Genomic DNA, 57,671 nt, shown 5'->3' with positions numbered 1-57,671 from the left:
TCCATAATGGAGAAACAATCGCTGAGTCTGATCTGAAGTCTCTGACATCTACGATCCTCACCACGAACCCCGGGGTCAGTCTCGATGTTCTGAACGAGTTTTACGGGCGCACGGCTGATCAATTGGATGTCACTGTCAGAGAGATCATTGGTCTCGATCCGCAGGCAGTAGAGGAACATTTCAAACAGTTCCTTCATGCGCACCCGACGCTGACAGCCCAACAGGTAAGATTCATGAACCTGCTGAAAAACTACATCGCCCAATATGGCTCCATCGTCGTCGAAACCCTTTACGATGCGCCATTTACCTCAGTATCCCATGAAGGAATCGACGGTGTATTCAAACCGGACGATGTGGGCGAGTTGATCACCGTGCTGAAACCTTTCCTGAAACCAGAAACTCCAGCCACAGAGCTACAGGGATAACTATGCAGACCATTCAATGGACGAACGAACTGATCGTAATTGCCAGCCTGATAGGCATCGCGCTCGCTGGGCTGGGCTTTTTAATGGCCACCGTGGTGCAAAGTCGAAAGGTTGCCAGGCTCACTACCCAGCTGGAACAGCTGCAAGGAAATCTGGAGCAAGCAGACGCCTTGAATCAAAGCTTGCAGGATTCGATGAAAGACCTGGAATCATCACTGCACGAAAAGGATTTAGCAGAAAGCCGACTGCAAGCGCAGCTGGCCGGTGCCCAATCTAATGAGCAACGCCTGACTGACGAGCTGCAAAGCCAGAAAGACGAGTTTACCTCTGTGAACGCTAAACTGGAGGAGTCTCGCCAACGCCATCATGCGACCGAGAGGCAGCTGGAAACATTCCAGGCAGACAATCGCGCCCTGCAGGAGCGTGTAGATGACCTGCGTGAACGGCTGGGGCGTGCAGAGCTGGACCTCCAAGAGGAGCGAGAGCAGATGAGCCAGCTCAAGGACAGGCTGTCAGAAGAAGGAAAGAAAGCGAAGGCCCTGGAATCGTCAGACTCGGACGCGAGAGAACAGCTCAAAGAAACCAAGGCAAACCTGTCGACACAGCAGGAAAGATATTCGGAGCTCCAGGAACGCTACCAAAGCATCAGCAGCGAACACACAGAGCTGAAAACCACTTTGGAGCGCAAGGAAGAACACTTCCAGGAGCAGATGCAGCAGCTAGGCGAGACCAAGCAGGCGCTCACCAAAGAGTTCGAGAACATAGCGAATAAAATCTTCGAGGAGAAAGGCAAAACTTTCTCTCAAACCAGCCAGAGCAGCATCGACAGCATGCTCAAGCCCTTTCGAGAGCAGATTGAAGGCTTCCAGAAGCGTATCAACGAAGTTCACGATGCGTCCCTCCGGGGCAACAGCAACCTGAACGCCGAAATCCAGAAAGTGTTGGATATTGGTCTGCAAATGAGCAAGGAAGCGACGAGCCTCACTTCCGCTCTGAAAGGGGATTCCCAGCAGCGCGGTGCCTGGGGCGAAGCCCAATTACGCCGAACCCTGGAAATGAGCGGTTTGATTGAGGATGCTCATTTCGCAGTACAGAGCAGCTTCAAGGATGATGAGGGCAAGCAGAAGCAGACCGATTACCTGATCAAACTGCCGGATGACAAGCACATCATCATCGATAGTAAAGTCTCGCTGGTGGCCTACGACCGGGCTGTATCCGCAGACACCGAAGAAGAGTACAACCTGGCGATGGCGGAACACGTGAAAGCGGTGCGTCGCCACATTGATGACTTGGCAGGTAAGGATTACACGAACCTGGTGGGTATGCGCAGTCCCAGCTTCGTGCTTATGTTCATGCCTATCGAGCCGGCTTATATTGAAGCCCTCAAGAGCAACAAGGATCTCTTCGAATACGGCTATAAGAAGAACATCGTGCTGGTGTCCCACACCACGTTGATTCCGATTCTTAGAACCGTCTCCAATCTGTGGATGATCGAACGCAGCAACGCCGAAGCCCGCGAAATCAGTGAGAAGGCTGGTGACATCTATAACCAGGTATGTACCGTGGCCGAACGCCTAAACAAGCTGGGCGGAACACTCGGTACTGCTAGCAACCATTACAACGACACGGTCAAAGCCCTGGCAGGTAAGCAAGGCCTTTATGGCAAGGTTGAGCGTTTCACCAAACTTTCAGCCAAGGTCACAAAGTCCATGCCCGCCATCGAGCCCGGCCACAGGGACTTCGAGACGGAACGCCTTTCAATGATTGTCGAAGCGATTGAAGAGCCAGAAGAGGAAGAACATCGAGCACTCGACAATCTTAAAGTCGCGACCGATGACGTCGAAACCAATCCATCAATAGAACTCTAGTCACCAACGAGAAACCGATTCAATGCTCACAGGCCAACTACGTAATGACATCGACAAGCTTTGGGAAAAGTTCTGGACAGGGGGCATTACCAACCCCCTGACCGTAATCGAGCAGATCAGCTACCTGATGTTTTCCCGAATGCTGGATATGCAGGAAGAGATGGCTGAGCGGAAGGCGGCGCGAACCGGCAAACCCTTTGATCGATTGTTCCCGGATATGCCGGAAGGCCAGCTCCTGCGCTGGAAGAACTTCCACCACATGAGCGGCAAGGAGCTGCACAGGCACCTCAAGCTCCATGTATACCCGTATTTTGCGAGCCTTGGCCAGCACTCGGAAGAAGAGGGGCTCGGAAAAGAAGGTAGCGCCGCCCAGGCACTGGGCCACATCGGCGAATACATGAAGGATGCGGACCTGGAGATCAAGAACGAATCCGTGCTCGTCTCCGCCGTGGAAATGGTCAACAACCTGCCGCTCACCCAGAGCGACGTAAAAGGGGATATCTACGAATACCTGCTGAGTAAACTGACCACGGCGGGTATTAACGGCCAGTTCCGCACACCGCGCCATATTATCGATGCGATGATCGAACTGATCGATCCTCAGCCCACCGACGTGATCTGCGATCCCTCCTGCGGCACCGCCGGGTTCCTGGCACGGACCATGGAGTACCTGAACAAAAAGCATTCTAGTGAAGTCGGCACATTTACCGATGAGGAAGGCAACCTCCACTACAGCGGCGACCTACTCGAACCTTATCGGGACCACATCAACAAACAGATGTTCTGGGGCTTCGATTTCGATACCACCATGCTGAGAGTCTCCAGCATGAACATGATGCTCCACGGCGTAAACGGCGCCAACATCCTCTACCAGGACAGCCTCAACAAATCTATTAAAGAGCATTACCCGGAGCAGGAAGAAGACTTCTTCGATGTCATCCTCGCCAACCCCCCATTCAAGGGCAGCCTGGATGAAACCAACACCAATCCGGATGTGCTGGGCCTGGTGAAAACCAAGAAGACCGAGCTGCTGTTCGTGGCGCACATACTCCGAGGCCTGAAGCTCGGTGGCCGTGCCGCCGTAATTGTGCCGGACGGCGTTTTGTTTGGTTCCTCCAAGGCACATCAACAACTGCGCAAGGAACTGATCGAAAACAACCAGCTGGAAGGCATCGTCAGCCTGCCCAGTGGTGTTTTCAAACCCTACGCGGGCGTGAGTACGGCAATCGTGATTTTAACCAAAGGCGGCACTACGGATCGAGTCTGGTTCTATGATCTGCAAGCCGACGGTTTCAGCCTCGATGACAAGCGGTCCGAGATGCAAGGCGAGGGTAGCAATGACCTGCCGGATGCCATCGCCCAGTGGAAGCAATACCGCCAGTTGGTGGAAGTGAATGCCTGTGCAGAAACTATCAATCAAACCTTTGGCGACAGGGCCCAAAAGGCGTTTGTGGTAAACGCCTCCGACATCGCCAGCAACAAATACGACCTCTCCATCAATCGCTATAAGGAAGTGGTGTATGAAGAAGAGGAGTACGAAGATCCGAAGGTGATTCTGCAGCGGCTTATAGGGCTAGAGAAGGAAATCTTGACTGATCTGGATGAGCTGGAGGGGATGCTGTGAGTTGGCCGTTGGTGAAGTTAGGCGACGTCGCGCCAGCAAAGGCTAGCAAGCACACTTTTTCTGAAACTGGGAATGTGTGGGCTCTCAATTTGGACCAGGTGGAGTCTGGCACAGGAGAAGTTCTCCAGAAAGTTGTCGCTCCAAAGGCTGAGGTAGGATCTTCAACGCACGGGTTTGATGACAGGCATGTGCTTTATTCAAAGCTGCGGCCATATTTAAATAAGGTGGTATTACCTAATGAAACAGGGGTTGCGACGACCGAACTAGTCCCAATGTTGCCAGATGCTGAGCGACTTGATCGTAAGTACCTAGCCTACTACTTGCGCTCAAAGAGTTTTGTCAGTTGGGTGAGCGCACAAGTTGCGGGGGCGAAGATGCCGCGCGTGTCCATGAAGGTTTTTTGGGATCATGAGATACCGCTTCCTCCATTGGCAGAACAAAAACGCATCGCCACCATCCTCGACAAAGCCGACGCCATCCGCCGCAAACGCCAGCAAACCATCCAGCTCGCCGATGAATTTCTTCGGGCTGTGTTTCTGGATATGTTTGGTGATCCGGTGACTAACCCTAAGGGGTGGGATGAGACAGTTCTTCAGGATGTCGCCAATATTCGTTCAGGTGTGACAAAAGGTAAGAAGATAGACCCATCAACGGCGGTGACCTTGCCGTATATGCGAGTAGCCAATGTTCAGGATGGTTACATTTCGCTGGATGATATTCAGGAAATAACTGTATCACCCTCGGATGCTGAGAAGTGTAAGTTAATGGCAGGTGATATTCTTCTTACCGAAGGTGGTGACCCAGATAAACTGGGACGCGGTCATGTGTGGAATGATGAAATCAAAAGCTGCATTCATCAAAACCATATTTTTTCGGTGCGAATAAAAGACCAGGGAATTATCCGACCCGAGTTTTTAAGTGCTCAGATTGCATCGCAAAGAGGGAAGCGTTATTTCCTCAGAGTTGGAAAGCAAACGACCGGAATAGCCACCATAAATAAAACGGCGCTAACTGGGTTTGAGCCCTTAGTTCCACCTGTTGAGTTGCAAGATAGATACATTAAAATATCAAAAACTGTTAGTTATTTAAAAGAAAAAGCACACGTAGAAAATGATGACTTATTTTCCTCATTAAGCCAGAAAGCCTTTAACGGCGAAAGCTAAGGAGCGAACATGATCGGCGAAATAAAAATAAATCCACCGGTAGCGACTTATTCGCATCCGGCAACGCTCAGCGACCTTCGCCGCATCAACTTCATCTTCGGGGCCAATGGTACCGGAAAGACCACTATCAGCCGAGTGATTTCGCAAGCCGATGGGCATAATCACTGCGAGCTCGTGTGGCAAGGCGGTAATCCGCAAGAGGTCATGATCTATAACCGTGATTTCGTTGATCGAAACTTCAATCAGGATCACCCGTTGCAGGGCGTTTTCACACTTGGTGAGAACCAAGTTGATGCAGAGAGAGAAATTGCTCGTTTGCAGCCGGAAATTGAAAAAATTGACCGTAAAATAACCAATATTAACCTTCAGCTCGATGGAGAAGACGGTCAGTCGGGTAAACGTAAAGAGCTTGGCGATCTCGAACTTGAGTTACGGGACAGATGCTGGAAGCAGAAACAACTTCACGATGATACCTTCCAGGAAGCATTCGTCGGCGTGCGAAACAAAGCGGAAAGCTTCAAGCAGAGGGTTCTGCAAGAAGCCTCTTCTAATGACTCTGAGTTGCTTTCGCTCGACGAGCTGAAAGAGAAAGCTCACACGGTCTTTTCAGAGGGTCTTGAGAGGGTACCGACACTTCCGACGCTGACGGCCAGTACTCTCGTCGAATCGGAATCCCATGAACTATTGCAAAAGGCGATCATTGGCAATCAGGACATAGATATTGCTGCGTTGATTGATCGTCTCGGAAATAGCGATTGGGTGAAACAAGGTTTGAAGTATCACGAACAAACCCCGGAAACCTGCCCTTTTTGCCAGCAGCCGACGGATGACCACTTTTCAGAGAGCCTGAAGTCGTTCTTTAGCAAAGCCTATGATGATGACATACAGACCTTAACCAAGCTTCAGACCCAATATCACCGGGAAAGCGAGCAATTGGTTGCTGAGACTCGGCGCATTGCCGAGGGGAATAATCTTTTTCTGAACACAGAACTGTTCAACGCTGAAGCGGAAGCTTTCTCTGAAAGGCTGAAGCGAAATTGTTCGCTTCTTGAGCATAAGTTGGCGGAGCCAAGCCGAAGAGTGGAGCTGGAGCCAATAACAACATTGCTTGAAAAACTGCAGGAGATGGTTTCGGCGGCAAATGAGGCGACCACAAGCCACAACCAGACAGTGGCGAACATCGCGACTGAGAAACAGATCTTAACCTCTCAGGTGTGGCGTTTCATGGTCAATGAACTGGCCGACGATCTGTCCCTCTATCAACAGAGGAAAAATGAGTTTAGCCAAGCGATTCCCGGCATGGAGGAAAGCCTAAGGGGATGGCGGCAAAAGCGAGGGGAACTCAAGGAGCAGATTAAAGAGCTGGAGAGGCAGACCACATCGATCCAGCCGACCATCGCTGCGATCAATGATCTGTTGCAGCGATTTGGTTTTCATTCGTTTCAGCTAGGCGAATCTAGTGATGGCCGTCATTATCGAATTGCCCGCGAAAATGGTGAAGACGCCAGCCGCTCGTTGAGTGAGGGCGAAAAGACCTTTATCACGTTCCTCTATTTCTACCATCTGATCAAAGGCGCTCAAACTCCCTCAGGGATAACCTCAAACAGGGTTGTGGTATTCGATGACCCCATATCCTCATTAGACAGCGATATCCTTTACCTCGTCAGCAGCCTTATCAAGGGAGTCATGGAGGAAGTCAGAAGCGAAGCAGGCCAGATCAAGCAGGTGTTCTTGCTTACGCACAACGTTTACTTCCACAAAGAGATCACCTTCAACCAAAAAAGGCCGTCAGACCGAGCGCTAAATGAGGAGAGCTTTTGGTTTGTGAAGAAGCTGCAGTATGGCTCTGTTGTTGAACGTTGTGATGAGAATCCCGTTCGCTCTGCTTATGAGCTGCTTTGGGAGGATGTTAAGTTTGCGAACCTATCGAGCATAAGCCTTCAAAATACATTGCGCCGGATCCTTGAGAATTACTTCACCATGTGGGGAGGCATGAGTAAAGACGAAATCTGTGCGCTTTTTGATGGGCGAGACAAGTTGATTTGTCAGTCGCTGTTTTCCTGGGTCAATGATGGTTCTCACTCGATTCATGATGACCTTTACATTCATCATGGTGACCAGAGGAACGAAGCTTATCTGCGGGTATTCCGGGACATTTTTGACAAGGCTGGCCAGTTGGGCCACTACGAGATGATGGTAGGTGAGCAACCGGCGTTGGCGGAGGAAACGTAAATGGCTGTCCAGCATGGTATCTGGAAGATCGGTGAAAAGCCCCAGACTTTGTCAACGGTGAAGCTGGAAAGCGAGTCGCTACTCGAAGAGCAAATCACCAAGGATATCTCCATCCTCAGCGACCACTGGCTGTTGATTGGTCGCCAAGTGTACACCGACTTCGGGAAGTACATCGATTTGCTGGCGATCGATGCGACCGGCTCCATCATCATAATCGAGCTTAAGAAGCACAAAACGCCTCGAGACGTAGTTGCTCAAACCATCGATTACGCCGCCTGGGTCGAGAAACTTTCCTCAGAAAAGTTCGTCCAGATCTACGCGGAGTTTGCCGAGAGACACGGCCTTCCGGAAAAAACCTTCGATCAGGCATTCAAAGCCAGATTTGGGGTGGCACCGGTAGAGGGTGAGATCAACAGCTCCCACCAGATGGTGATTGTTGCCGCTGAACTTGATGCGAGCACCGAACGCATCATCAACTACCTCAACGATAAAGCCAGTGTTGCGGTCAACGCCGTGTTCTTTTCCGTGTTTCGGGATGGAGAGAGCCTGTATCTCAGCCGGTCATGGATGATTGACCCTGTCGAGACGGAAGAGCGCGCATTCAACACTGGGCAACGGGGTGAGTGGAACGGCGAGTTTTATGTCAGCTTTGGTACCTACCCAGATGGACGAAGTTGGCAGGATGCAGCGGAATACGGGTTTATATCTGCCGGGGGTGGACGTTGGTATAGCAGAACCGTGTTTATGCTGAAGCCGGGTGATCGAGTCTGGGTGAACATTCCAGGCACCGGGTACGTGGGTGTCGGAAAAGTCTCCGGTTACCCGATGGTGGCGGACGAATTCATCACTGACGATATGAATATGCAGGGCGGATACAACCTGGCTTCAGAGTGCGGCGAGGATGAGGCGGAGTATTTTGTGCCGGTAAACTGGCTTCATCAGGTTCCAGCTGCCAGCGCAATCAATGAAGTCGGTCTTTTCGGCAACCAGAACTCAGTGGCCAGGCCGCGCACGCCAAAATGGGAACACACCGTTAACCGGCTTAAGGAGCTATGGCATATCTCGGACTAAGGATCTGGGTGATAGACCACCTCATGATAGCCTCGTGTGGGGTATATGCCTAGATTACCGCTATCGACCGAGGCTGTGTGAAAACGTGTTGGCCGCTATACTTTGACCAGGTCCGATGAGGAAATGGCGATGAAGCGATTCGTGGTAGGCGAGGCCCGAGACCAAAGCACCTTGTTCCCTGCGCTTTTGGACGACTTCATCGCAGACGATAACCCTGTCCGTGCCATAGAGGCATTCGTAGAAGGTTTCGACCTCAGAGAACTTGGTTTCAAGGGCGTCGATCCGCATGCAACAGGTAGGCCCGCCTATCATCCCGCTGTACTCCTGAAACTCTATATCTATGGCTACCTTAATCGCATCCAGTCGAGTCGCCGCTTAGAGCGCGAGACGCAGCGCAATGTCGAGCTGATGTGGCTGACAGAGCGCCTGACACCGGATTTCAAGACGATTGCAGACTTCAGAAAGGACAATGGCGATGCCATCCGCCGTGTGTGTCGAGAGTTCATCGTGTGTTCGGCGTCAACTATCTTGTCCGACCGGTCACCCTAATTGTCGCCGAACAATCGTGCTTTGCCGGCGACTGGAGCTGTTCTCCCAAGCCATCGTGGGCATCGATGGCAGCAAGTTCAAAGCCGTCAACAACCGCAATCGCAATTTCACAGCGACCAAGGTGAAGCGTCGCCTTGAAGAAAGCTTTAATAGGTACCTTGGTCAACTAGACACAGCCGACCACGCGGAGCCCGCCTTGGCCAAGGCCAAGACGGAACACCTGAAAGAGAAAATTATAAAGCTCAGGGAAGAAACGGCTCGATTACAAACAGTTGAGGAACAGCGGCTGCAATCTCCCGACCAGCAAGTATCTTTGACGGATCCAGATGCCAGGGCGATGGCCACCAGTGGTAGAGGCACCGGGACGGTAGGTTATAACGTGCAGACAGCGGTCGATAGCCAGCACCATTTAATTGTGGCCCATGAGGTGACCAATATTGGTCATGATCGGGGGCAGCTCTTCAACATGGCGAAGCAAGCGCGTGAAGCCACTGGCATCAAGGAACTTAAGGTCGTAGCTGACAGAGGCTACTTCAAGCGGGAAGAAATTCTCGCCTGCCATAAAGAAGGGATAACGACCTACCTGCCGAAGCCGATGACATCTCCAAACCAGGCCAAGGGCTTTTACCCAAGAGACGCATTCCGGTACTTGCCTGAAAGTAATGAATATTCTTGTCCCGCTGGTCAGCGGCTCCTATGGCGATATGAAACGATAGAAAAGGGAATGAAGCTGCATACTTACTGGAGCTCGGCATGTGCAAGCTGCGCTATGAAAGAAAAATGCACGACTGGCAAGCAGCGACGGATCAGACGTTGGGAGCATGAAGATGTGCTTGAATCTGCACAGTCACGTCTCGATTGGAATCCAGAGATGATGCGCCTAAGGCGACAAACGGTGGAGCATCCATTCGGCACGCTAAAGGCGTGGATGGGTGCGACACATTTCGCGACAAAGCGTTTTAGAAATGTGAGCACGGAAATGAGTCTTCATGTGTTGGCGTACAACCTGAATCGCGTCATAAAGATCCTGGGCGTCAATGCGTTGATGAGGGCTGCGAGGGCGTAACAGCCCTTTTTTCTCTGTATTCTAGGGCCGTGATTGCGAATGTAGTGGGTTCCTGATGATTCCATCATTTCCATATGTCACAACAGCAGCGGTCGGCGATTATCGTAGCAATGGCTCAGATGGGGCCAACGGGCAGTTGAAGGGGAAGATTCTTGTGTCATACCAGATTTTTTCTGTTTTCACACGGCCAGGGCCGAGGCCGTGTGAAAACGTTAGACGAGTCCCGAGCCGGCCAAAAATTGATCAAAAATGGCGCTCTCTCGCTTATTCTGAGGCTTCTGCGTAATAAAACTTCTCTAGTTTTCGCGTACGGCAACTATATTCTGTATCGCCCGGGAGTTTTCACACAGCCTCGACCCAAAGCGGACATGTCGGGAAATGCAGATGGAGGTGCGAACTTTTGGATATTAAGTCTAATTAAAATTAATAGCTTTTATCTATCATAGGTTTAGAGTAGTTTTTCCTGGCTGCATTAGCCGGATAAAAGTGCCGGCACGCTCATCCGATCATAGGACCAACTGTCTAATACGCTGTTATATTACGGGCTGCAGGGGTGTCATTCAGCAGTAGACTCAAACAGGTTATCAGGCAAAAGTTTAAACCATTCCAAGGTGTAAGGAGATTTCAGTAGAAACGTGCATGACATGAACCACCTCCGGTTGGAGGCCAAAGAATGGCTTAAATCATGCTCACCATGTGCTAAGGTTAGTTAACGGTAGGCGCAGACCCGGGGCGGACCCCTGTGCCTACAAAAGCAAGCGCGATTTAGATCCACCGATAAATCGCCGCGCTGCGGCGAAGGCATATCCGATTGTTCTGAAGTGAGGAAACGGAAACTTGAATTTTGCATGGGTTTTCAGCGATATTGGTACTTTATTATGACAAGGAGTAAGTAATGCCATCCGCAAAACATAAGATCGAAGAGTCGACCTCGTCGGCAATCCGTTCCAGTCTAGCTAAAGGCCAAAGCACCAACGCTGCCATTCAGCGCTTGCGTTCGCGCGTTTTGGCTGAGTCCGAGTCAAGCCAAGTCATTACTAGCTATGATCGCATGCATCATAAACATAATCGTTCTTGAGTAACTCACATGGATGTTGCGAAATTTTCCTCATTTCTTGTCAAGGTTACATCAAGATGCAATCTTGATTGCGATTATTGCTATGTATACCATCACGCCGATCAAAGCTGGCGTTCGCTTCCGAAGCTTCTATCCATTAAGCATCTTAAATTTTTCGCAAAGCGACTAGAAGACTACACCAAAGAAAGCAATTTAAAGCATTGTACAGTGGTTTTTCACGGTGGCGAACCACTTCTGGCCGGTGCCCAGAAGCTAGCAGATTTTTCAGAAATTTTGCGTAGTGTCTGTAGCATTCCTGTGGATATAAGCTTGCAAACCAATGGGTTGCTTCTCGACGAACAGGCTTTAACAATTCTTGCTGATGCAGATATCAGTATCTCATTGAGTCTCGATGGTCCGAAAACTGCTAATGATAAGCACAGGCTAACCCGAAAAGGACAATCCAGCTTCGATAAAACTGAAAAAGCACTCAAACTTCTTCAGAACCATCCTGAAGCATTTACCGGTGTTATTGCCGTCATCGACGCTTCGACCAGCCCTGATGAGCTCTTTGAATACTTCGATAGATTTCAAATACCACGCTTGGATTTCCTCCTACCTGATGCGAACTGGTTTCGCCAACCTCCAGGACGTAATCAAGATCCTGGGCTTTACGAGCAGTGGCTGGTTAAAGCCTTCGACGTCTGGCTCGATCGCTACGCACACATCCCACTACGTACGTTTGAAGCACTCCTAGATGTGTGTGCAGGATTACCGTCGTCAACTGATGCTTTCGGCTTCGGGGACGTAAGTCTGTTGTCGATAGAAACCGACGGAAGCTACCACGATCTCGATGTTTTGAAAATTACCCAAGAGGGCGCCACGCGTCTATTTGGGAATGTTTTAGATACCCCGATCGCAGACGTGGCGTGTTCAGCCCCCATCCAGAAGCATAGGGAGTATCTGAGTAAGGATGGGCTGTCGGTTACCTGTCAGTCTTGCGAGATTGTAGAAATCTGTGGAGGAGGTTCACTTCCTCATAGGTTCGGAGAAAATGGCTTCGTCAATCCGACCGTTTACTGCAATGAAATGAAGCGATTAATCGGTCATATCAGTGACCGTTTGCAGGAACATCTGGATGACATATCAGATGAGAGCGACGTAGAGCCTCTACCGGAAGAATTCGATCTGGCCTGCTATGAACGAGCCGAGATGTCTGCAGCATCAATGACCTGGTTAGCTAACAGCGCTGAGATTGATGCTGTCACCCACCTGCGCAGCGCATTGAGCTTACTTCCTGGCAACGAACAGGCACTGCGACTGGCGTCGTTGCCAGAAGCGCTATTCAGCTGGATAGCCCTACATCCAGGTACGATTGCTTGGTCAAGCGCCCTGATTGCCCAGCAGTGCGGCCAAACCCTGTCTGCAGTTGATGGAAGCGCTATAGACGTCAGCCCAGCTTATCTTGACCTTCTGGTCGAGCTGGCCGATTCATTCGATGATGATCAATCCTTTGACGTGGGGCGCGATGATCAGTGGCTCAGGGCTCCCTTTGGTGGTGCCATATTTTTCGAGGGAGCTGAGCTGACCTTTGAAGGCCGGGCACTGGTCAATAGCGCCATGGCGATTGTACGAGATTGGCGGCCGGCTCTCGCCGAAGAAATGATGGATGTATGCAGAGCCGTCCAGTTCGTTCGTGACCCGGCCGCGGATCCCAGCAAGATCGTGTCGTTCAGTGACAACTCAGTACCAGGCGCCTTGTATGTGTCGATCTCACAGGGCGATTATTTAATCGACCCCTATGACCTCGCAGACTCACTCATCCATGAGCATCGCCATCAGAAGCTGTATCTGTTAGAGCGCCACGCGCCCACCATTGAGAGAACAGCCGCTCAAGTCGTTTCACCTTGGCGCGAAGACTTACGGCCGCCGTCTGGATTACTTCATGCAGTCTTCGTATTCGTAGAACTGAGGCGGTTCTGGATGCATGTTCGTGACCGAGGCCCAGCCAATATGAAATCGCGTGCCGTCAACCAGATCGCTGATACAGACAGCAATTTGAAGAAGGCGTTTGCCACACTTAGAGGCTGTCCTCTAACGGACGTTGGCCAGACGCTTGTAATGTTGCTAAGGCGCGCTGCCGTAGAAGGGAAAAAATCAGATGAGCATGTTACCCATTTTGCTCCCAATCTCCCGGTTATCTACTGATCCCCATCAACGGCACGCACAGCTGCGAGATTATTTTTGCGATAAAGATGCAGTAGCTTGTGTTCAGGGTAATCAATGGTTGTTGGAGCTGGGCTGGTCAAACGAAGCTGAACGTTATGTGGATCCTCGCCTCGATGAGGGCTTGGCGTGGTGGGGGCTTGTAGAATATAGAGAAATTGCGATCGCCCGGAAGCGACGGGGCCGATTGTTACTGACACTCAACGATACATGGACGCTGGAAAGCTGGAGCCAATGGCTGCAGAAGCAACCCGGACGATCGCATGCGGATGTTGTGGTACTGCATGTTGATGATCATAAAGATGTTGGTTCGCCACGACTTTTCCAACAGGGAGAAGGATGGTGCGACCCAATCTCCGGAAAAGTGGTGGCACTGGATCAGCCTGACTCCGTGACGCAGGCGATTGAGAGTGGCGCTTTGGGAATGGGTAGTTTCCTAACTCCTTTTCTGCATTTTGCCCCGGGCGCCGATGTAAGGCACCTGTGCCAAGCCCCTAAGTGTGTCACTACAGTGGATTCAGTGGTTAAGCCTGTCTGGATAAACGACACACTACTGGTACCTTCGATGCAGCGTCCGGCAATCAAGCTGGTACAAGATGCAACCGGCGTAGGTCCAGGGCGTTATCGCTTCACCAATGACTTGGAAACGTGGCTTGAGGACGTTGCCCTCTGTGGCAAAGACATCTTACTTCACATCGACATGGACTACTTCTGTAACCGGTATGACGGAGACAGCGATTTTATCGAAAATCCGGGCCCCCTCGATATACCCCTTGAGCGTGTCCTAGCCCGTATCGATAAGTTATCAGCCGCATTGCAGCGACATCAGTTAATTGAGCGCCTTGTCGATATCACTATCGCCTTTTCGCCGGGCTTTTTCCCAGCAGAGTACTGGGCTCCCACCTGTGATCGCTTGTTAATCGGCTTGGGAGAGGTGCCGTGGCACGATTGATCAAGACTAGCAAAAGGCGGGCTCAGCGCACGAAGACACCGAAGCCCCCCACTGTACTAGCCAAGTCCGGGTTGGGTCCGGTAGCACCGTCCGATATTGAACTCGTCCATACCTCCGGAACTATGCTGCGGGGGGGTGGGCCAAGAGGAGAGGCGTGGATCGTGATGGCGGAAGGTAAGCGGGCAGGTACCGCCTACATCAACGTCATCGAGGATTCGATCAGAGGGCCGCACGCTTCATTTCACGTGTTCCTGAATCGACCGAGCCAGGGACGGCAGATCGGTCGTAGGGTTTACCAGCTCGGTTGCGCTAATAGTCAGCACGAGATCATCTATGCGCACATGCGCAAGTCAAACACCGCATCACGTAACGCGGCCTTTCATGCAGGCTTCATCAACGCAACGGCCCCAGAAGACTCTCAACTCGTCTTGGTATGGTACCGTCAGCCGCCCAGCTCCAGGGATGAAGCAGCCCTGGAGAGCAGCGATTCATGACGACTAGCGGATACCGAGTTAGATAGGGCGCTCATGATTTGTATCTCATAGGTTGGTTGAAGCGCAGCATCTGACCCCGGCACCTTTGGGCACGGGATGGTAGCTCAATCCGCAGGTATCACAAGACTTCGTTTCTCGATACACAAAATGAAACGTCTTACGTAATGAAGGAAAAAGCGTTTGAACACCATCGAGCTACAATTCGACGAAAAAAACTCAGATGTTTTGATCTGGAACGGCCAAGTCGTCATGTCTCGGACTGAGGAAGAGTACTTTGAGGCACTATTCGCCCGCCTTCGCTATCTCAGCCCATCGAAAGTGTTAGAAATCGGCTTCGGATTAGGCATATCTGCGGCCCTGATCCAAAAACACTTAATGCCAGCTCAGCACGACATCTTTGAAGTTGAGCAGGGAATTTATATGGATCTACAGGAGTTTGCCAATAGACACGCCAGCGTGCGCCCTTTTTTTAGTGCCTGGCAAACAGTACAGAATGAAGAAAAGTACGACTTTATATTCTATGACCCTTTTGACTATATCCCTCACGGTCAATTCCCGTCCTATAGCAAATCCGAGACGGCAACTCGACTGAAGCAGCTTCTCACTCCCTCAGGTTTACTATGCCATCCGCATTTTGGTGATGGAGACGTTCCTGATGTGGAAGGGTTTGACACTGTCATCGTGGAGCGGCTGCAGGTTAAGCCAATTAGGATGGCCGACGAGAGTACCTGTGAGGATGTGGCGATTGTCTACCACCAGCCTAAAGCTTAGCTGATAGCTGCTTTGTATCTCTATAGGCCGTCAGTAAACCATACCCGCGTGTCTGCAGTTATAACAATTACATGCACACCGACAGCAAAAGCGCCGCTCGTCTCTCGCTTCGCTTTTGCTGTCGGTGATGTGGGGCGTTACAACAGAATAACCTAAAAGACCGCTCTTGGCCGGGTGCATAACTTCAAGCTAATCTGATAGGTGTGCGGCTGTTTACGACCCAAAGCTGTCTTTTGAATTCCAGCTGTAGATGACCGCAATGCAGTGGGAGCGGTCGGCGACCCGACCTCGGAAAACACCTAAGGTTGCGATAACCGGGCCTCATTAGGCGTCCACGCGCGCGGTTACTGGCTGGCCACCTTAGATAGACTGAGTGCTGATCTCTTGCGAAGTACAGTCCAGGCGCATAACCTGCCTCAATCGGGCAGTCGGTTCCTCGGCTGATGGCTATTCAAGTATTTTCAGGCTAGCGAGATGGCACAATCCCCTGAACTCGCCGGCGGCGAGGGGTTCACCTTTGAAGGCGACGCAGCTGCGTACTATCTAACTGCGCTGCTAGCTGAGGCATATGCACCTGGCATCGATGATCGAACCGTTGTCCGCGTGTCGGTTCAGCAGCGCGATTTTGATGAGCCGCTCGATGATGTGATCGTCGATTTTGAAGACACCGCAAAGAACCCTGCTCGCCTTAGCCTCCAGGTAAAGCGTTCGCTCACGATCAGTAAGGCGGAAACGAACTCCGACTTTTGCGACATCATTCGCGACAGTTGGGCTACTCTCAACAAGCCTGATTTCCGCATTAACATCGACCGCTATGGAGCAGCAGTTGGCACCGTTACCCCCGCCAAGGAACGAGCTCTCAAAACTCTTTGTGATTGGGCCCGTGAAAGCCTGACGGCTAACCATTTCGACGCTCGCTTTGAGGCAGAGGGGAATGCCAGTGCCAACATCATAGCGGTCAAAAATGACGTCGTAGCCCTGCTGGAAGAGACGAAGGGGACACCATGCACGTGTGAAGAAGTGCATCAGTTCCTTGCTCACTTCGTACTCATTCAGTTCGACTTCCTTCGCGAAGGCGCCACTGACCCCTCTGACGCCATTAATCGCATCCGAGATTGCCTCGCACCCGATGACGCACCCAAGGCCCCACTGGTCTGGTCGCGCACCGTTCAGCTAGCTCGCGCATCAGCCGGTAAAGCAGGCCAATATGATCGCGCGCGGCTTGTGCGTTCTATCTCCCCTGTCGCACGCCTTCGCGGCGCAAACTCCTTTCGAATAGCCCTCGACAAGTTGACGGAGCTCGGAAAGAGCTACGCGAACTTCATACCCGACGATGTTGGCGGAACGAAGCTCGACCGAACCGCGCTCCTTAAGGCCCTGGACACCAAACTCATCGGAGCCCGTGTCGTCCAGGTCCGCGGCATGCCAGGAAGTGGTAAATCAGTCTTGGTGAGACGAGCGGTACAACGCGCGCTGGAACACGGACCAGTCCTCTTCCTCAAAGCAGAACAGCTCGAAGGCAGCAGTTGGATCAGTTACGCGACCTCGCAGGGTCTCTCTGGTCCTCCTTTGGAGCAACTTCTCGTGGAGATCGGAGCCGCCGGCACTCCCATTCTGTTCATCGATGCAATCGATCGCATCGAGAAAGAGCACCAGCCCATCATCCTCGACGTGATCCGCGCCGTAGTGGAGTCACCGTTGCTCGATAACTGGCGTATTGTCGTCTCCCTTCGAGACACTGGCATTGAAGTGCTTCGGAATTGGTTGGGCGACTTCCTTGACGCTCTAACTGTCGAGACCCTTGGCGTTGATCAGCTGATTGATGAAGAGGCCGAGACGCTCGCAAAAGCCAAGCCACACCTCAGGCCACTTCTATTTGGATCACACCAGGTGCAGGAGATCGTCCGCCGCCCCTTTTTTGCGAAGGTGCTGGACCAGAGTTACGTGGCCGATCCTAGTGCCCCGACATTTGCCCCTCAATCTGAAGTCGATCTGATCGAGAATTGGTGGCGACGGGGCGGCTACAACGAGACCGGTCAAAATGCGATTGAACGCCAGCGAGAGCTGCTCAATTTAGCTTCTCTTCGTTCCCGCAAACTTAGCCAGCCGATTCGCCTTAGTCAACTAACCTCGGTCGCACACGTCGATGATTTTAGATCGGATGGCATACTTCAGAACGCTCGAGAAGGGATCTCCGTTCGTTTCGCTCACGATATTTTCTTCGAATGGGCCTTCTTCCATGTCCTGGTCGATCATGGGGCTCAATGGATGGAAGAGATCAAAGCCTGCGGAGAGCCACCAGCGGTAGCACGCGTCGTCGAACTTCTCTCCCAATGGGAATACATGCAAGGAGAAGACTGGTCAGCGTACCTCGCCCAGACCGAAGGTTCGGACCTTCGATCACAATGGCTGCGCGCGTGGCTGGTCGGCCCCCTCGGAACCGCGAGGTTCGAAGTTGATGAGAACCAGTTCGCGACGGCGGTCTTTGCCGACGACTTCCGCCTGTTCAGGAAGGCTCTCGTCTGGTTTCAGGCGGAGAAGACCTCCCCCAATGTGAATATCCTCGCTGGTAACCTCCCACAGGAGCAACGCCAACGGTTTGCTGATCTTCTCGGGTGGCCGTCCGACTTCAGTGCGTGGCGCCGCCTCATCGACTTTATCCTACGGCGCATTTCCGACATTCCGCAGAGACTCTATCCGGAGATCGTGGCTATCTTCGAGGTTTGGCAGAACGCCTTAGCCGATCTTCGCAACCCAACGTCTCGCGCTCTTCTCCAACAATGCGCGACCTGGCTCGCTGCCATCGACGAGATTAGTACTTCCGATGGGCCGGACGAGAACTCCGCGTACTGGGAGAAGGTGCCCAATCTGGAATCTTTCCGAAAATCTCTGGGGCGGCTCCTCTTAAGAGCGTCGAGAGCCGAGCCGATCCTTGCGGCCGACTATTTGCAGCGCGTCACCGACTCAGAGCGCATTCGTGACGACGCGTTTCATGACACCATCACCTTCTCACCCGTTCTTGCCCAATCGCTGCCTCAGTCGCTCGTCGATCTTTCCCTGGCTTTTCTGCAGGAGGAGCTTCCAGCAGACCGGGTTGTCAGAGAAGAACAGAAACTTCAAGCCGCATCCGTGCGGCGAAAAAGAATCTCGGCTAAGCCGGCAGCCGAGCGCACGCCTCAAGAACAAAGGGCGCTTTCCACGGCACCTTTTCTACACACCATCGGTGACTTCAACCGCCACGACTGGAACAGACTCTCGATCCACGATGATTACCGATGCTTTTCACCCCCTTCGCCACTTCGAGAGCCCTTTCACTCGCTTTTCCAATCAACGCCTAAAGAGGCACTGCGGCTCCTTCGGGAACTCTGCAATCATGCGATGAATGCTTGGCGTCAACTGCACCGATATTCTCGTGACCGTGATGGCACCCCCATACCGCTAGATCTCACTTTTCCCTGGGGATCCCAAAGGTTCTGGGGCACCGACCAGGAGTATCTTTGGTTTCGTTCGACAGGGGCGCCGAATGCCATCGGTTGTGGTTTTCTTGCGCTTGAGGAATGGTGCTTCGCCGAGCTTGCGCGCGGCCGGCCTGTTAGCGAGCTGATCCAGCAATGCGTCGAGGGGAACGAGTGCATTGCCGTCTTGGGCATCGCGGCAATGCTCGCGCTCCACACCGAAACCGTGTCCGAAGCTACATTGCCGCTCATAACCTCTCAGCGCCTGTTGGCGGCAGACCATAACAGATGGACGCAAGACCTTTCGCCGATTGCTATTAGCCTAATCGGCTTTACCTCTCGTACCGATAAGCCTCACATTGAGGCGATTCAAGCAGCAAATAACCGTCCGATTCGCAAGACAGAGCTTAGATGGATGGTGCCAAGATTCGTCTTTACGGCGGGCCCTATCCGTGACCGAGCCTGTGAAGCAATCCTTAAATTCAAGGACGAACTGCCCTATCAGTACGAGGAGCACCGCAACAATCTGAAGGCAAGGGAGCATCTCACAGCGCAGGCCCTCGAATATACAGAGCTGGCGAACCCTAAAAATTATCAGGCGTACCGTACCAAAGAAGAGTCGGACCAGATTTCGATTGTCCATGTGAGTCCTTCTGCCGCTAAGCCTGAAAAAGTCGCTAGGGCCGAAGAAGCTTCTAAGTGGCTTAAGCAAACGGGCCTTTGGACGTGGGCGTCGAAGTCCTTCGAAGAGAAGGCACTGAATGACACCTACGCTATTGAGGATGCCATAGCACTAGCCAAAGAAGCGGACACCAAAGGGTTATTCGAGCATTCAAACAACGAGAACGACGAAGAACTTTTCAATATGCGTCGCGGTGCGGTCGCCGCTACCGCCGCCATCGCGCTCAACTTTCGGGAAGAATGCACTCAAGAAGACCTTGAGTGGGCTCGTGAGGTCCTTAGTCGTGCGATCCAGTTGCCAGAAGAAGCTAATCGGATGCAGTCGCCTAGCTCCGTTATACCCTGGCATCATGCGATATATGTCGCACGCGGCCTCGCAGCGGACCTCCGCGAAGCTTCAGCAACAAAAAGCACAGCGCGGGACCTCATGTGGCTGATTACGCACCCACTGGAAGTCGTTTGGTTGACCGCCCTCGAAGAAGCCTGCACGCTTTGTTTCAAAGATCCCAAGCTGACTTGGAGCATACTGGTACTGGCATTATCGCGCTGTCACGTTTCACCACGATCATATGATCATCGCAATCAGCATAATGAAACCTTCCACTCATCAAGCGAAGTGCAATCGGCGGTCGACGCGGTGATAGCATTCTATGAGCAAGGAAGCGAATGGCCCTCCCTTCCGCTACCACCTCCAGCGTGGGTGAAAGTGGACCACGATAAGGGACAGCGTTGGCATCAAGCCTACGAAGATTACGATGCAGATGATGCATTTGACGCGAATGAGATGTGGGGAGAGCCAGATGTCATTTGGCATTCAGAACAAGCTGCAAAAATTCTTGAGCAAATTCCCTTCGAGGAGATACTGAGAAGTAAGGCGAAAAGGGATTTACTCGATTTCCTAGCTGGCTTACTCGAATGGACAAATCAGAAGAATGCGCCGCCTTGGGTGAGGCCCGGACGTCGAAACCGGTCAGCCACTCGAATTTTAGAATGGACCCACAGTCTGGGGTCGAGCCTTGGTCGAGTAGCCGGGCTTCTCCCTCTTAGTGATTTTCAGACCCTCTTCCTCGATCCGATTCTGGCGCTTGAGGGAGACAATTGCTGGGCTCTCCTTTCTCCATTCGCGAGCACCTATATCTGCTCCTACGTATACGATGCGAAGGTTATTCCAGCTGATTCAATCGCCATACTCGATCTCTGTCTTGAACGACTTCTTCAGGACTCTGCTTTCAATCGCGACGCCTATCGAAGTGGAGAATTCTCAGGATTCGATCAACCCAAGCTAGTCAACACATTGATGTTTGTCTCAGTCGAACACGCGGGCTTGGCCGCCCGCTACGTGAATGGCGACTGGTCCGAAATCAGCCGTATCCTGCCACTCATTGATCGTTTCGTTCGCGCTGGCGGATGGGCTGCTTCCGTAATGGACCCGTTCTTGACGCTCTGTGAGCGAGCTAAGGCCAACTACCCGGCCGAAGCTTTCGCTGACCAATTGCTCGCGATCACCGGCGACGGACCTGACAATCTAAAGGGGTGGCATGGAGCGTTCATTCCAGCGCGCATCGCGGAGCTGGTGCAGCACTTCGCACATCGTGATGCGCCGATGACGCTGGCTCTGGCTCAGAAATTCCTGCGCATCCTCGACATGTTGGTCGACATGGGCGACCGGCGAAGTGCGGCGCTTCAGCTTGGCGAGGCATTCCGCGAGATTCGTTTGCCTTCCTAGCCTGAGGATTGGTCTTAAAGGACTTTATTTAATAAGGACTGAAAGCGTTATAAACGTTGCACAAGCAATCAGCTTTTTTATCGGTAGCTTGTGGTCAATGTGGAAAATCTAAAGGCTGATGTATGAAAGCTAACTTTCTTATGTGTGGATGGCATGTCCACTTGTGGCCGAAATCTGACGCCTAAAAAAAGCCGCCAAACGAAATCCGCTGGCGGCATTAGGGTGGTTTCATACCGACTACTATTGTGGCTGTAACGTTGGTCCTTCCGGTCGCCAGAAGAGATTTTGACCCAGACGGCTAAAGCCCCAGCCACCGGTGCGGCTAAACGCCCGTTGTTGGTTATCGGCCATCGCACTCTGTCCATCGGCATCACGAACATAGCGGGCTAGTGTCATCGCGGCTGGCTGGCCATATCGCGCGCCGGGTGAAGCGCATGTCCAAACATGACGCAGCATGATCGCCAGGTCAGGCGCGTGCTGATCCAAATACCCCAATCCGTAGGCGCAGGCTTCCAAGGTAAACGCATCGTGGCTGCAAAGCTTCCAGGCGGCATTCGGCTTCCCTTTTGAGTCGTACGTGTAGGTTTTGCCAATATCGTGCAATAACCCCGCGACGAAGCACGTCTCTTGCATGAGGCGTGAGGTGTCGGGCTCGTTAAGGCGCAGCATCGCCACGGCATTGTTGGCCACATCCAGCGAATGCTGCAGCAAGCCGCCCGGATAGGCGTGGTGATACGATACGCTCGCCGGGGCGTTTAAAAAAGCCTCCATGCGATCTTGGCGCTCCAACACCCGCGTCAAAAACTCACGCAGATGCGCTGAGTGCAGCGACTGAGCGGTCGATACGAGCTGGTCAAAAGTCTCCAGCACCGGGCAGTAAACCCGGGGCAGCGATTGCAACGTTGCTAGCGCGGTCACTTCATCTTGCGTCGCTGGGCGAAATTCGTGGAGCATGAACGGGCCCGATAAGCCCTTAACGCCGGTGGCCGTCACCGTATCCAGGTGACCGATGCGCTCGGGTACTGACGTTTTATCCAAATTCAGCAGCGCCACGTGATCCCCTTCGCAATCACTTAACCGCAACTTCAAGAAAGGCGTTTTCACATCATCAAAAAACGCCACGCGCCCCGTAAGCCGGTAGGTGCCCGTGAAAGAACGGGCAAGATGGGCCGGGCGGTGAGTATCAAGCGGTTTCATGGGAACCCTCCTTCCGAGAAGTGACAGGACGGGTGTTGCCCAGTAAACGCTCAAAAGCCGAGCCATCCATGCGCGTAGCATTAGGAACGTAGCGTGAGTAGACCTTAAACAGCATCTCGGTGGAGCTGTGGCCCAGTACCCGCGCGACCCATTCCGGGTTTTCCCCCGACGCCAGGAAGAGCGTCGCGGCGGTATGGCGGGTCTGGTAAGGGCGCCGCTTGTTCAGCCCGAGGGCTTTCAGCAGCGGGTACCACACCCGCTTGGTGACGTTGTTGTGGTCCAGTGGCTGCCCCAGCTGATTACAGAACACGTACTCGCTCTTATGTCCGGTCGCCGCGTACTGCGTTTTGAGGGCGTCATATACCTGACCGAACATGGGAATTTCACGTTGAGAACCGTCTGTTTTGGTGTACTCCGTTTCCCCGTTGATCAGCGTCTCGCGCACCAGGATTTCCCGCTTGGCAAAATCGACGTTTTTCCATTTCAGGCCGTCAATCTCGCCGGTACGCATTCCGGTAAAAAAACGCACGGTGTAATAGTTTCGATAATCTGGGCGGACGTTATCGATGATGCGCTGCACCTCTTGCAGTGAGAACGGCTCGATATGGGTTTTCTGCAGCTTTAACGGCTTGATGTTCTTGTAGGGCGTCTCGAAATCAAAACGCTCTGCCGCCTCATCCAGCACCATCCGCAAAATGGTCATGTGGCTATTGATCGTCTTGGGCGAAACCACTCCCGTGGCACTGCGTCCTTTGCGTTTGGCCAGCTTGGCCCGAAACCCCATGATGTCGGCTTTGGTGATGTCGCCCACCGGCTTTTTGCCGAAGGCGGGGATGAGCGAGCTGTCTAGGATTGAGCTGACGTTACGAACATGCGATGAGCGCCATTGGATCTTGTTTTCTTCAAACCACTGCGCCGCAAAGTCGCTGAACAGGGGAGTGTCGGCAGGTGCTTGATGGCTCCCAGGATGAGGTTCTGGGACGGTGTGACTTTTAGCGGCTTCGTCTAAACCCAGCTTGCGAAGGTTTTTACTACCAGGAAAGAACTCGGCGTAGTCAAAGTCACCTAGCAAAATTTTGGCTTCTACGCGTGCCAGCAGCTGCTCAACTTTTTTGCGATTGCTTGGGGTGTCTTGTAATGCTGTTTGTTCGCGGAGACGTAACCCGCGATAGAAAAAATCCAAATAAAGCTTCCCCGTCTCTTTGCGCTTGCGAACCTTACCCATGGCTAACACCTCCGTTGGCCATAGGAATGGCGATATTGCAGGTGGCATTTTTTAACATTTCTTTCTCTACGGCTTCCCAGAGAAAGAGGATTTTCCGGCGTCCGAAAGGTTTAATGTAGTGAGTGCCTTCGATCAGGACGCTATCTTTGAGCTGTTGCCGGATAGTGCGGCAGTCATACTTGATGCGCTTAGCAAGCTCTTCAGTCGTTAGATAGGTGTATGACGCTTCCATCGAAAACCTCCAAGGAGAGTGGTATTCTGCGTGGCGAAAAGGCATTCAAAAAATCAGAATGTCATCCTGAATGTTATTTTAGACAGCATTAGACCATTTGCAAGGTTTTTTTGCCATTCAGGATGACAAAAATACTTTTGGGGAGGTTTAGATGGTTCGTTGTCACCTGGCTCGCTTGATGGGTGAGCACAAAATGAAAATTGTCGATGTGGCGCGTGACACGGGACTCAATCGGAACACGGTGACGTTGCTTTATAAGGAAACGGCTCAACGAGTCGAGCTGGATGCACTGGATAAGCTATGCAAATTATTCAAGTGTGAGGTGGGAGACTTGTTGGAATTTCAAGATGAGCGTGGGCAGACACAAAAAGATTGAACGGTTAGCGCTAGTTGCCTGAAGGTCATAAGAAAAAAATTGCGGAGGAAGGCGTATAGCCAATGTGGCACATATACGTCACATATGTGTCACAAGAAGTTAGTATGCTAAAGACAACAAAAAAGGCAGACCAGTAAGTGACTGATCTGCCTCTGAAAATATTGGTAGCGGGGACCGGATTTGAACCGATGACCTTCGGGTTATGAGCCCGACGAGCTACCAGACTGCTCCACCCCGCATCAACGTGTTGCGTATACTACGCTTTTTTAGCGCTGCGTCAAGGTATAATTCCAAACCTTTGCCTTATAGCCGTTAGTGCCGTCTTGCATGCAACATGACTGTATTAAAGCTATGCTGGTATAACAAAGACATATCCTTAGCTTACAACAACAAGGTTTGTTGGCGGCATGCGTAAACAAACGCAAATAAGCGTGTCGTCGATGTTTTGGCGCAATCGCGCCTGTTCATAAAATGGCTTGCGAAACACGAACGTGATCCAAGCCATGCGTCATATCAGGGAGGTAGTCTATGGCCAATCAAGCCCCCGTCGCCTGGGTAACTGGTGGAACTGGTGGTATCGGTACGGCAATTTGCCGCACGTTAGCAGATGCGGGTTACCAGGTAGTAGCGGGTTACCGTAACCCCGACAAAGCCAAAACCTGGCTGGAAACGCAAAAAGCCGATGGCTACAATAATATTGCGCTTTCCGGGGTTGATCTTTCTGACTTTAATGCGTGCCTTGACGGTGCGCGCGAAATTGAAAGTCAGCATGGCCCAATTACTGTGCTAGTTAACTGTGCGGGGATTACCCGAGACGGCACACTGAAGAAGATGTCGCACGACCAGTGGAGCGAGGTAATCGATACCAACCTCAATAGTGTCTTCAATACCTGTCGCAGCGTTATCGAGAGCATGTTGGAGCACGGCTACGGTCGCATTATCAATATCTCTTCCATCAACGGTCGGAAAGGCCAGTTTGGGCAGGTGAACTACGCCGCAGCTAAGGCGGGGATGCACGGCCTTACCATGTCGCTGGCGCAAGAAACAGCGACAAAAGGCATTACCGTTAACACGGTCTCTCCCGGTTATATCGCAACCGATATGATTATGAATATTCCGGAGAAAGTCCGAGAAGCCATTCGCGAAACCATTCCGGTGAAGCGTTACGGCACGCCAGAAGAAATTGGCCGTTTGGTAACATTCCTGGCAGATAAAGAGTCAGGCTTTATTACCGGTGCTAACATCGATATCAACGGTGGCCAATTTATGGGGTAAATCCTCATCTGTTTGCAACTGTTTGACAGCGATAGAAATGCAAAGCGGGAGGCCTAGAGCCTCCCGCTTTGTTGTTACGAGCTGTTGTTACCTACTGATGGTTCGTTAAATGTGAGTGGCTTGTTATGGCGGCGGTAGGCGCGAGAGCTGTGAAAGCAGGTCGTCGAGCTCGCCCACCTCGGCGTTCCACAATGTTTCCGGCATCGGGCCGAGCGCGAGTAGCGCGGTAAGAATCGCTTCCAGCTCTTCGGCACGGCTACGTGATTGCTGAAGGCCGTCGTTTAAGCGCTCGACTTGAATGGCTAAACGAAGCGGCTCGTCGCTTTGCCTCACGCGTCCCAGCGCAAGTAGCGAGAGATGAACGCGCAACCTTGCCAGTTCTTCGCGGATGGCCTCTTGCTGCGTTGCATCGAACGTGGTGGCGTTTGTACGCAGTGCATTGCGGGTTTCATGGGCCGGTATAAACGCGGCTGGCATGGGGGCATTGAGTGACGCGTCGGCGTCGACGGGTGTTATCGCGTCAGGATTGTCTAGCGCTTGTTGGTCGGCGGCTAGATGTGCATTGACGAGCGGCAAAATATCTTGCCACTGGGTGACTTTCGCCACAATGTCTACGCGGTTTAAGCGTTCCCGCCGGGCGCGAACGATGCCGCTCAAGCGCTTTTGCATGCCGTCACTCCGCCGGCTTCTGGGGAGCGGCTCTAATGCCTCCGCTTCGCGCAGAAACGCTTCAAGCGTTGCGGCATCGTCAGGGCTATTGGGCTGCCAGGCGTCCATGCGTTCAATCAGTGCCTGCATGGCATCAAGCTGTTGCTGCTGATGCGCGACGCGCTCTGATTGCTGGGCGTCACGCTGGGCAAATACCTGATCACAGGCGTGGCGGAAGGCCTTCCATAGCGCTTGTTCTTCGCCTTTAGGCGCGCGGCCCAGTTGGCGCCACTGCTGCTGCAAATGCTTTGCCTGCTGTGTGCGTGTGCTGATCGGCGTGTCGCTTGCGTCAACAAGGGCTCGCGCTTGCTCGACCAACTCGCGCTTTCGCTCAGCGATGACATGGGCGCGTTCGTCGATCAGTGCCTGCAGGCGGTGACGCACGCGTCCAAAGCGGCGACCGATGCTCTCAGCGTGCTCGCGAGGCACCGGTGAGTAGTGGCGCCACTGGTGGCGGGCTTTATCGCGAATTTCGCGCAGCACGTCAGGGTCGGCGTCGGCAGAAGGCTGTTCTAACAGCGCTTCTAGCTGTTCGCATAGCGCTTGCCGGGCAGCGAGGTTTTCTTGCCGCTGCTGGGTTAGGCGCTCACGCCAAGGCGCTAGGCGCTCGTGAATGCGGTCTGAGGCGGCGCGAAAGCGTGCGGAAAGTTCGCGGTTGGTGGCGGCGTCGCCTAGGGATTTCCACTCTTTGACGAGCTGCCGGTGACGACGGTCTAGCGCGGCGTCGTCGAGGTGCGAGTCGTCAGCAAGCGCCTCAATGCTTTCACATAGCTGCTCGCGCTTGGGGCCGGCAACAAATCCGCGCCAATCGCGTAGCTCTGCAAGCCTGGCACCTAGGTGTTTGAGCCGTGAGATAAGCGGCTTAGCCTGCTTGCCACTAAGCGCCTCAACCTGTGGTTTAATGCGCTGATGCTGGCGGCTAGCGCTTTTGAAAGCGCCGCGCTCAAGCAGGTGCTCAAAGGCGTCGAGCTCTTGGTTTAGCGTCTCTAGTGTGGCAGGCGTAGGTGCGGCCGCCGTGCTTTCTTCTTGGTGGGCGTTAAGGGCCGCTTGAGCCCGCTGCAGAAGCATTGGCGCAACCAGCTTGTCGGGCCAGCGGCAGGCACTCACATGCGCCGCAAGGCCAGCGTAATCGGCATCATTTAACGCGTCTTCAATCGCCGGCTGCTCGGCGAGCCAGCGCTCCCACGCGGCGCTGATTTCCTCGTAGCGTTGCATCGCGCGGTGGTAGCGCTCGCTGCTGGCATCGCTTGGCAGATGCGTATCCGAAAGCGTTTGCCAGCGTTGGGCCAGTAAGCGGTGTTGAGCGCGTAAGCTGTCGATATCTTGGTGATTTATGCTCTCGCCGTGCTGCAAGCCGTCTAAGCTCTCTTCCAGTCCTTCAAGAAGCTGCTCGCGGGTGGCCTCGGCGTCTTCTTGTTGCTGTTGGCGCTGCTGGCGTGCCTGTTCTTGGGTTTCGTGGTCGTGAAGGGTCTTTCGGCACGCCATCACCGCCTGTTGGTAGCGCGCGTCTTGCTCAGCGGTAGGGGGCTTTTCAAGCTGCTCCCATTCGCGCTGGAGATGGCGGAAACGGCCAGCATAGAACGGCTCCCAGGGCGATTTTGCATGCTGCTCTAATGCGTTCAGTAGCACTTCGCGCCGCTCGTGCTGTTTTTCCCCCCACTCGGCGTCGGCCTTGAGGCGGTTTAACCGCTCCCGCGCGAGGCGAAGCACTTGGCGGTCACGGCGCGACTCTTTGAGTAGCCGCTTGAGGCCAGCTTCACTTTCTACCTGCTCCGCGGCGCGGTGGCGAACGGCCACCACGGCGTTGTGGCATGCTTGGTGAATAAAATCGTCTTCTGTGCTGAGCTGCTCAAGGGCGCTCAAGCGCAAGTCTAGATTATCGCCGCCTAGAGCCACGGCGTTGAGCAAGCGCGAATCGTCAAGCTCACCCAGCTTGGCTTGGCGCTCGGCTAAATCGTGTTGGCCGGCCTGCCCGCAGAGGCGCGCTAAGATAGCGTTGAACCACGCCTCAATATCGCGATGTTGCGGGTAGGCCGCTATCAGCCCGTCGAGATCATCGAGGGCGACTAAAGCCTCCAGGCGAATATCGGCCTGATCATCGTTAGCCAGTGTTTTGAGCGTTTGATACTGCTCAGGCTTTGTGGGGTCGAGGCGTGAAAGGGCCTGGCGACGCACCTCGGGGTCGGGATGTTGCCACCGAGGAGCGAACAGGCGTCGTAACAGTCCGTGCATGGGTCATCCTGCTGTGAGGGGCCTAGCGAAAAAAAATATACGTAAAAAACCGATCAGCGTCTTCTGGCGGTTGCAGTTGCCTGCGCTGTCGCTTAGTTTTGGCTGACATAGTGTCGCTGGTGCGTCCTTATGATGGTGCCTCCTTATAGAGCAGATTCTTTATAGAGCTGAGCCCTTATAGAGCAGCGTCTTTATAGGACGGAGAATGTTAAGCTCCACCGCCGTAGCGCATGGGAATGCGCTACCTTTATATTCTACCTGATCAAGACATGGAGTTTCGGCCATGAATCTAAAAGCGGATAGTGCCGACGTGGCCTTCACTTTTAAAGGCGGCATGTTGCCCATGACGGTTATGGAGCTAAACAGCGCCGATCCTGAACAGATCCGCCAGCAGCTTGAGGGCAAGCTCTCCCAGTCGCCAGCGTTCTTTCAGCATACACCGGTTGTCCTGAGTGTGGAAAAGCTTGATACCCCGAACCTGGCACTTGAACGGATTTGCGCGGTGTGCCGTGACCATAAACTGCTGCCGGTAGCGGTACGCGGCGGGACAGACCCCGTGAAGCAGTCGGCGTGGGCGCTGGGGCTTGGCTGGTTTGCCCCGGTGCAAGAGGAGCGTGCGCGTCGCTTAGCCAGCATTGCGGCGGAAAACGACAGCGCAGAGGACCAAGCGCCCCAGGACACGCCGGACGAGGTCGTTGAATCATCCGGTGCACGGGTATACCGCGGTACGGTGCGCTCCGGGCAGCAGGTAAGTGCGTCAACGGGGGACTTAGTGGTGATCGGTGCGGTTAATGCCGGGGCCGAAGTGCTGGCAGCGGGTAGTATCCACGTTTATGGCGCGTTGCGGGGGCGAGCGCTTGCGGGGATTCATGGCAATTTAGGCGCCGGTATTTATTGTCGCGAGCTTAATGCGGAGCTGTTATCGGTAGCGGGTAATTATAAACGCCTGGAAGATATTGATGCGCGCCGTCTCGGGATGCCTGCTGAAGTGCATTTTGCAAGTGAGCAGTTGGAGATTAAACCCCTGGCGTGAACCGGTAAAAAACGGGGGTAATACCCCTTAATACGGTGCTCTTAATAAAGTAAGCTTAGCGCTAATTTTAGAGAATTGATTTTTCAAGGCTGAGTTTTTTCGAGATTTAGTTTTATTAATGGGGACGGGTAAGCGCTCAACCATTCGCGGGATGCCAGGGCGCACGGTGGTAGCGTATGATGCTGGGCAGTCAACATAGTAATCCACGACTAAAGCGTGCGCGATGCACGCCGGCAGAGCGTGCACAATGTCAAAAAGGAAGAAGACCTTGGCCAAAATCATTGTAGTAACCTCAGGTAAAGGTGGGGTCGGCAAAACCACTAGTGCCGCCGCGATTTCTACCGGCCTGGCGCTGCGCGGTAAAAAAACCGTCGTCATCGACTTCGACGTGGGCCTGCGCAACCTGGATTTGATTATGGGGTGCGAACGGCGCGTGGTGTACGACCTGGTCAACGTGATTCAAGGTGAAGCCGGGCTGAATCAGGCGCTGATTCGCGATAAGCGGGTTGAGAATCTATTTATTCTCCCTGCTTCGCAAACCCGTGATAAAGATGCGCTGACCCAAGAAGGCGTAGAAGAAATTCTTGCTAAGCTCAGAGAAGAGTTCGATTACATTATTTGCGACTCGCCGGCCGGCATTGAGCGCGGTGCGCAGTTGGCAATGTATTTTGCCGATGAAGCGGTTGTGGTGACCAACCCCGAAGTGTCGTCGGTGCGCGACTCTGACCGTATTCTGGGATTGTTGGCGTCCAAAACGCGCCGCGCCGAACGCAGCGACGACCCGATTAAAGAGCACCTGCTGATCACGCGCTACAATCCGGATCGTGTCACTAGCGGCGATATGCTGACCTTGGACGATATCCGCGAAATTCTTGCCATTGACCTTTTGGGCTTGATTCCGGAGTCGGAAGCGGTGCTGCGCGCTTCTAACCAAGGGGTCCCCGTGACCCACGATGCGTCAAGCGACGCCGGGCAGGCTTACACTGATACCGTGGCTCGCCTGCTAGGTGAAGACGTACCGCTACGCTTTCATCAAGCCCAGAAGAAAGGAATTCTGACGCGCATGTTTGGGGGAAGTCGCCGATGAAACTTATGGAGTTTTTGAAACGCGAGCGCAAAAAGTCGGCCTCGGTGGCGAAAGAGCGCTTGCAGATCATTGTGGCGCACCAGCGTAGCCAGCGCGGCCAGCCAGATTACATGCCAATGCTTGAGCGCGAGCTTTTGGAAGTGATTCGTCGTTACGTCCATGTTGACGACGATGCGATTCAAATCTCGTTGGATAGCGAAGACAACTGCTCGGTACTAGAGCTAAACGTTACCCTGCCCAAAAGCTAACGTTTATTAGTCATCTTGGTTTAGTCGTTTTTTATTAAAAATAAGTGGAGCACGGGTTTACATGGCGCCACCTAACGCGGCCCCGGCCAGCTTTCTCTGGCACGATTACGAAACGTTTGGCGCCGATCCTCGGCGAGATCGCCCGGCGCAATTTGCCGCGCTGCGTACTGACGCCGAGCTCAATGAAATCGGCGAGCCAATAGAGCTTTACTGTAAGCCCGCCGATGATTTTCTGCCTCACCCGGCGGCGTGCCTTATCACCGGTATTACCCCGCAAAAAGCCCGCCGCAAAGGTTTGCCTGAGGCAGAATTTGCCGGAGAAGTGCTGCGCCACATGAACGAGTCTGGCACGTGCGTGGTGGGCTACAATAGCTTGCGCTTTGACGATGAAATCTCGCGCCACCTTTTTTACCGCAACCTGCTCGACCCCTATGCACGGGAGTGGCAAAACGGTAATTCCCGCTGGGATTTAATCGATGTGGTGCGTGCGTTTTATGCCTTGCGCCCGACGGGCATCGAATGGCCACTACGCGATGACGGCGCACCGAGTTTTAAGCTGGAAGACCTTACGGCTGCCAATGGCATTGAACACGCCGGTGCCCACGATGCGCTGGCCGATGTGCGTGCCACCATTGCCCTGGCGCGGCTTCTGCGCGAGCGCAATGCCAACTTGTTTGACTACCTGCTGGGACTTCGTGGTAAACGCGCGGTGGCCAAGTTGTTGGATCTCCCTCACGCCAAACCGCTTTTGCATATTTCCCGCCGTTATCCGGCAAGCCGCGGCTGTAGCGCGTTGGTCATGCCGCTGGCGGAGCACCCCTCCAACCCCAACGGGGTGATTGTTTACGATTTGAGTGTCGACCCGAGTGAACTTTTATCGCTCTCAGCCGCACAAGTACGTGAACGCGTATTTGTCAGCCAGCAGGATTTGGCCGAAGGCGAAACACGTATTCCGCTGAAAGTCATCCACATCAATCGCTGCCCGGTGGTGTTTCCGGCCAGCGCTTTGAAAGATGTTTCTGGCCCGCATCAGGGCGAATATGGCGACATCGTTTCCCGCCTAGAGCTGGATTTGCCGGCTTGCCGTGAGCACTGGAAAACACTGCACGACAATATCGTGCCGGTGGCCAGCAAAGTGGCAGACGTGTTTTCTGAAGGCTATGCCGAGGGCGTGCAAGACCCTGACTTGATGCTCTACTCTGGCGGCTTTTTCTCTGCGGCAGATCGCCAGCAGATGGAGCGCGTGCGCAGCATGGACGCATGGGATCTGGTCGGGCAGCGCTTTGCCTTCCAAGACCCGCGCCTAGAGGAAATGGTATTTCGCTATCGGGCGCGCAGCTACCCCGAAACCCTGGAAGGTGAGGAGCTAGCGCAGTGGGAGGCGTTTCGCTGGTCACGGCTCAATGATCCGGCTCTGGCGGGCTTTACGCTGAAGGATTTTGCCCGTGAGATCGAGCATTATAATCAGCAATCACTCACTGACCGCGAACGGCAAATCCTTGAAGAGTTAGTGATGCATATCGAGGCGATTTTGCCGGCTCAAGCTTTTGATGCTGACTAACGAGGATGGAGGGGCGCATTGCCCCTCCTAATAGATTGCTCGTAATGGGTTTGTTCGTAATTGAGTTGCTAGCGATTAGCGCGCAAAAGCCTCAAGCGACTCGCGGTAGGCTTTCACGTCACTTTTCTCATCTTCCGGGTCAAAGCGGATATCGAGCTGCCCCTCGCGCAGCGAGTTCCATAAGGCGCGCAGTTCATCCGCACTTACCTCAAGGGCTAAATCGGCGCGCTGTTCATGCCGATTGAACGCTACTTCATCCAATGCCGTGGCCTGCCAGTGGCGGTTAGCCAGTGCCTCCAGTCGGGTGTCGCGCTGGGTTAGGCGCTCATAAACTGCCTGGCGATAGGGCGCTAGCGCCTCGTCGTCAAGCTCGCTCAAACGTACTTCGGCATCCTGTAGAAATGCGTCCATGCGCTCGGCAATCACGGCACTTTGTGTATCCGGTGACTGCACCACAAGCGCTATGCCCGGTGCTTCGAGTAGTGGTGAGTAGCCAGCATTGACAATATAGCCTAGCTGCTCTTCGGTGCGCAGGCGCTGGTAGAACGGTGTCTGCAGCCGTTGCGCGAGCACACTGGCGGCCGCCTGTTGTTCAAGCGTGGCGGCATCCCCCTGCAGGTAGCGCAAAACTAGCGACTCGTCTCGTGTGCTATTGGGGTGCAGCACCGGGGCATCCGCGCTGACGTTAAGCGGTGTCAATTGGGTGATGTTATCGGGCGTTAAGCGCGGGCGCAGTTGGCCGCGAATCAGCTCGGCCTGGTGTTTGGCTTGGGCCTCGCTCACATTGCCGACGGCCATGGCATCGACATACAGCGCGTCTAAAAAGCGCCGGCGGAAGTCTTCAAGGTGGTGGCGCTTCAAACGCTCGCTCGCGGCTAAAAGCGCCTCGCTTGAAAACTGCGGGGTTAGGAGCGCCTCGCCGAGTGTGCGCTGCGCTTGACGCATAAGCGAATCATCCGGTGCGTTACGCCATCCTCGCTGCAGCTGGAATTTTATTCGCTCGAACGCACCGGCGGAGATGTCCGCCTCTGCCAGTTGCGTCAGCGTACGCTCAATCAGCGGGGTTTGGCCATCGCGCCAGCCGGAAAACGCCAGCGTGATGCCGCGCGAATGGGCATAGGAATTAAACGACTGCCCGGCAAGCCAAGCGGGGTAGAGCGATTCGTTCAAGCTATCGTTGAGCCACTGAGCCAATAGCCTTGTTAATACCGCCTCTTCAGCGGAATAGCTCGTGCTGGGGTGCTGCAGGCTAACGCGCCACTCCACCTTGGGGGTGTTAAAGCGATCCTCTTGCATGTGCCAAGCGCGGAAAGTAGGCGCCTCAATCAAAGGGCTTGGTTTTTCGTCGCTGCCCTCAAGAAGGGTTAAATCTTCGGCAATAAACGGATTGGGTCCAGGTAGCGCTAGGCCTTCCAGCGGCGTGCCGTCTGAGGTTGAGTTTACCTTGCGCCACTGGGTGTTAAACCACGGCGAGACGTGCTCGCTTTCTACCTCAGGGCCAGAGTAAACGCGTAGCATGTTCTCCGGCGTCAGGTTATTAAGGTAGGTACGGTGCATGTCGGCGTCAAAGCCATCCATGCGGTAGGGTGCATACTGCACGTCTTCGACCGGGTAGCGAGACAGGTTCATCGCAAGCCCAGTGGCTTCTTGCTGTGGCGCGCCGTGCTGCTGAAAGCGAAATGCCTGCTCACGCAGGTTAGCTTGCTCTTGGTAACGCCATTCCTCTAGGCCTTGCTTACGAATGTTATCGATGGCGGCAAAAAGTGTGGCTTCGATGTCGTCGAGGTGTTCGGCGCCATCCGGGGTGAGACTGATGGATACGCTAAATAGCGCATGTTCGCCATCGCGGTGGCCAACGCCAGCGGAGAGCCCATCGGCTAAGCCAGCCTCGCGCAGAACGGCAAGCACGCTGCCATCACTTTCATCGCCGATCAAATGCGCCAGGAGTTGGGTGGGTTGATGGGTGTAGTCGTCTATCGGGTCCGGAATCGGGAAGTGAAAACGGACCTGGCGGCTGTCCTTCAGCGACGCGCGCTCAAGGGTGAGTGGTAGCGCCTGTTCATCGACGAGTGGCGTACCAATCTGTGGTACGTCGAGTCCACGATTGGGGATGGCGGCAAAATGCTCGGCCACCCACGTTTCCAGCGTATCCAATGACTGTGGGGCGACAACGGCGAGCGTCATCACGTTGGCGTCGTAATGTTGATGATAAAAATCGATAACGCGCTCGCGCAATGTGGGCTCGCCTCCCGGCCGGTCGGCCAGGGTCTCGCGGCTACCCACGGAGAAGCTCGTCATTGGGTGGTCCGCATTTAAGACCTGATTCACCACGTCGTTTTCGCGCCGGCCTTCGTCGCGGATGCGCGCCATGTACTCGGAGTGGACAATATTCCGTTCGCTTTCGAGTTTTTCAGCGTTGAACAGCGGCGAGAGGAAAAACGCACTAAAGCGGTCGAGCGCACCCGGTAGTGCGGATGGCTCGATATCAAAGAAGTAGTTGGTATCTTGTGGCGCAGTAAAGGCGTTGTGCGAGCCGGCATTACGCGAAAGATAGCTTTGGTAGGCGTCCGATTCTGGGTACGGCTTGGTGCCGAGAAACAGCATGTGTTCAAGAAAGTGCGCCAACCCCTGAAGGTCTTCCGGGTCTTGTGCGCTGCCCACCCGCACGTTCATGGAGGCGGCGGCCTTATCGGCGTCGGGGGCACTCACCAGCAGGGTCTGCAGCCCGTTTTCCAGCGTGAGTACGCGGTAACTGCGCTCATCAAACGGGCTAACGATGGGCGTGACGGCCTCGCTAACGCCTTCAGCGCTATCGGCGCTAACACTAGGAAATCCGACCAGGCTAAGCGAAAGCATCGTACCCACCGCAAGCGGGGTTCGGGCAAGTGGACGGTATGGGTTCAACGTAATAACTCGTAACATTTACGACTCCTAGGGCGAAGCCCATTGCAGCATCGGGCCGACAGGGTGTGCGCAAGCCGGTGACTGATAGGCGGGGTTATTCACATGTTTTGATACCGGAAAAGCGCCCAACAGTTCCAACGGTGCGGGGGTTAATTGCTGTTTTGCCTTTGCGACGTCGGTTTCCGGATGGAGCCATTGATCCATGTCGTCAGGCGCAATAAGAGCGGGTAAACGGTCTGTGAGCGGTGAAAGCCATAGGTTGGCGGGCACGGTTATCAGTGCCATGGAATCGGCAAACTCGGTGAGGGTGGTGTGATAGCGGCACCAAAGCCCCGCCAGTAAGAGCGGCGTGCGCTGCACGTGGGTAATCAAATAGGGCTGTTTGCCCCGTGGCTTTATTTTCCACACGTAAAAACCGTTTACCGGGATGAGACAGCGCCGCGATTGAAACGCGTCGCGAAACATCGGGCGTGCGTCTAGCGTTTCGGCGCGCGCGCAGTGGGGCGCGTGATCAAGTACCTCCAGCCACGGCGGTGTCAGGCCCCAAAAGAGTGTGTTAAGACGGCGTTCGCCTTGTTCCCAGCGGATCGTCGACACGCCCTGGCGAGGGGCTAAATTTGGCGATGTCACGAAGGAATGGGCGACGTTAATGGCGAGCGCGTCAGGCAAGGCGTTGTCGCGAACATAAAGGCGTCCGGTCACACGAGCCTCCCAAGAGGTGAGGAATTAAAAACGCGGGGCAAAATAAACGTGGGAATGGAGTGCAATACAACATTCATGGCAAAATCGTATCGAAAACAGTGTTCGATATAGGGTATCCTAACGTATTCCCTTTCGACGCAACAGCGCAGAAAGGTTTCCCTCTTTTAGCGGTAAACCCAAGAGATCGCCATGGCCCGTCCACGACAGCATGCGCCCGATGCCCTCCACGCGCAGGTAATGCACGCCTGTGATACGTGGTTGGAGGACAAGCCCGTTCATGGTTTATCTCTGCGTGCCATTGCTCGCGAGGTGGGCTGCGCGCCAAGTACGCTACTGAAACTCTATGGCAGCTTCAACAACCTGCTGCAGTACGTCAACGTCGAAACCCTGGCGCGCTTGGAGCACACCATCACCACGTTAGCGGCGGATGACCCTGAGCCTTGGCTGCGTTCGCTGGCCCACGCTTACTGGCAATACGCCGAGCAAGCGTGCTACCGCTGGCAGCTGCTGTTTGACTACCCGCTCGCCCAGGAAGGGGAGCTCGATCAACGCCAAAGTGACTTGATCGAAGCGCTGTTCACCCAGGTCGAAACCTGCCTGAAACGCTACCAGCCCGCACTTGATGACCTTGAAGCGCGGCGCCTGGGGCGCACCCTGTGGGGCAGTGTGCATGGGCTGGTGCAATTAGGCTTGAATGAGCGGCTGGGCTATTGGCAGGGGCAGCAGCTGAAAGTCGATGAACTCTTAGAACAGCTTTTAAGTACGGTGCTGGCTGGGCTTCGTCACCGAGGAGTCGCTGGGTGAGGCGGCCGGTTGTCTTTGTGCGCCATGGGTTGCGCTGGGTGATTTTGCTGGTAATACGAGTCTGTTACCGCTTAACGGTGCACGGATGCCATCATGTGCCTAAAACGGGGGCTGCGCTGATGGTTTGCAACCACGTAAGTTACATGGATGCGTTGGTGCTGGGTGGGGCTAGCCCTCGGCCGGTGCGCTTTGTCATGGATCAGCCTATTTTTGAGTCGCCGTGGCTGAAGTGGTGGTTTCAACTGGTCGGGGCGATTCCGATTGATTCAGAGCGGCGCAATCCCGCTTCACTGCGTCGCGCGTTGGATGAGGTGAGCCAGGCATTAAAAAACGGCGAGATCGTGATGGTATTTCCCGAAGGCAAGCTGTCCCCCGATGGAGATATTCACACTTTTCGCCGCGGCTTAGAGACGATCCTTGCCCGAGATGCCGTGCCGGTGGTGCCGGCGGGGCTTGCTGGGCTTTGGGGGTCATGGACCTCCAAAAACGGCGGGCAGCCGCTAACGAAGTGGCCTAAGCGCTTTCGCGCTCGGGTGAGTTTACACTTCGGCCCGCCGGTTGATCCACGTATGGCCCAGGACGTCGCCCTGCGCCGCTACCTTGAGGCGCGGGTGCGGGTATTAAAAGCCGCTGCGCTAGAGGATTTGCGCCCCTAAAATTACCGACACTGTGGCTAACGTCGGCTGATACGTACCGCCTGCCAACAGCGTGCCGACGTGATCAAATTGTCACGCATCTCGATAATTTCCATGCGTGTGGTGCCGATCTGCAGACATACGGCGCCATCCGGGAAAGACTCCAAGTGCTCAAGAATCAAACCGTTTAGGGTCTTGGGGCCGTCGGTGGGTAAGTGCCAGCCCAATACCCTATTGATATCACGGATATTGGCGGTGCCTTCGATGATGTGGCTGCCGTCCTCCTGCGCGTGAATCTCCTGGTTCTCGGATACATCGGTCGTGAATTCACCCACAATCTCTTCGAGGATATCCTCTAACGTCACCAGCCCCTCAACGTCGCCATACTCATCCACGACAATGCCAATGCGGCGCTTTTGTTTTTGAAAATTGAGCAGCTGTGTGTGCAGCGGCGTAGATTCAGGAATGAAGTAGGGTTCGCGCGCCTCTTGGACGATCGCGGCTTTGGTGACCTCAGGGCGCGAGAGAAAACGTGCGGCGTTACGCAGGTGCAGCATGCCGATAATATTGTTGATATCGCCTTTGTAGACCGGAAGCCGCGTGTGCTGACTGGTACGGATTTGCTGCAAAATGTCATCAAGCGAGTCGTCAAGGTCGATGCCTAATACTTCTTGGCGAGGCACGAGAATGTCGTTCACCGTGACGTTCTCAAGATCAAGGATCGATAAGAGCATGGCTTGGTGGCGATAAGGAATCATGCTGCCGGCTTCGTGCACCACCGTGCGTAGCTCATCGCGGGTCAAGCTGTCGCCGCCATTTTCCACGCTTTTCACTCCTGCCAAGCGCAGCAAGCCGTTGGAAATCACGTTGACCAAAAATACCAGCGGGTAGAGCAACTTTAATAGCGGGAGAAGTATGCGTGAAGCAGGGTAGGCGATGCGTTCTGGCTTGATGGCGGCGTAGGTTTTGGGCGTCACCTCGGCAAAAATCAAAATCGTGATGGTCAGCAGGGCGGTGGCGATAGCAGGCCCTGTCACTTCACCGAAAAAGTGAATGGCAATAATGGTCGCAATCGACGCGGCTAGATTATTGACAAAGTTGTTACCAATTAAGATAACGCCGATGAGGCGGTCAGGACGCGCTAACAAATGCAGCACGCGTTTGGCCCGGGTGTCGCCGCTATTCGCCTGATGGCTCAGGCGATAGCGGTTGATCGACATCATGCCGGTCTCAGAGCTTGAGAAAAATGCAGACAGTAAAATGAGTAGCGCTAGCAGGCTAAAGAGTAGTCCCAGAGGGAAGTCGTCGCTCAAGTTGGGCGTCCTTTATTGCGTATCGAGCTTGATTTTCAGAAGTTAGGCTGGCGCGTGTCAAGGCAACGAAAGTCAGAGGGACACGTTAGACCCACCTAGCGGTGTAGCAATATCTCAAGCACAAACTTGCTGCCAAAATACGCCAGTAACAGAAAGCCGCAACCAGCGAGTGTCCATTTGACCGCGCGCATGCCACGCCAGCCAAAGCGGTAACGGCCTACTAATAACGTGGTAAACACGAGCCATGCAATAATAGAAAGCAGTGTTTTATGCACCAAGTGTTGGGCGAACAGGTTATCTAAAAAAATAAAACCGCTGGCGATGGAGAGCGTCAATAACAGCACGCCCGCCCAAACGAGTTCAAACAGCACCCGCTCCATGGTGGTTAGCGGCGGCAGCGACTGCACAATGCCGCGAATATGGTGATGGCGCAACGCTTGGTTTTGCAGGCCTACTAATACGGCTTGAACCGCGGCAATGGCGAGCAGAGCAAAAGCCAGGGCCGAGCTAATAGCGTGAAGCAAAATACCTGGGGTTAAGCCGGTTTCACTGCCTTGGCTGGGCAGCCCCGTCGCCACAATGAGTACAATGCCGGCGAGAGGAAAGAGCATCACGCCAGCGTTTAGCACCGGCTTGAACAAGCTGGCAACCAACACCACGTTGACTGCAACGGCCATGAAAAGCGTCGCGCTCGTGGTGAAGCCAGGCAGAAGCCCGGGCGCTTGCCCTAGCAGTTGGACCACCATGGGAATATGCAGCAGTAGGCCTAACGCCGCGATGATGCGCACCATGCCCGGGCGGGGCGGTACGCGACGCAAAAGTGTCATGCCCTGCCATGTTCCAGCGGCGATATAGAGAATAAAAGCCATCGTGGCGAAAGGGAGCGCCTGCATGATGCAATCCGTACGCTGTTAAGCGTGTTAATGAGAACGTATCGTGAAAAGACGCCACTACTATAACCAATCCTTAGCGCCGCGCACAGACGCTTAGGGCGCAATAGCCGGTCTGTTTGGGCGCGTAAACAAGCCAGCCATGGAGACTCGCGGCGCCAGGGCGTATAATCGCCCCCATTCATGTCCGCGGCGCGTGCGCCTTGTGACCACGACGGAGGCAGAGAGGCCCCATGTTTCAGAATCTTAGCGAGCGTCTTTCGCAGACGCTGAAGTCTATCAAGGGTCAGGCGCGCCTGACCGACGATAATATCAAAGACACCCTGCGTGAAGTGCGGCGCGCGCTTTTGGAAGCGGACGTTGCGCTACCGGTAGTGAAAGACTTTATCGAGCGTGTGCGCGAGCGTGCGGTGGGCCAAGAAGTCTCGAAAAGCCTGTCGCCGGGTCAGCAGTTCGTCAAGATTGTCCAGCAAGAGCTGGAAGTCACCATGGGCGAGGCCAATGAGGGGCTCGTCCTTAAAGGCACCCCCGCCGTCGTGCTGATGGCAGGCCTGCAAGGCGCGGGTAAAACCACCTCGGTGGCGAAGCTGGCGCGCTATTTGCGCGAGCGCGAAAAGAAAAAAGTGTTGGTCGTGTCAGCGGACGTCTATCGTCCGGCGGCAATTGATCAGCTGGAGACCTTGGCGAAAGAGGTCGAGGTCGATTTCTTCCCGTCGCGCTCAGACCAAAAGCCGGTCGATATCGCCAACGCCGCGATGAAGCACGCCAAGATTCAGTTCCATGACGTGGTGCTGGTCGATACGGCGGGGCGTTTGGCTATTGATGAAGCGATGATGGCCGAGATCCAAGCGCTGCATCAGGCCCTGACGCCGGACGAAACGCTATTTGTGGTCGACGCCATGACCGGCCAAGACGCGGTCAATACCGCCAAAGCGTTCCACGAAGCGCTGCCGCTGACCGGGGTGATTCTTACCAAAGCCGACGGTGACGCTCGTGGCGGCGCGGCGCTCTCGGTGCGCCATATCACCGGTAAACCGATCAAGTTTATGGGCATGGGCGAGAAGGTTGATGCGTTAGAGCCTTTTCATCCCGACCGCGTCGCGTCGCGCATCCTCGGCATGGGTGACATGCTGTCGCTGATTGAGGAAGCCGAGCGCACCGTCGATCAGTCCAAAGCGGAAAAATTGGCCAAAAAGGTCAAAAAAGGCGATGGCTTTGACCTAGAAGATTTTCGCGACCAGCTTCAGCAGCTCAAGAAGATGGGTGGTATGGGTGGCTTGCTCGGCAAGATGCCGGGCATGGGGCAGATGGCCGAGATGGCGCAAGGCCCCGGCCCTGAGAAGGAGTTAGCCAAGCTTGAAGCGCTGATTAATTCCATGACGCCCAAAGAGCGCCACAAGCCTGACATCATCAATGGCTCGCGCAAGCGCCGCATCGCGAACGGTGCCGGTTTGCAAGTGCCGGATCTTAATCGCCTGCTCAAGCAGCATAAGCAGATGCAAAAAATGATGAAGAAAGCCGGCAAAAAAGGCGGTATGCAAAAAATGATGCGCGGTATGTCCGGCATGATGGGCGGCGGTGGGCCTGGCGGCCCCGGAGGCCCAGGCGGCATGGGAGGAATGGGCGGCCCTGGTGGTTTCCCCCGTCGCTAGCGTTATTGCACTGCCCTGTCTAAGGCAAAAACGTCGTGACAGAGCGTCGCGGCCAAGCGGGCAGTTTTCGTACGCCTAGGCTTTCCAAATTGGGCGCATTTGCGTAGAATGCGGCCTCTTCATGCGTAGGGAGTGCGTCAGTGTGGCGCTGCTGTTTGCGTTATGAGGGGCTTAAAAACACGATTTTGTATCGTCGATAGAGGCTTAACCGTAAAGGGTTTGGCTCTCTTGTAACCTCAACCGAAGGATAGTTATCGTATGGTTACCATTCGTTTGGCACGTGGTGGCGCCAAGAAGCGTCCCTTTTACCACCTGACCGTGACTGACTCGCGCAATGCTCGCGACGGTCGTTTCATCGAGCGCATTGGCTTTTTCAACCCGGTAGCCCGTGGTCAAGAAGAGCGTCTGCGTGTTGATCTCGACCGCGTTGTTCACTGGCAGAACCACGGCGCGCAGCTTTCTGGCCGCGTTGCTGAGCTGGTTAAAGAAGCACGTAAGCAAGCCTAAGTCTGTCTAGTCTTATGGCCAATGCTGTCGAACCGAGGTCGTCAATGACGCGTTTTGCAACACATCACTTAGACGACACGCATGTGGTGCTCGGTAAGTTGACTAGCCCTCATGGGGTGAAAGGCTGGCTTAAGGTGTATGCCTACACGAGCCCCATTGACAGTATTTTTGATTACCCCGAATGGTGGGTGCGTAAAGATGACAATCTGACGTGCTATACCGTGACTCAGGGGCGTCGGCAAGGCAAAGGTTTGGTAGTCCAGCTCGAGGGCGTGGATGACCGCGACGCGGCAGAAACGTTGGCGAATGCGGATATCCTGATGCCCAAAGAGGCGCTGCCAGCGCTTTCCGACGATGAGTATTATTGGCATGAGCTTGAAGGCTTGGCCGTCTTGACTCAGGCCGGCGAACGGCTAGGGCGGGTCAATTACCTGTTCGAAACCGGCGCCAACGATGTCATGGTGGTGCGTGGCGATAATGAAGCCATCGACAAGCGCGAGCGCTTGCTGCCGTTTCTCCCCGGCGATGTCATCGTCGACGTGGACTTAGAGGCGCAGCGTATGGTGGTGGATTGGGATCCGGCGTTTTGACGGAGCCTCTTGCGTTAAACAAGCAAGGGTCAAGCGAAACACCCGCTATGTGGATCGGGGTGGTATCGCTGTTTCCCGAAATGTTTGACGCCTTGACCCGTCATGGCGTGACCGGTCGAGCGGTGGAACGAGACCGTATAGCGTTAGAGTTTTGGAATCCGCGCGATTACGCCACCGACCGCCATCGCAGTGTCGATGATCGCCCCTACGGCGGCGGCCCCGGCATGTTGATGAAAGTCGACACACTGCGCAGTGCGATTGCGGATGCCCGCAAGCGTGCCGTTGAGGCAACCGGTAAAACGCCGAAAGTGATCTATCTCTCGCCTCAGGGGCGCAAGTTAGATCAGCAGGGCGTACAAGCACTGGCTAGCGAAAGCCCGCTCGTGGTGGTGGCCGGACGCTACGAAGGCATCGACGAGCGTGTGGTCGAACATGACATTGATGAAGAGTGGTCGATTGGCGACTATGTGCTGAGCGGCGGTGAGCTGCCGGCGATGGTGCTAATTGACGCGGCGGCAAGGCTGGTTCCCGGTGTGCTAGGGCACCAGGATTCCGCCATCGAGGACTCATTTAATGACGGCTTGTTGGATTGTCCGCATTACACGCGCCCGGAAGTGATTGATGGGCGGCAAGTGCCGGATATCCTGCTAAGTGGCAACCACGCAGCGATCCGACGCTGGCGATTGAAGCAATCGCTGGGCCGCACGTGGCAGCGGCGTCCTGATCTACTTGAAGGGCGAACGCTGAGCCCCGAGCAGCGTAAGCTGTTGGATGAGTTCATCGAGGAATACGCTCTGACTACCCGGTAGGCCAGAGCGGCGGTGCAGGGCGAAGGCGAGTAACGTTATGCAAAGCCGCGTACCTGCGTCACCCATAACGACTCCCGCGTGGCTCGCTTTGAGCGCCGGGATCACGGCTTCCGCCTTCCACAACTGAGCGGTTAAGCCACTAAGTTATTTAGGAGTGAAATGATGAGCAGTAAAAACAAGGTGATCCAGGCACTTGAAGCCGAGCAAATGAGCAAGGAAATTCCTGCCTTTGCCCCCGGCGACACCATTGTCGTCCAGGTCAAAGTGAAGGAAGGTAACCGCGAGCGTCTGCAGGCTTTTGAAGGTGTCGTCATCGGCAAGCGTAACCGTGGCCTCAACTCGGCGTTCACCGTGCGTAAAATTTCCCATGGCGTGGGTGTTGAGCGTACCTTCCAAACCTACAGCCCGCTGGTTGACTCGATTGACGTCAAGCGTCGCGGTGATGTACGTCAGGCCAAGCTCTACTATCTGCGTGAGCGCAGCGGTAAGTCGGCGCGTATCAAGGAAAAGCTGGCGTAAGCCAGACTTTGCCACAGACGCTGCCGCTGTGCGGCACGTCTGGATGCCAAAACCCCGTCACCGCTTTGCGGGGCGGGGTTTTGTTTGTTTGCCATCGCGACATACAATTTGTGAGACCGCTTGCCTATGGACCTCATTGACGCCTTCCTGGACAGCCTTTGGCTTGAGCGTGGCGCCAGTGAGCATACGCTAGCGGCCTACCGGCGCGATTTGAGCGTTTGGTGCGCGTACTTGGCAGAGCAAGGCGGTGAGTTGACCGCGCCGCCGGATGGCGTGCTAATCGCCTGGTTTGACGAGCGGCGGGCACAGGGGTATCAGCTGCGTAGCAACGCGCGGTTACTCTCCAGTTTGCGCAGTTTCTACCGTTGGGCGCGTTTGAATGGCGACGTTGAGCGTGACCCGCTGGCGACCATCAAGTTACCTCGTGTGCAGCCGGGATTGCCCCATACGCTCGATGAAGACGAGGTTGAGCGTTTGCTTGCCGCGCCCGACACCGCCACCGCCATTGGCGTGCGGGACCGCGCCATGCTGGAGCTTTTATACGCTTGTGGCCTGCGTGTCTCTGAGCTTGTAGGCTTAACGCTTGATGCGCTCAACTTAAAGCAAGGGGTGGTGCGCGTGCGCGGCAAGGGCGATAAAGACCGCCTGGTGCCGCTTGGAGATGAAGCGACGGATTGGCTTGAGTGCTACTTACGCACCGCGCGTAATGAGATGATGACGGACCCGATGCGCCCGGCGCTGTTTCCAGGGCGCAGCGATAAATCCATGACGCGGCAGACGTTTTGGCACCGCATCAAGGCGCATGCGATGGCGGCGGGGATTACCAAACCGCTTTCGCCACACACGCTGCGCCACGCTTTTGCCACGCATTTATTGAATCATGGCGCTAATCTGCGGGTCGTACAGTTGCTGTTAGGTCATAGCGATCTTTCCACTACTCAAATTTATACTCATGTGGCGCAGGCCCGATTAGAGAGCCTGCACGCACACCATCACCCACGAGGTTAAGCGGACGATGCGTCGATACTCAATGTTTACCCTGGCCCTGGCTGCTACGCTGTTGCCTGTTACGGCGATAGCGCAGAGTGTGCCTGAGCAGTTAACCGACTCCTTAAGCGTTAATGGCCAGGCCATGCCGGTGGAAGAAGTGACTGCCACACCGCTAGACGGCATTTATCAGGTGCGCCTGACCAGTGGCGAATCCTTCTACTCTAACGCTGACGGTAGTCACTTTGTGGTGGGGGATCTGTACGAAAACAGTGACAACGGGCTTGTGAACCTCACCGAACAGGCACGCAACCAAGAGCGTGTTGCCGCCATTGGTGCCGTGCCCCAAAGCGAGCGAATCATCTTTCGCGGTGTAGACAAGCCCAAAGCGACGGTAACGGTCTTTACCGACACCAGCTGCCCTTACTGTTCGCGCCTGCACGAAACCGTGCCAGAGCTCAACGAGCGCGGTATCGCCGTTCACTATTTGGCGTTCCCACGGGGTGGTATGCAAAGCGAAGCAGCCCGGGTGATGCAACAGGTCTGGTGTGCCGATAACCCCAGCGAAGCGATGACGGCAGCGAAGCAAGGTGAAGCGCTTTCGGGCAGCGCTAGCTGCGATAATCCGGTAGCATCGCAGTACGATTTAGGGCTGGAAATGGGGGTGCAAGGCACGCCCGCGATTATTCTACCGGATGGGGAAATGGTGCCTGGCTTTGTACCGCCAGAGCGCTTGACCGCCATGCTGGGCCTGGATGATGAATAAGTCACCACCAGACCAAATAACGTTTTATTAACCATTTTTGACGTCGAGACAGGCACTTTCGCGTCAACACACATTCATTCGAATGGAATACTGAGAGGGGATTTATTTTGAAACCGGTGAGAGTAGGCATCTGTGGATTAGGTACAGTCGGTGGCGGTACCTTTAATGTGCTAACACGCAACGCGGACGATATCGCCCGCCGCGCGGGGCGTCCCATTGTGATTGAACAGGTGGCGCATCGCAGCATCCATCCTGATTGCGACATCACCGGTATTAAAGCCACCACCGACGTGTTTGAAGTGGCGCGTAACCCTGATATCGACGTCGTTGTCGAGCTGATTGGCGGCTACGATACGGCCCGTGAGCTGGTGCTAACCGCCATCGATAACGGCAAGCACGTTGTTACCGCCAATAAAGCGTTGATCGCGGTGCATGGTAATGAAATCTTCCAGGCCGCCCACGAAAAAGGCGTGATTGTCGCGTTTGAAGCGGCCGTTGCCGGCGGTATTCCGGTGATCAAATCGCTGCGCGAGGGCCTAGGCGCCAACCGTATTGAATGGGTGGCGGGTATCATCAACGGCACGGGCAACTACATCCTGACGCACATGCGCGACGAAGGCCGAGCCTTTGAAGACGTGCTGGCCGAAGCCCAAGCCCTTGGCTATGCCGAATCCGACCCGACGTTTGATGTGGAAGGAATCGACGCCGCGCATAAGCTCACCATTCTCGCCTCCATTGCTTACGGTGTGCCGCTACAGTTCGATAAGGCCTTCACAGAAGGCATTGCGCGGATTACCGCTCAAGACGTCGAGCAGGCGGATAACCTGGGCTATATCATCAAGCACCTGGGTATCTCCAAGCGCACCGAAGCCGGGCTTGAGCTGCGCGTTCACCCGACGCTGATTCCCAAAGAGCGCCTTCTCGCCAATGTTCACGGCGTCAAAAACGCCATTGAAGTAATGGGCGACGCCGTAGGTCCGACGCTTTATTACGGCGCTGGCGCCGGAGCGGAACCCACCGCTTCAGCCGTAGTCGCCGATTTGTTGGACGTAGCACGGGATATCGCCACCGATCACCACTACCGGGTACCGTATCTGGCCTTCAGCGGTGTGGGCCAAAGCGCCAACGCGCTACCGATCATGCCGATGGAAGAGATCACCACGGCCTACTACCTGCGCCTGCTGGCGGTGGATCGCCCCGGCGTTCTGGCGCGCGTGGCCACAATTCTCTCCGAGCAGGGGATTTCGATTGAGGCGCTGATCCAGAAAGAAGCCACCGAAGGCGAGTTGGTGCCGATCATTCTGATGACGCACCGCACCAAAGAGAAACAGATGAACGACGCGATTCGCGAAATTGAATCCATGGCGGACATTGCCGGCCCCGTGACTCGTATTCGCGTCGAAAGCCTGAACGAAGGCGATTAAAAAAAGGAGCACAACGCCATGCGTTATATCAGCACGCGTGGGCAGGCGCCCGCGCTGTCATTCGAAGAGGTGGTGCTCACCGGTATGGCGAGCGACGGTGGCCTTTACGTGCCGGAAACCTTGCCTTCGTTCTCGCATGATGAGCTTGCCGAGATGGCGGGGCTGTCTTACGCTGAGATCGCGTTTCGCGTGATGAAGCCGTTCGTGAACGGCGAGATTGACGACGCGACGTTCCGCCAACTTGTGCATGACGCCTACGCCACGTTCAACCACGATGCCGTGGTGCCGCTTAAGCAGCTCGACGCCAATCACTTTTTGTTGGAGCAGTTCCACGGCCCGACATTGGCGTTTAAAGACGTCGCGCTGCAGCTGTTAGGGCGCATTCTTGATCACTTCCTGAAAAAGCGCGGCGAACGTGCGGTGATCATGGGCGCCACTTCCGGCGATACTGGCTCGGCGGCGATTGAAGGGTGTCGTCACTGCGATAATCTGGATATTTTTATCCTGCACCCGTATAACCGCGTCTCTGAAGTGCAGCGCCGCCAGATGACCACGGTACTGGCCAATAACGTCTTCAATATCGCTATCGAAGGCAATTTCGATGACGCCCAGGCGATGGTGAAGGCGAGCTTCGCCAATCAAGACTTCCTGAAAGGCACGCGCTTGGTGGCAGTGAACTCGATCAACTGGGCGCGGATCATGGCCCAAATCGTTTACTACGTGGCGGCAGGCGTCGCCTTGGGCGCGCCGCGCCGTGAGGTGAGTTTCTGCGTGCCATCGGCGAATTTTGGCAACGTCTTTGCTGGCTTTATGGCTTATAAAATGGGCCTGCCGGTGAAGCAGTTCATCATCGCCACCAATGCCAACGACATTCTCCACCGTACGCTAGCGGCCAACGACTTCTCCAAGCACGAGCTGGCCGCCACCTTGGCGCCATCGATGGATATCGTCGTTTCGTCCAACTTCGAGCGTCTGCTTTTTGACGCCTACGAGCGCGACGGGGCGGCGGTAGCGGCCTTGCTGGAGCGTTTCCAACAAGAGCCCACGGCGCTTGCCGAAGCGCCGCTGGCGAAGCTGCGCGAGAAATTTGCCAGCCACAGTGTGGATGATGCAACGATTCTGGAAGTGATTCGCGAAGCCCACCACCGCACCGGCGAAATCCTCGATCCGCACACCGCTACCGGTTACCGCGCCGCCGAGCGTGCCCGGGCCGATCAGTCCACGCCGGTCATTACGCTTGCGACCGCGCACCCGGCGAAATTCGCCGAGGCCGTGGTGAAAGCGGGCTTCCCCGGTGTGTCGCTGCCTCCGCACATGGATGACCTGCTCGAACGCGAAGAGCGCTACACGGTGCTTCCGTCTGATCTTAGCGCGGTCCAGCAGTACGTCGCCGAGCATCGGCGCTAAACGGGGCGATATGAACGCGCTGACCGATCTACCCCTTAGCCTCACCCAGCCGCGCCTGGAGCCTCGTCCCCGTGACGAGGCCGTTTATGCGCGTGCCCAAACGGAAGGTTTGAGCGAGTTGCAGGCGCGCCTGCTTGCCTCGCGGCTGCCGGGGTATCATGGTGAGCTTGCCCCGCTGGTGTCGCCGAGCCTGCGCTACCTTGCCCATCCTGAGAAACTCAAAGACGGCCGCCGAGCCGCCGAGCGTATCGCCCAGGCGGTGTCCGAGGGCGAGTCGATCGGCATTCTGACCGATTACGACGTCGACGGTATTACCTCGCACGTGGTGATTCGACGCACCTTGGTCGAGCTTTTCGGCGTGCCCGAAAGCAAGCTGCACAGTTTGATTGGTCACCGTATTCACGATGGCTACGGTATCAGCCTGCCGCTGGTTGAGCGTACGCTCGCCCTAAAACCTGAGCCAACGCTTGTAATCACCGCCGACTGCGGAAGCTCTGACGAGCCGCGCATTGCGCGGATGAAAGCCGCCGGCATCGACGTGGTAGTGAGCGATCACCACGCCTTGCCGCTGGAAGGCCCGCCGGCATCGGCCTTCGCCTGTGTGAACCCCACGCGCGACGATTGCGCCTATCCAGACAAAACCATCGCCGGCTGCATGGTGGCGTGGCTTTTAATGTCGCTTGCGCGCAGCGTGCTGATCGAGTGGGGCGCCTTGTCGAAGGCTACCCCTAAGCTCTCGCCGTGGCTCTCGTATGTGGCGCTAGGCACCGTGGCGGACTGCGTATCGCTGGGGGGTAGCCCCGCCAACCGCGCAGTGGTCAGCCACGGACTTACGCTGATTAACCGTATGGACGCCGCGTGCTGGCGCGCGATGGCCGCGCGGCTCGGGCAAGATAGCGTGCCGTTTAACGCCGAAACCTTAGCGTTTCAGATGGGGCCGCGAATCAACGCTCGCTCGCGGTTAGACGATCCCTATGCGGCGCTGCATTTTATGCTCGCCGAAAGCGACGGGGTAGCAACGCGGCAGCTCAACGTGCTGGATGACGACAATCAGTCGCGCAAGGCGATTGAAGCCGACATGGCCGAAGAAGCCCGGGCGTTTGCCGCCGATGAACTGGCCGCTAATGCGCCTGCCGTGGTAGTGCTGCTCGAAGATGGCCACCCTGGCGTACAAGGCATCGTCGCCTCGCGGCTGGTGCAAGCCTACGGGCGCCCGGCGCTGGTACTGACGCAAGCGGCGCAACCGGGGATGCTCACCGGCTCCGGCCGCTCAATTGACGGCCTGCACCTGCGCGATGCGCTACAGCGCACTTATGAGCTCGCCCCTGAGGCGCTGCCGCGCTTTGGTGGCCACAGTGGCGCGGCGGGTGTTGGTGTGCCTCGCGAGCAGTTGGATGCGTTTAAAGCGGCGTTTTTGCAAGCCGTGAGCGAGCAGCTCGGTGACACGCCGCTTTACCCGCGGCTCTGGACCGACGGTGAGTTATCCACCGCGCAGTTAACGCTTGGCACGCTCAGCGAGATTGAAGCATTGGGCCCTTACGGGCGCGAGTTTGATCCACCGCTGTTTGAAGGCCGCTTTATCGTCGAGGCGCTGCGTCCGGTAGGGGCTGACGGCACGCATTTGATGCTGGAGCTTTCCATGGGGCCAGTCACCTGCAAGGCGATCTGGTTTCGCGCCCTCACGCCAGGCGAGTTACCTTCGTTTAGCGTGGGCGATACGTTGCACTGTGCTTATAAGCTTAATCGCAACCGCTGGCGTGGTCGCGATTCACTGCAGCTGATGGTCGAGCACGCCAGCCCTGTAGCGTAAAAAACGTTAGCGTAAACAATTAACTCTAAGGACAATACGTCATGCGCATGGAAGACCTACCCAAAGATCCTCATAAACCCTATGAGGATGTGATGGCGATGCTGCTTGGCACGCTATTTGTCACCCTAGGGGTAACGTTTTATACCCATTCGGTACTGCTTACCGGCAGCACCGCGGGGATGGCGCTGCTGATAAACTACATAATCGGTGGCGGCTTTGGCGTTTGGTTTTTTGCTATCAACCTGCCGTTTTATTACCTGGCGATTAAGCGCATGGGCTGGAGCTTTACGTTGCGCACTTTTGCCGCCATTGGCTTGGTATCGCTTTTCTCAGAACTCACCCAGGGCTGGGTGCAGTTTGCCGAGGTGCCGTCCCTTTATGCCGCGCTGATGGGCGGAGCGTTAATGGGCATCGGCATGCTGATGCTGTTTCGCCACCGCACGAGCCTTGGCGGTATCAACATTCTGGCACTTTATCTGCAAGAAAAGCACGGCCTGCGGGCAGGCTACGTACAGCTGGGTATCGACGGTTTGATTTTGCTCGTCGCGCTTACCCAGCTGCCGCTGGATCGCGTTGGCTACTCGGTATTGGGTGCCCTCACGCTAAACCTGATTATCGCCCTGAACCATAAGCCAGGGCGCTATATCGGGGTTAGCTGACAGGCCGTTGCTTATTTCGAAAGGGGCGCTTTTCCTTTTCAACCGTCTATTTGGGTGCCTCGGACAAGCGGTTTTCATCGTCTATAACGCAGACCTTAGTAGGCACGTGGCGCGACCACTGCCAGAAAACGATATTCACATCTCGAGTGGTTGCGCTCTTCGCCTGCGATGGCACACGAATGCCAGCGAATCCCATATCGACCAAGCGCTCAGCGATTTCCCAGGCGATAACGGGTTCACGCCTTATCTTTTTATCTAACCACGCTTCCTGCATCCAGGCCTCTGGGTGCGGGCGCACGCGCGCTTGGATAACTGGGTCACACAGATCTAAAATTGGGCCGCAATCAACCTCATAGCTGCAAAGCGTCAGCGGCTGAGTTTTGAAGGGAAAGCCTTGTTGGGCCTCAAGCCAAGCTGTTTCAAAACGCTCGCTGGTATAAAGCGCGGGCAGGCCAACAGTGTTCCAGCGGCCTCCGTTGCGTGCAGCCCCTTCTCCTGACGTGGGAGCGTGCTGCCATCGTGGGTTATGGCCGCGATAGACGAGCCCTCTGTATTGAAACCCAAGTTCCAGCAGGCTCACGCATAGCCTCCCTCGGCGATGTGAGAAAGGTAGGCGCGGACATCATCCGCCCGCCCATGGCTGACCAACTCTTCTGCGGTGAAATCACCCAGCGGTGCGATGGGGTAGGTGCGGTACCACGACCATGCACCACTTATCGACCCCGCCCAGGGTTCAATACGTTTGAGGATTTCCATCGTTTGGCGAAGACGTTGCTGCGTGGAAACGGCATGTAAGCGATCTTTGCGGATGATGGCGCTGTGGCTTAGCCCAATCGCGTGCGCGAACTCGCGCTTGGTGATATGCAGTTCGTCAAGGAGAGCATCAGCGATGATAAACCCTTCACGATCCACAGCACTCTTTATTTCAAGACTCATTTTAGTCGCCTTAAGAAGCGTATATTTGCGTCATTATGGGTGACATTTTTGAATTTGTAAAAAGAGTGCTGTCCGTCAAAGCTTAGATCGATTTAACGCGTTGACTCAGTAAGATTTATGCAGCCAGAACCACCATACAATAGCGGCGATCAGGCCCAGACCTGCAAGATTGACCAGTAAACTCATGCGGTATCTCCTTTGGATGCGTTTCCACTGGCTTGCCAGAGACGTAGACGGTTGGCGTTGCTGACCACAGTGATAGAGGAGAGCGACATCGCCGCCCCTGCAATCATGGGTGAGAGCAACATGCCGGTGACGGAGTAGAGCACCCCGGCGGCGATGGGGATGCACAGCACGTTGTAGCCAAAGGCACCGACCAGGTTCTGCTTGATGTTGGAGAGCGTCGCTTGGCTGATTTCGATGGCATCGGCCACCCCGTGAAGCGAGCCACGCATCAGCGTCATGCCGGCGCTCTCAATGGCGACATCGGTGCCTTGGCCGATGGCGAAACCGACATTGGCACGCGCAAGCGCCGGGGCATCGTTGATGCCATCGCCGACCATTCCGACGATCTCGCCTTTATCTTGCAACCGTTCGATTTCAGCGTGTTTATCTTCTGGCAAAAGCCCCGCGCGGAATTCGTCGATGCCTACCTCGCGGGCAATCGCACCAGCGGTGTGCTCGTTATCGCCGGTGAGCATTACCACTTTGATGTTATCGGCCTGCAGGCGTTTGATGGCATCGATGGTGTCCGAACGCAGCGGGTCGCTGATGCCAAACAGCGCGATAAGCTCACCGTCCACCGCGAGATACACAATGGTACGCGCCTTCTCTTCCAACTCGCGGGCTTTCGCTTGGCCAGCACTGAGATCAACCCCCGCTTCTTCCAGCAAGCGTGCGTTGCCAAGCAGCAGCGGTTTGTCGCCGTCGGTTTGCGCTTTGACGCCGCCACCGGTGACGGTGTCAAAGTCGCGAATCTCGGCAGGCTTGGCATCGGCATCTTCGGCGTGGGTCATCAGCGCTGCGGCTAGCGGGTGCTCGGAGCCACGCTCCAATGCGGCTACCCATCCAAGCGCGCGGCTTTCGTCGCCGCTTAAAACCTCCGCTTCAGTCACGCGAGGCTTGCCTTCTGTGAGCGTGCCGGTTTTGTCCACCACCAGCGTTGTGAGCTTGCTCGCGGTTTGCAGCGCTTCGCCACTTCTCACCAGCACGCCGTGTTCGGCGGCCTTGCCCACCCCAATCATGGTGGAGATCGGCGTTGCTAAGCCGAGCGCGCAAGGGCAAGCGATAATCAGCACGGCGGTGGCGGTGACCAGCATGTGAATGATTTGCGGCTCGGCGCCGAAGTTAAACCACGCCAGCGCCGTCAGCACGGCAATGATCATCACCGAGGGCACAAAGATGCTGGAAACTTTATCCGCCAGCTCGCCAATCGGAGGGCGCGAGTTCTGGGCGCTGGCGACCTGCTCGGTAATTTGGCCAAGACGGGTATCGGCGCCCACGCGGGTCGCGCGATAAACCAGCCCACCTTTGCCATTGACGGTACCGGCGCTGACTTCGTCACCTTCGCCTTTTTTCACCGGCACGGGTTCGCCGGTGAGCATGGATTCATCAATATGGCTTGCGCCTTCGATAACCTCGCCATCTACCGGCAAGCGCTCGCCGGGGCGCACGCGAATTTGGTCGTCTTCGCGCACGGCGTCAATCCCTATCTCTTCTTCCTTGCCGTTGCGAATCACCCGCGCGGTGCGGCTTTGTAAATCTAACAGGCGTTTGAGTGCGTCGCTGGTGCGTCCGCGCGCTTTGAGCTCCATGGCGTTACCTAAAAGAATCAGGCCGATCACCATGGCGGAAGCTTCAAAGTAAATCCCAAGCGCTACTTCGGGTAGCCAGGGGGCAAATACCACGACCACCATGGAATAGACCCAGGCAGTACCGGTGCCCATGGCCACCAGCGTGTCCATATTAGCCTGATGGTGTTTGAAATTTTTCCACGCGTTCACGAAGAAGTGGCGGCCAGGGAACGCCATGATGGCCAGCGTCAAAAGCCCAATGGCCAGCCAGAAGAGCCGACCGGTGCCCTCCGGGTGCGGGTGGTAGACAAACATGCTGAGCATTAACGGAATGGCGAGCGCCAACGAATAGATGCCGCCTTTTAGCCGCCGCTTGTACTCGCGGGCTTCCTGTTCGCCGCGGGTCTTCTCGGCTTCGCGCATGTCGAAAATCGGCTCGGCTCCGTAGCCAACCGAATCTACCGCGTCGATCAGCGCTTGCTCGTCGGCACGGCCAAACACCTGCGCGGTGTGGGTGCCGAAGTTAACGCTGGCGGTGTCAACGCCATCCGTGCGTTCCAGCGCTTTTTGCACGCTTTTTACACAGCTAGCGCAGGTCATGCCGCTGATGGCGAGGCGGAACTGCTGGCCGCTGCTGCGCGCCTCGCTGTTGGCGTTTTCGCTGTTTGAAGGTTTCTCTTGCGCATCGCTTTCTGCGTCGTCGCCTTTAGCGTCGGTTGTTGCGCCGTCATCCGCTCGCTCGCCGGGTGGGTAGCCGGCATCAATAAGCGCTTGATCGAGTTCTGCCTCGTTAAGTGCGGTAGTGACGTCCAAGCGTTTTTCCGCTGGCGTGCCGGTCACGTCCGCTTGGCTGTCTTGTTGTTGAATCGATTCGCGCATGCGTTTGACGCAGCCCTGGCAGTTCATGCCGGGCACCGTGCGCGTCAGGGTGTGTTGGCTCATTGTGGCTCCTTGGTATCAGGGCAGCACTCAGGAAAACTTTCGATCAAGCGGCACAGGCTATGGCCGTCGGGGGCGGCGTCGGGCATGTCCTGCCAGCTCTCTAGCGCCTGCTCCATACGTGATGCCAGCGCTTCCAGCTCGGTGATCTGCGCGCGCACTTGCGGCAGCCGGTGGGCGAGCAGGTCGCGTACCAGTGGGCAGGGCGAGTCGCCGTGGTCGGCATGGGCGAGAATGTCGCGGATTTCCGCCACGCTAAACCCGAGCTTTCGCGCCCGCTGAATAAAGCGTAGGCGCTCCAGATCACGCTGATTAAAAATCTGGTAGCCGTTATCCGGGTGGCGCTCAGGCGAAAGTAACCCTTCGCGCACGTAGTGACGCACGGTTTCCCCGGTCACGTTTGCCTGTTTGGCAATGTCGTTCACTTTCATCAGCTGCCCCTGTTGCTGACTGATTTTATGTCGATCAGTGTAAAACCTTTGGGTTACCCATAGGTCAAGGCGGCGTGGCAGAAATTTAGAAAAACAGTAAAACGCTGATTTAAAACGACTGTGCGACTAATGTATAAGGCTTAAATGAAATAAAACGATCGTTTGCCCTTGAACCAAACGCCAGTGTGCGAGAAAACAGTCATGTAAAAACAAATGGGCGGTCGATAGCAGTAAATGCCGCCGGATTATCGGGAAGAACGAGGTTCTCTATGCATAACAACTTTAAAAAGCTCACTTTAGTGGCAGCTGTTACCGCAGCCGCCTTCGCCAGCCAAGCGCACGCCGGCGGTTATCAGGTCAATGAACAAAGCGTTAGCGGTCAGGGTTACGGTCACGCCGGGCGTAGTTCCAATGTGGAAGATGCGACCATTGTGTACGGCAACCCGGCGGGTATGTCGTTTTTAGATCGCGCGCAAATTTCTGCAGGTGGGACGTTTTTGAATGTCAAAACAGATATCGATAATGCTAGCGCTACCCGAAATGGAACGCCGGTTCACCCTGATGGGAGTGCTGATGGGGATATCGTGCCTGGAAAGCTAATTCCCTTTGCATTCTATGCTCATCCGGTTACTGAGCGCCTAGCATTTGGATTTGGTGTATATGCGCCTTTCGGTTCTGAGACCGACTATGAGGAAAACTTTGTTGGTAGGAACCTGGGTAATTACACTGAATTGACAGTGATGAGTGCTCAGCCCACTGTGTCTTATCGCTTTAATGATCAGTGGTCGGTAGGTGCGGGTATTACCTATAACCAGATTGAGGGGGAGTTGCATCGGCAAGTGCCTACCACCGCTAATCCAGCTAGCGATTTAGATGCTAGAGTCGAAGGCGATGATGCTGGTTGGGGGTATAACTTGGGGGTGATTTTTCAGCCTGTGCCAGAAACCACGCTGGGCCTAACATATCGGTCTAAGGTTAGCTACACGCTATCAGGTGATTTCAGTGCAACAACGACTAATGACTTACCTGGCTTACCGGGCATCCCAGGCCCCGTTCCTGCAGGGACAGAGGTTAGGCAGAGTGATGCCGAGCTAGATCTGACTACTCCTGAAACAGTCAATTTTTCTATCACGCAACAAATGACGGATAACCTTAAGCTAATGGCAGGTGCCTCCTGGACACGTTGGGATCGATTTAATGAAATCCGAGTTGCCGATCCTAACAATCCCAGTGGTGATCCCATCACCTTCGAGGAGCAAGACTATTCAAATGCGTGGGCTTTCGCTGTTGGCGGTGAATACCAGCTTAATAAACAGTTAGCATTAAGAGCAGGGCTTACGATTGATAAAACCCCTACTAGTGATGAGTTTCGCAGCGCGCGAATTCCCTCCGATGATCGTCGCATCTTCTCCGTTGGTGCTGGCTGGACACCGGTTGATAACCTAACAGTCGATTTTGCTTACTCTTACCTGACCGAGCGTAGCACGAAGGTTGATCAAGAGCGTGAGGAGATTAACAGTCCTATAGTGTCCACCTACACTGCCGACTACAAAAACGAAGCCCATGGCTTCGGGGCGCAGTTGACCTACCGCTTCTAAGCGAAACGCTGCTTTTTGTCTCTTAAACCCGGCGCTGGCCGGGTTTTTGCGTGTTCGTCTCCCGTCTATTGGATGCGGTAAGCGCTGTGTTTCGTTACAATGCGCGCTTTACTTCACTAGGGCTGACCCATGCTGGAAACCAACCCGATTCATAACCAAATCAAGGATCTGTCGGAGCGGACAGAAGTTCTTAGGGGGTATCTTTGACTATGCCGAAAAGAAAGACCGGCTAGAAGAAGTTACCCGCGAACTTGAAGACCCTAATGTCTGGAGCGACCCGGATTACGCCCAGAAATTGGGCAAAGAACGTTCCTCGCTAGAAACCATCGTCGCCACCATCGACGAACTGGAGCAGGGCCTGGGCGATAGCGGCGACCTGCTTGAGCTTGCCGAGATGGAAGATGACGAAGGCACGGTGGCAGAGGTCACCAAAGAGCTAAATGGCCTGCAAGCGGCGCTGGAAAAGCTCGAATTCCGCCGTATGTTCTCCGGTGAGATGGACGAAAATAACGCCTATCTCGATATCCAATCCGGCTCCGGCGGCACTGAAGCGCAGGACTGGGCCAATATTTTACTGCGCATGTACCTGCGCTGGGCTGAGCACCACGGCTTTAAGACCGATATTCTCGAGATCTCCGCAGGGGACGTCGCGGGGATTAAATCGGCGTCGCTACATATCCAGGGCGATTACGCCTTCGGCTGGCTGCGTACCGAGACCGGTGTTCACCGTTTGGTGCGCAAAAGCCCGTTTGATTCCGGCGGCCGCCGTCATACGTCGTTTGCCTCGGTGTTTCTGTCACCGGAAATCGACGACACGTTCGAGGTGGACATTAACCCATCCGACCTGCGCGTCGATACGTACCGCTCCAGCGGCGCGGGGGGGCAGCACGTTAACACCACCGATTCTGCCGTGCGGATTACCCATGAGCCCAGCGGCATTGTGGTGGCGTGCCAGGGTCAGCGCAGCCAGCATGCCAACCGCGACTTCGCCATGAAGCAATTGAGAGCGAAGCTGTGGGAACTGGAGATGCAAAAGCGCAATGCGGCGAAGCAAGAGGCGGA

General features: G+C 55.1%; 45 protein-coding genes, 1 tRNA gene and 1 pseudogene (2 of these 47 cut by a window edge). 34 read left to right on the top strand and 13 right to left on the bottom strand.

Annotated features, from left to right (window positions below; translation table 11 throughout):
• From HZS81_RS07995 to HZS81_RS07940, 13 genes and pseudogenes are all read left to right on the top strand, one after another.
• Positions 1-425, top strand: the final stretch of a protein-coding gene (locus HZS81_RS07995; RefSeq protein ID WP_179930029.1) for a DEAD/DEAH box helicase family protein. Its footprint begins 2,962 nt before the window's first position; the window shows 425 of its 3,387 coding nt (coding positions 2,963-3,387); the start codon falls outside the window, past its left edge; it ends in the stop codon at positions 423-425.
• 2 nt (positions 426-427) lie between these two features.
• On the top strand, positions 428-2,293 hold the full coding sequence (gene rmuC / locus HZS81_RS07990) for a DNA recombination protein RmuC (protein ID WP_179930028.1): 1,866 nt from the start codon (positions 428-430) through the stop codon (positions 2,291-2,293).
• Between the two features lie 22 nt (positions 2,294-2,315).
• A complete protein-coding gene (locus tag HZS81_RS07985; protein ID WP_179930027.1) occupies positions 2,316-3,917 on the top strand; it encodes a type I restriction-modification system subunit M in 1,602 nt (533 codons plus the stop codon).
• The gene (locus tag HZS81_RS07980; RefSeq protein ID WP_179930026.1) at positions 3,914-5,080 is read left to right on the top strand and encodes a restriction endonuclease subunit S; all 1,167 of its coding nucleotides are present in this window, start codon (positions 3,914-3,916) and stop codon (positions 5,078-5,080) included. Before HZS81_RS07985 ends, HZS81_RS07980 begins: the two co-directional genes overlap by 4 nt.
• Before the next feature lie 9 nt (positions 5,081-5,089).
• On the top strand, positions 5,090-7,312 hold the full coding sequence (locus HZS81_RS07975) for an AAA family ATPase (protein WP_179930025.1): 2,223 nt from the start codon (positions 5,090-5,092) through the stop codon (positions 7,310-7,312).
• Positions 7,313-8,383: an endonuclease NucS domain-containing protein gene (locus HZS81_RS07970; RefSeq protein ID WP_179930024.1), complete on the top strand. Its 1,071-nt coding sequence runs from the start codon at positions 7,313-7,315 to the stop codon at positions 8,381-8,383.
• Between the two features lie 129 nt (positions 8,384-8,512).
• A pseudogene (locus HZS81_RS07965) lies at positions 8,513-9,998 on the top strand (IS1182 family transposase).
• A gap of 895 nt (positions 9,999-10,893) precedes the next feature.
• Complete coding sequence (gene yhhA / locus HZS81_RS18280) at positions 10,894-11,076, top strand: YhhA family cyclophane-containing RiPP (protein WP_422141579.1); 183 nt, start codon at positions 10,894-10,896, stop codon at positions 11,074-11,076.
• A gap of 9 nt (positions 11,077-11,085) precedes the next feature.
• Entirely contained in the window at positions 11,086-13,263 is a 2,178-nt protein-coding gene (gene yhhB, locus HZS81_RS07960; protein ID WP_179930023.1) for a cyclophane-forming radical SAM/SPASM peptide maturase YhhB, read from the top strand.
• A complete protein-coding gene (locus tag HZS81_RS07955; RefSeq protein WP_179930022.1) occupies positions 13,217-14,233 on the top strand; it encodes a hypothetical protein in 1,017 nt (338 codons plus the stop codon). The genes yhhB and HZS81_RS07955 overlap by 47 nt, the downstream gene beginning before the upstream one ends.
• A 161-nt stretch (positions 14,234-14,394) precedes the next feature.
• On the top strand, positions 14,395-14,727 hold the full coding sequence (locus HZS81_RS07950; RefSeq protein WP_179930021.1) for a hypothetical protein: 333 nt from the start codon (positions 14,395-14,397) through the stop codon (positions 14,725-14,727).
• 180 nt (positions 14,728-14,907) lie between these two features.
• On the top strand, positions 14,908-15,498 hold the full coding sequence (locus tag HZS81_RS07945; RefSeq protein ID WP_179930020.1) for a polyamine aminopropyltransferase: 591 nt from the start codon (positions 14,908-14,910) through the stop codon (positions 15,496-15,498).
• A gap of 474 nt (positions 15,499-15,972) precedes the next feature.
• Positions 15,973-21,360, top strand: a complete 5,388-nt coding sequence (locus HZS81_RS07940; RefSeq protein ID WP_179930019.1) for an NACHT domain-containing protein — start codon at positions 15,973-15,975, stop codon at positions 21,358-21,360.
• Between the two features lie 240 nt (positions 21,361-21,600).
• Here HZS81_RS07940 and HZS81_RS07935 read toward each other — a convergent pair whose 3' ends face one another.
• From HZS81_RS07935 to HZS81_RS07925, 3 genes are read right to left on the bottom strand one after another with little or no spacing between them, the layout of a single operon-like run.
• The gene (locus HZS81_RS07935; protein WP_179930018.1) at positions 21,601-22,557 is read right to left on the bottom strand and encodes a TraI domain-containing protein; all 957 of its coding nucleotides are present in this window, start codon (positions 22,555-22,557) and stop codon (positions 21,601-21,603) included.
• The gene (locus HZS81_RS07930) at positions 22,544-23,782 is read right to left on the bottom strand and encodes a tyrosine-type recombinase/integrase (RefSeq protein ID WP_179930017.1); all 1,239 of its coding nucleotides are present in this window, start codon (positions 23,780-23,782) and stop codon (positions 22,544-22,546) included. The genes HZS81_RS07935 and HZS81_RS07930 overlap by 14 nt, the downstream gene beginning before the upstream one ends.
• Positions 23,775-24,014: a hypothetical protein gene (locus tag HZS81_RS07925; protein WP_179930016.1), complete on the bottom strand. Its 240-nt coding sequence runs from the start codon at positions 24,012-24,014 to the stop codon at positions 23,775-23,777. Before HZS81_RS07925 ends, HZS81_RS07930 begins: the two co-directional genes overlap by 8 nt.
• A 151-nt stretch (positions 24,015-24,165) precedes the next feature.
• Between HZS81_RS07925 and HZS81_RS07920 the strand changes: the two genes are divergently transcribed.
• Positions 24,166-24,390 carry a helix-turn-helix domain-containing protein gene (locus HZS81_RS07920; RefSeq protein ID WP_179930015.1) on the top strand — a complete coding sequence of 75 codons (225 nt, stop codon included), beginning with the start codon at positions 24,166-24,168 and terminating at the stop codon, positions 24,388-24,390.
• Between the two features lie 162 nt (positions 24,391-24,552).
• Here the strand turns inward: HZS81_RS07920 and HZS81_RS07915 are convergent.
• Positions 24,553-24,629: transfer RNA gene (locus HZS81_RS07915), tRNA-Met, on the bottom strand.
• A gap of 289 nt (positions 24,630-24,918) precedes the next feature.
• Between HZS81_RS07915 and phbB the strand changes: the two genes are divergently transcribed.
• Positions 24,919-25,665: an acetoacetyl-CoA reductase gene (gene phbB / locus HZS81_RS07910; protein ID WP_179930014.1), complete on the top strand. Its 747-nt coding sequence runs from the start codon at positions 24,919-24,921 to the stop codon at positions 25,663-25,665.
• Positions 25,666-25,788: 123 nt separating this feature from the next.
• Here the strand turns inward: phbB and HZS81_RS07905 are convergent, their stop codons facing one another.
• Positions 25,789-28,605, bottom strand: coding sequence for a DUF349 domain-containing protein (locus HZS81_RS07905; RefSeq protein WP_179930013.1), 2,817 nt, complete (start codon positions 28,603-28,605; stop codon positions 25,789-25,791).
• A 283-nt stretch (positions 28,606-28,888) separates the two neighbouring features.
• On the opposite strand from HZS81_RS07905, the gene minC reads away from it, so the two are divergent.
• The 4 genes from minC (at position 28,889) to sbcB (ending at position 32,534) form a co-directional block, all read left to right on the top strand.
• Positions 28,889-29,638 (top strand): septum site-determining protein MinC, encoded by a 750-nt coding sequence (gene minC / locus HZS81_RS07900; RefSeq protein WP_179930012.1) that lies wholly within the window; start codon positions 28,889-28,891, stop codon positions 29,636-29,638.
• Between the two features lie 268 nt (positions 29,639-29,906).
• The gene (minD, locus tag HZS81_RS07895; protein WP_179930011.1) at positions 29,907-30,725 is read left to right on the top strand and encodes a septum site-determining protein MinD; all 819 of its coding nucleotides are present in this window, start codon (positions 29,907-29,909) and stop codon (positions 30,723-30,725) included.
• Positions 30,722-30,973, top strand: a complete 252-nt coding sequence (minE, locus tag HZS81_RS07890) for a cell division topological specificity factor MinE (protein WP_179930010.1) — start codon at positions 30,722-30,724, stop codon at positions 30,971-30,973. Before minD ends, minE begins: the two co-directional genes overlap by 4 nt.
• 61 nt (positions 30,974-31,034) lie before the next feature.
• Positions 31,035-32,534 (top strand): exodeoxyribonuclease I, encoded by a 1,500-nt coding sequence (sbcB, locus tag HZS81_RS07885; RefSeq protein ID WP_179930009.1) that lies wholly within the window; start codon positions 31,035-31,037, stop codon positions 32,532-32,534.
• 75 nt (positions 32,535-32,609) lie between these two features.
• Here sbcB and HZS81_RS07880 read toward each other — a convergent pair whose 3' ends face one another.
• Positions 32,610-35,456 carry an insulinase family protein gene (locus HZS81_RS07880; protein ID WP_179930008.1) on the bottom strand — a complete coding sequence of 949 codons (2,847 nt, stop codon included), beginning with the start codon at positions 35,454-35,456 and terminating at the stop codon, positions 32,610-32,612.
• 9 nt (positions 35,457-35,465) lie between these two features.
• A complete protein-coding gene (locus HZS81_RS07875; RefSeq protein ID WP_179930007.1) occupies positions 35,466-36,140 on the bottom strand; it encodes an SOS response-associated peptidase family protein in 675 nt (224 codons plus the stop codon).
• 189 nt (positions 36,141-36,329) lie between these two features.
• On the opposite strand from HZS81_RS07875, the gene HZS81_RS07870 reads away from it, so the two are divergent.
• Positions 36,330-36,944 carry a TetR/AcrR family transcriptional regulator gene (locus tag HZS81_RS07870; RefSeq protein WP_179930006.1) on the top strand — a complete coding sequence of 205 codons (615 nt, stop codon included), beginning with the start codon at positions 36,330-36,332 and terminating at the stop codon, positions 36,942-36,944.
• Entirely contained in the window at positions 36,941-37,600 is a 660-nt protein-coding gene (locus HZS81_RS07865) for a 1-acyl-sn-glycerol-3-phosphate acyltransferase (RefSeq protein ID WP_179930005.1), read from the top strand. The genes HZS81_RS07870 and HZS81_RS07865 overlap by 4 nt, the downstream gene beginning before the upstream one ends.
• A gap of 17 nt (positions 37,601-37,617) precedes the next feature.
• Here HZS81_RS07865 and HZS81_RS07860 read toward each other — a convergent pair whose 3' ends face one another.
• Positions 37,618-38,892: an HlyC/CorC family transporter gene (locus HZS81_RS07860; RefSeq protein WP_179930004.1), complete on the bottom strand. Its 1,275-nt coding sequence runs from the start codon at positions 38,890-38,892 to the stop codon at positions 37,618-37,620.
• A gap of 95 nt (positions 38,893-38,987) precedes the next feature.
• Positions 38,988-39,785, bottom strand: a complete 798-nt coding sequence (locus tag HZS81_RS07855) for a cytochrome C assembly family protein (protein WP_179930003.1) — start codon at positions 39,783-39,785, stop codon at positions 38,988-38,990.
• Positions 39,786-40,015: 230 nt separating this feature from the next.
• Here HZS81_RS07855 and ffh point away from each other — a divergent pair, with 230 nt between their 5' ends.
• The 11 genes from ffh to HZS81_RS07800 all read left to right on the top strand — a co-directional run bounded on the left by ffh (position 40,016) and on the right by HZS81_RS07800 (position 50,912).
• A complete protein-coding gene (gene ffh, locus HZS81_RS07850; protein ID WP_179930002.1) occupies positions 40,016-41,434 on the top strand; it encodes a signal recognition particle protein in 1,419 nt (472 codons plus the stop codon).
• Positions 41,435-41,692: 258 nt separating this feature from the next.
• Positions 41,693-41,941: a 30S ribosomal protein S16 gene (rpsP, locus tag HZS81_RS07845; RefSeq protein WP_179930001.1), complete on the top strand. Its 249-nt coding sequence runs from the start codon at positions 41,693-41,695 to the stop codon at positions 41,939-41,941.
• A 44-nt stretch (positions 41,942-41,985) separates the two neighbouring features.
• Positions 41,986-42,531, top strand: a complete 546-nt coding sequence (gene rimM / locus HZS81_RS07840) for a ribosome maturation factor RimM (protein ID WP_179930000.1) — start codon at positions 41,986-41,988, stop codon at positions 42,529-42,531.
• Between the two features lie 47 nt (positions 42,532-42,578).
• A complete protein-coding gene (trmD, locus tag HZS81_RS07835) occupies positions 42,579-43,340 on the top strand; it encodes a tRNA (guanosine(37)-N1)-methyltransferase TrmD (RefSeq protein WP_179930057.1) in 762 nt (253 codons plus the stop codon).
• Positions 43,341-43,502: 162 nt separating this feature from the next.
• Entirely contained in the window at positions 43,503-43,859 is a 357-nt protein-coding gene (rplS, locus tag HZS81_RS07830; protein ID WP_179930056.1) for a 50S ribosomal protein L19, read from the top strand.
• A 126-nt stretch (positions 43,860-43,985) separates the two neighbouring features.
• The gene (xerD, locus tag HZS81_RS07825) at positions 43,986-44,867 is read left to right on the top strand and encodes a site-specific tyrosine recombinase XerD (RefSeq protein ID WP_179929999.1); all 882 of its coding nucleotides are present in this window, start codon (positions 43,986-43,988) and stop codon (positions 44,865-44,867) included.
• Between the two features lie 7 nt (positions 44,868-44,874).
• Positions 44,875-45,612: a DsbC family protein gene (locus HZS81_RS07820; protein ID WP_179929998.1), complete on the top strand. Its 738-nt coding sequence runs from the start codon at positions 44,875-44,877 to the stop codon at positions 45,610-45,612.
• 107 nt (positions 45,613-45,719) lie between these two features.
• Positions 45,720-47,036 (top strand): homoserine dehydrogenase, encoded by a 1,317-nt coding sequence (locus tag HZS81_RS07815; protein WP_179929997.1) that lies wholly within the window; start codon positions 45,720-45,722, stop codon positions 47,034-47,036.
• A gap of 18 nt (positions 47,037-47,054) precedes the next feature.
• Positions 47,055-48,443, top strand: a complete 1,389-nt coding sequence (gene thrC, locus HZS81_RS07810; RefSeq protein ID WP_179929996.1) for a threonine synthase — start codon at positions 47,055-47,057, stop codon at positions 48,441-48,443.
• Positions 48,444-48,453: 10 nt separating this feature from the next.
• Positions 48,454-50,253, top strand: coding sequence for a single-stranded-DNA-specific exonuclease RecJ (locus HZS81_RS07805; protein ID WP_179929995.1), 1,800 nt, complete (start codon positions 48,454-48,456; stop codon positions 50,251-50,253).
• Between the two features lie 41 nt (positions 50,254-50,294).
• On the top strand, positions 50,295-50,912 hold the full coding sequence (locus HZS81_RS07800; protein ID WP_179929994.1) for a YitT family protein: 618 nt from the start codon (positions 50,295-50,297) through the stop codon (positions 50,910-50,912).
• Between the two features lie 46 nt (positions 50,913-50,958).
• Here the strand turns inward: HZS81_RS07800 and HZS81_RS07795 are convergent, their stop codons facing one another.
• From HZS81_RS07795 to HZS81_RS07780, 4 genes are all read right to left on the bottom strand, one after another.
• On the bottom strand, positions 50,959-51,492 hold the full coding sequence (locus HZS81_RS07795; RefSeq protein ID WP_206679543.1) for an RES domain-containing protein: 534 nt from the start codon (positions 51,490-51,492) through the stop codon (positions 50,959-50,961).
• Positions 51,489-51,848, bottom strand: coding sequence for an XRE family transcriptional regulator (locus HZS81_RS07790; RefSeq protein WP_179929993.1), 360 nt, complete (start codon positions 51,846-51,848; stop codon positions 51,489-51,491). Before HZS81_RS07790 ends, HZS81_RS07795 begins: the two co-directional genes overlap by 4 nt.
• A 182-nt stretch (positions 51,849-52,030) precedes the next feature.
• A complete protein-coding gene (locus HZS81_RS07785) occupies positions 52,031-54,583 on the bottom strand; it encodes a heavy metal translocating P-type ATPase (protein ID WP_179929992.1) in 2,553 nt (850 codons plus the stop codon).
• A complete protein-coding gene (locus HZS81_RS07780; protein WP_179929991.1) occupies positions 54,580-55,011 on the bottom strand; it encodes a MerR family transcriptional regulator in 432 nt (143 codons plus the stop codon). The genes HZS81_RS07785 and HZS81_RS07780 overlap by 4 nt, the downstream gene beginning before the upstream one ends.
• A 269-nt stretch (positions 55,012-55,280) precedes the next feature.
• Here HZS81_RS07780 and HZS81_RS07775 point away from each other — a divergent pair, with 269 nt between their 5' ends.
• Positions 55,281-56,609 carry an OmpP1/FadL family transporter gene (locus tag HZS81_RS07775; RefSeq protein WP_179929990.1) on the top strand — a complete coding sequence of 443 codons (1,329 nt, stop codon included), beginning with the start codon at positions 55,281-55,283 and terminating at the stop codon, positions 56,607-56,609.
• 129 nt (positions 56,610-56,738) lie between these two features.
• Positions 56,739-57,671, top strand: a protein-coding gene (gene prfB, locus HZS81_RS07770) for a peptide chain release factor 2 (RefSeq protein WP_179929989.1) whose coding sequence is annotated in 2 segments (ribosomal slippage) — positions 56,739-56,813 and positions 56,815-57,671 — 1,098 coding nt in all; it runs 166 nt beyond the window's last position. Because the reading frame shifts where the segments join, the coding sequence is not laid out codon by codon here.

The organism is Vreelandella salicampi (assembly GCF_013415105.1).
Lineage (GTDB): Bacteria > Pseudomonadota > Gammaproteobacteria > Pseudomonadales > Halomonadaceae > Vreelandella > Vreelandella salicampi.
This window is presented reverse-complemented; position numbering and strand designations above follow the sequence as displayed.

What these genes read in the sequence shown, in the direction of transcription:
- rmuC (WP_179930028.1), top strand. Translation starts at nt 428, where the DNA reads ATGCAGACCATTCAATGGACGAACGAACTGATCGTAATTGCCAGCCTG.
- HZS81_RS07985 (WP_179930027.1), top strand. Translation starts at nt 2,316, where the DNA reads ATGCTCACAGGCCAACTACGTAATGACATCGACAAGCTTTGGGAAAAG.
- HZS81_RS07975 (WP_179930025.1), top strand. Translation starts at nt 5,090, where the DNA reads ATGATCGGCGAAATAAAAATAAATCCACCGGTAGCGACTTATTCGCAT.
- HZS81_RS07970 (WP_179930024.1), top strand. Translation starts at nt 7,313, where the DNA reads ATGGCTGTCCAGCATGGTATCTGGAAGATCGGTGAAAAGCCCCAGACT.
- yhhA (WP_422141579.1), top strand. Translation starts at nt 10,894, where the DNA reads ATGCCATCCGCAAAACATAAGATCGAAGAGTCGACCTCGTCGGCAATC.
- yhhB (WP_179930023.1), top strand. Translation starts at nt 11,086, where the DNA reads ATGGATGTTGCGAAATTTTCCTCATTTCTTGTCAAGGTTACATCAAGA.
- HZS81_RS07955 (WP_179930022.1), top strand. Translation starts at nt 13,217, where the DNA reads ATGAGCATGTTACCCATTTTGCTCCCAATCTCCCGGTTATCTACTGAT.
- HZS81_RS07940 (WP_179930019.1), top strand. Translation starts at nt 15,973, where the DNA reads ATGGCACAATCCCCTGAACTCGCCGGCGGCGAGGGGTTCACCTTTGAA.
- HZS81_RS07935 (WP_179930018.1), bottom strand. Translation starts at nt 22,557, where the DNA reads ATGAAACCGCTTGATACTCACCGCCCGGCCCATCTTGCCCGTTCTTTC.
- HZS81_RS07930 (WP_179930017.1), bottom strand. Translation starts at nt 23,782, where the DNA reads ATGGGTAAGGTTCGCAAGCGCAAAGAGACGGGGAAGCTTTATTTGGAT.
- HZS81_RS07925 (WP_179930016.1), bottom strand. Translation starts at nt 24,014, where the DNA reads ATGGAAGCGTCATACACCTATCTAACGACTGAAGAGCTTGCTAAGCGC.
- HZS81_RS07920 (WP_179930015.1), top strand. Translation starts at nt 24,166, where the DNA reads ATGGTTCGTTGTCACCTGGCTCGCTTGATGGGTGAGCACAAAATGAAA.
- phbB (WP_179930014.1), top strand. Translation starts at nt 24,919, where the DNA reads ATGGCCAATCAAGCCCCCGTCGCCTGGGTAACTGGTGGAACTGGTGGT.
- HZS81_RS07905 (WP_179930013.1), bottom strand. Translation starts at nt 28,605, where the DNA reads ATGCACGGACTGTTACGACGCCTGTTCGCTCCTCGGTGGCAACATCCC.
- minC (WP_179930012.1), top strand. Translation starts at nt 28,889, where the DNA reads ATGAATCTAAAAGCGGATAGTGCCGACGTGGCCTTCACTTTTAAAGGC.
- minE (WP_179930010.1), top strand. Translation starts at nt 30,722, where the DNA reads ATGAAACTTATGGAGTTTTTGAAACGCGAGCGCAAAAAGTCGGCCTCG.
- sbcB (WP_179930009.1), top strand. Translation starts at nt 31,035, where the DNA reads ATGGCGCCACCTAACGCGGCCCCGGCCAGCTTTCTCTGGCACGATTAC.
- HZS81_RS07880 (WP_179930008.1), bottom strand. Translation starts at nt 35,456, where the DNA reads ATGTTACGAGTTATTACGTTGAACCCATACCGTCCACTTGCCCGAACC.
- HZS81_RS07870 (WP_179930006.1), top strand. Translation starts at nt 36,330, where the DNA reads ATGGCCCGTCCACGACAGCATGCGCCCGATGCCCTCCACGCGCAGGTA.
- HZS81_RS07855 (WP_179930003.1), bottom strand. Translation starts at nt 39,785, where the DNA reads ATGCAGGCGCTCCCTTTCGCCACGATGGCTTTTATTCTCTATATCGCC.
- ffh (WP_179930002.1), top strand. Translation starts at nt 40,016, where the DNA reads ATGTTTCAGAATCTTAGCGAGCGTCTTTCGCAGACGCTGAAGTCTATC.
- rpsP (WP_179930001.1), top strand. Translation starts at nt 41,693, where the DNA reads ATGGTTACCATTCGTTTGGCACGTGGTGGCGCCAAGAAGCGTCCCTTT.
- rimM (WP_179930000.1), top strand. Translation starts at nt 41,986, where the DNA reads ATGACGCGTTTTGCAACACATCACTTAGACGACACGCATGTGGTGCTC.
- trmD (WP_179930057.1), top strand. Translation starts at nt 42,579, where the DNA reads ATGTGGATCGGGGTGGTATCGCTGTTTCCCGAAATGTTTGACGCCTTG.
- rplS (WP_179930056.1), top strand. Translation starts at nt 43,503, where the DNA reads ATGAGCAGTAAAAACAAGGTGATCCAGGCACTTGAAGCCGAGCAAATG.
- xerD (WP_179929999.1), top strand. Translation starts at nt 43,986, where the DNA reads ATGGACCTCATTGACGCCTTCCTGGACAGCCTTTGGCTTGAGCGTGGC.
- HZS81_RS07820 (WP_179929998.1), top strand. Translation starts at nt 44,875, where the DNA reads ATGCGTCGATACTCAATGTTTACCCTGGCCCTGGCTGCTACGCTGTTG.
- thrC (WP_179929996.1), top strand. Translation starts at nt 47,055, where the DNA reads ATGCGTTATATCAGCACGCGTGGGCAGGCGCCCGCGCTGTCATTCGAA.
- HZS81_RS07805 (WP_179929995.1), top strand. Translation starts at nt 48,454, where the DNA reads ATGAACGCGCTGACCGATCTACCCCTTAGCCTCACCCAGCCGCGCCTG.
- HZS81_RS07800 (WP_179929994.1), top strand. Translation starts at nt 50,295, where the DNA reads ATGCGCATGGAAGACCTACCCAAAGATCCTCATAAACCCTATGAGGAT.
- HZS81_RS07790 (WP_179929993.1), bottom strand. Translation starts at nt 51,848, where the DNA reads ATGAGTCTTGAAATAAAGAGTGCTGTGGATCGTGAAGGGTTTATCATC.
- HZS81_RS07785 (WP_179929992.1), bottom strand. Translation starts at nt 54,583, where the DNA reads ATGAGCCAACACACCCTGACGCGCACGGTGCCCGGCATGAACTGCCAG.
- HZS81_RS07780 (WP_179929991.1), bottom strand. Translation starts at nt 55,011, where the DNA reads ATGAAAGTGAACGACATTGCCAAACAGGCAAACGTGACCGGGGAAACC.
- HZS81_RS07775 (WP_179929990.1), top strand. Translation starts at nt 55,281, where the DNA reads ATGCATAACAACTTTAAAAAGCTCACTTTAGTGGCAGCTGTTACCGCA.